This is a genomic window from Dolichospermum sp. LEGE 00240, from assembly GCF_015207875.1.
GTDB classification, from domain to species: domain Bacteria; phylum Cyanobacteriota; class Cyanobacteriia; order Cyanobacteriales; family Nostocaceae; genus Dolichospermum; species Dolichospermum gracile.
In genome coordinates this window covers 1-57,671 of record NZ_JADEVZ010000025.1, presented here as the reverse complement: position 1 = coordinate 57,671, position 57,671 = coordinate 1, and the positions used below count along the sequence as shown (strand labels likewise).

The following is a 57,671-nucleotide window of genomic DNA, read 5'->3' as shown; positions in this document are numbered from 1 at the left end:
TGTTGTCTGTTTTCCTAAAGTTAATCTAATTCCACACAAAGCTGCTTTGGGAGAATATCCCATAGCTAACAAAATGGGACTAGGTTTTAATTTGCCACTATTGCAAGCCGCACCAGCACTAATACCAATTCCGGCTAAATTTAACTGTCTTACTAAGGTTTTACCGCTGATTTTTTCTCCGTCGGCTGCTTCTAAATAAAAGCTGAGATGATGGGGTAAACGATGAATCTTGTCACCTGTGGGTATTAAACCCGGAACATCTGCTAGAATGGCAAAGAGGCGATCGCGCAATAAGATCAATCTCTCTCTTTCCGTCTCTAATTCCTGTGCTGCTAACTCCGCAGCTACTCCAAATCCAGCAATAGCGGGTGTTGCTTGCGTCCCTGAACGCAGTCCGTTCTCCTGTCCACCCCCACCCAGCAGCGGCATTAATGCCACTCCAGAACGCACATATAACGCCCCTGCACCCAAACCACCATAGATTTTATGACTAGATAGACTCAATAAATCTACAGGTAATGTCTGCACATCTATGGGTAAACGTCCAGCAACTTGCACTGCATCTGTGTGAAATAAAGCGCCGTGTGTTTTCGTGATTTTTCCCAATTCTCCAATTGGTTGGACTGTTCCTATTTCGCTTTGTCCATAAATCACAGATACCAACACGGTGTTATCTCGCAAAGCTGCGGTTAAATCTGCGGGGTTAACTCTTCCGTGATGATTTACACCCAAACGGGTAACTTCCCAACCCCAATTTTCTAACATTTTCGCCGGTTCAGAAATGGCGGAATGTTCTACACTGGAAATGATCATATGTTGGGGAGTATTGTAACATCGCGCCACCCCCATAATTGCTAAATTATCTGCTTCCGTTCCCCCAGAAGTGAAAATAATTGATTCAGGAACAGCATTAATTAAACCTGCTACTTGCATTCGCGCAGTTTCCACAACCAAGGCGGCGCGGTTGCCCCATTCATGTAAACTGGAAGGATTACCCCACTGTTGTGTTAAGATTTTTTGGATAATTGCGATCGCTTCTGGACGAGTGGGAGCAGTTGCACTGTAATCTAGATATATTTGCATAGTCTTGTTTTTATTTCGCGCAATCTCTCTTAGAGATCCCGCAGGGTAGACGCAAAGGAGCAAAGGCGCAGAGGAAGAAAGAAATTCAGAATGTGATATAAATACATTAAAATCTCTGTAATTTACTTTTATCAAGTTACTGTGTTTATTTTCCCACAAGTTCGCTATTTTTCTTATGTTTTTTTATTGCTATTCACTCTGACTGGTTGTGAACAAGTCCAATCATCAAACCAGCGTTTAGCACCATTACCCCAAGATCCTTTAATTCAAGTTTACTTCAATAATTCCCAATCTTCCGAATATCAAGAAACCTATCGTCAGCAAACCCGGTTAGGAGATGATTTAGAAAAGCAGATTGTTGATACTATTTCCCAAGCTAAATCTACTGTGGATATAGCTGTCCAAGAATTGCGTTTACCAAGAGTTGCCCAAATATTAGCACAAAAACAAAAATCTGGCGTAAAGATTAGGTTAATTTTAGAAAGTAATTATTCTCGTCCTTGGAGTAGTTTCACTTCCGCAGAAATAGCGAAGTTAGGAAAAAGAGAACAAGAACGATATCAAGAATTTCGGAAATTTGTGGATATCAATCAAGATAATCAAATCACACCAGCGGAAATTAGTCAACGGGATGGGTTAGCAATTATTCAAAATGCCCAAATTCCTTGGCTAGATGATACCGCTGATGGTTCAAAGGGTAGTAGTTTAATGCACCATAAGTTCGTTGTTGTTGATCATCGTTTTGTGGTTATTACTTCTGCAAATTTTACCTTCAGTGATACCTCTGGAGACTTTACAAATCCTAGCAGTTTGGGTAATGCCAATAATTTATTAAAAATTGATAGTTCTGAATTAGCAACTTTATTAACAGAAGAATTTAATATTATCTGGGGTGACGGAGTAGGAGGAAAACCAGATAGTAAATTTGGAGTTACAAAACCTGTTCGTAACCCACAAACAATTACATTGGGGAATAGCAAAATTACAATTCATTTTTCTCCAACATCTCCTACTGAACCTTGGAGTAATTCCAGTAATGGGTTAATTGCCAAAACCTTATCTGCAAGTTCAAAAACAGTTGATTTAGCATTATTTGTATTTTCCGATCAACAACTTGCCAATATTCTCGAAGAACGTCATCATCAAAATGTCCAAATTCGGGCTTTAATTGCACCACAATTTGCCTATCGTCCCTACAGTGAAGCTTTAGATATGATGGGATTTGCTTTAAGTGATAACTGTAAATATGAAGTTGATAACCGTCCTTGGAAAAATCCCATTTCTACCGTCGGAGTCCCAATTTTAGCTAAGGGTGATTTATTGCACAATAAATTTGCAGTCATTGATAGCCAAACCGTAATTACAGGTTCACATAATTGGTCAGAAGCAGCAAATAATGGCAATGATGAAACATTAATAGTGATTGAAAATCCTACAGTAGCAGCACATTATCAAAGAGAATTTAATCGCCTTTATGGTCAAATAAAACCTGGTCTACCAGCAAATGTTAAATCTAAAATAGATGCAGAAGTTAAAAAATGTCCTCAAATTAAACAACCATCATCTTTCGTAAATCCAATTACCACTAAAATTAATCTCAATACAGCAAGTCAAGCAGAATTAGAAACTCTTCCTGGTGTGGGTGAAAAGTTAGCCGAAAGAATAATTATAGCCCGTCAACAGCAAAAATTTACTTCTTTACAAGATGTTGATAAAGTACCAGGAATTAGTGCTAAAATGTTGGTAAGATGGGAAGGAATGATCACATTAACCGCAGATTAACGCATATACGGATAATCATGTTACCATTAATGAAATTTTACGATAAATTGAATGGGGCGATCGCCCAAAATCAGAGTTTACTATTTATAGGACTAGATCCTAATCCAGAAATGCTCCCTGAACGATATTCCCAGAAATCACATTCCAATAGTTTGATTGATAGTCTGTGGGATTGGTTGGAATTTACTATCTCCCAAACCACTGATTTAGTATGTGCCTATAAACCAACTCTGGGATTTTACGCAGCTTTAGGTATTCCGGGATGGGAATTACTACAACGAACTTTAAAAGCTATTCCTGCCCACATTCCGATTATATTAGATGCTAAACATAGCGATCTTAATACTAGCACAATTTTCGCTAAAACTGTTTTTGAAGAATGGCAGATTGATGCGATTACATTGAGTCCTTATGCAGGACAAGATCACGTAGCCCCCTTTTTAGTTTATCCCGATAAAGCCGTTTTTATTTTGTGTACAACTTCTAATCCAGGTGCGGCAATTTTACAGCAATACCCTACAGCCGAATCCCCTTTTTATTTACAAGTAGTTAAAGAAGCAAAAAACTGGGGAACACCTGAACAACTAGGTTTAGAAGTAGGAACTATTCAGCCAGATATTTTAGCAAAAATTCGCAAAGAAGCACCAGAAAGAGTAATTTTAGCCCGCAGCATCTGGTCTGAAGGTGGTAATCTTAAAAACTTGCTATCAGCGGGATTAAATTATAATGGTGATGGGTTACTTCTTCCCGTTTCTCAAGATATGTTAGGAAGTGAAAATCTATCTACACAACTGCAATCTTTAAGGGTGGAAATTAATCATCTCAGAACTGAAATTTCCCAGGAAAACTCCACTTGTTCCGTCTGGTTTCCTGATGTTTGTTTGTTAAATAAACACCCGCTTTTAGATTTAATTCTACAACTTTATGACATTGGTTGTATCATGTTTGGTGAATTTGTCCAAGCTTCTGGAGCTACCTTTCCCTATTATATAGACCTCCGCAAAATCATTTCCAATCCCCAAATATTTCATCAGATAGTAATTGCTTATGCAGAGATTCTTAAAGACCTAACTTATGATAGAATAGCGGGTATTCCTTATGGTTCTTTACCTACTGCTACTGGATTATCATTACATCTAAATTCCCCGATGATTTTTCCCCGCAAAGAAGTAAAAGCGCACGGAACCCGCAAGGTAATAGAAGGTAATTTTAATCCTGGAGAAGTTGTTGTCGTTGTTGACGATATTCTGATCAGTGGTAAAAGCGTAATGGAAGGAGCAGAAAAGTTAAAATATGCAGGATTAAATGTCAATGATATCGTAGTATTTATGGATCATGAACAAGGTGTAAAAGACAGATTGCGAGAAAATGGTTATCAAGCACACGCAGTTTTAACAATTTCTGAAATCACAGAAACTTTATATGCAGCAGGACGTATTAGTGAGGAACAATTTAAAACTTTATCTGAAATAAATTAGACATTTATTCTCAAGATAGTTAGACAAGACTGATTCAATAATTAGGATTTTGTGGTAAACTGTAGTTAAAATAGTTAGATATGGGAATCTTCAATAATTTCCCAACAACAAAATACCCGACTTCTCTAAGCAGTCGGTTATCTGAAACTCTAGATGTTTAAAAATAAAGCTTAGTAATTTTTATCACCAATCAAAACAGGAACAAATTTCTTAATGAATGCCATACGTTTTCATCATTCCCTAGTTAATAAAAAAATTCCTATCCTTGTTGATAGCACTCATCTTAATTATTATTTTCAGGAGCAAGGATATCAAACTATTTTATTTGATGATTACGATTTTGCTAGTCAACAACTAGTATTTGCTGTAATTTCGGATTATAGTTATCATGATCGACTTATACAGCTATCTCATACCTCCAAAAGTACGATTATCCATCTACTAGCAGTTAGGTATGATACAAATCCTCAAATCATCGCTTATTCATTCGAGCAACTTCTCTCTTGTGATTTAACACAAGTATTAGAGTTAAGAGCTAAAACTTATGAGCAAATTGCTGAAGTGGAAGATGAATTATATTTATCTGATCATAGAGGCACTAAATTAACGTGCTTATTGTCAGAAAATTTAGAAGTTATAAATACTGAAGATGATTTAGAACCAGGATGGTTTTACTCAATTTCGGAAATGCTAGAAAGCGGAATAGTCAATATTAAAAGTGATAAATCAAGTTTTTCACTAGATGGAACTTTCTTTTTTGATGGCATAATTCACGCTTGTGCAAACCCACGAGTGAGAGAACGTCACCAGGATGCTTTGACATATTTACTTGAGAAGGTCAATTCAAGTCAAGAAAAATATATTCATATCGAAGATAATACTATAACTCATCTCATTTTAGATGGTAGGGATGAAACTTCCATATTACTGGAAATGGATTATGGTTTAGAACGTAACTTGAGTTTTACTGAGATAGGCTTTGGCTGTAACAAAAATATTGAAAAAAATCTGAATTGGCAGATAAACTCCATTATGAATCAAGGAGTATATGGAACGCACATAGGCATAGGTATGGCACAGAAGTCTCCTTATATTGATTTTATTTCTCAAAGCATAAAGATTATTTAATGCCGATAAATTGCCATCTTATGTAAGCTGTCCCATAACTCCGTACAAATGTGACTTATAACTATCTTATGTTACTTTCCCTAAATGAAATGATGTAACCCTTGCTATATAAGAGTTTTAGTTTAAAGCAATGATTACATCTATCGGATTGGAAAATAAAGCCAGAAACCCAGATCCAGTAAAAGTTGTGTCAATTTTTATGCTTTTGATCTCTCAAACATTGGATCGAATAGGACAACACCATGAAGATAAGGAAACATAGCCTGAGTTGGAAGACGGTCTTGGTTTTTCACAAAAACATACCAAGTTTGTCTAGGACGAAACCAGGGGATAGAGATTCCTACCAGTCCGGCATCTTGTGCTAACTTTTTAATTGTGGCTGGTCTAATTGTTACACACAAAGGGTATTCCCAACCATCTCCTTCCATGTCGGTATCTCCCTCCATAAAAGTAGCAACGATAAGACCATCAGGTTTCAAATGTTTAGCAAAGTTCTGAAAACAAAGATCTACTAAATTAGTCCTAGTATGAGTTAATACGGATTGTGCGAGGATAAAATCAAAATCGGTTTCAAATTCAGCTAAAGAGAACTGATCGTTATAACTAAAACACGGTTTTTTGATGCGAAGCAGATCCTCTCCAACTTGGAACTTTATAGCATCCTCGATTAACCACTTGTTGGGTTCTACCCCGTAATAACAACCTTCATCAAGATAAGGTAGAAACAGCCGACCTGCACGGAGCGAACCACAGCCAAAATCAAGCAATTTATGCTGAGATCGGAGACCTAGTGTACAAAGCAAGCGAAATTGAGACGCTCCCATGAAATCGTACTCTTTTGCTGGTCCTACATAATCATTGTAGTTTTCTCCAGCAGTTATTTTTAGATTCGCCATTGATATTTTTAAATTAATAAAGGTATTTTGCTAGGATAGCAGGCTACGAGTTGATCATATCCAAGTAATTTCAGGAATCAAACCGGATATTTATATGATGATTAATACGCTTTTTGTCATCAGCTTATTCTATTAATAATTTACCAGTAATAGTCATACCCAAACGCTGAAGATAATTGGCAAATAAACCATAAAAGTCAATGCTTATAGGCTGAATATTAGTCACGAGAAGGCAGAGCTTGTTAGAATAACGAGATAATACAAGTTATATGCATTGGCCTAGTTATATTGTGCAAGCGGACTGTGATATAAAGGGTTTTTTTGACTTAAAAACTGCAAATTAAACGTTAATTACCTAATCCATCTTTATTTATTAAAAAATGTAAACATTTTGGACATTGATCTTGTTAAATCAAACTGATGCTGATATGGTAATATCAACGAGTAAAAAAACAACTCGCAAATTAGTAGCTAAAATTGCAAATTTTCAGGAGCAACTAAAATGAACGCTAAGAAAACACAAAAACGTAAACTTGAACAAGTTAACAAAGAAACCCGCAGCAATCTGGGCAATGTTTACTGGTAAGAATTTGCTGAAAATTACTTAGTAATGTAAGTATTTACAGGTTCTAAGACTAGTCTAAGCACTTGGACAACAATTCTAAGAATTGTTGTCCAAACTTATTAATTTTTCACACTTAATTAAGATATCTTGAAGACAATAAAGTTTTGTAATTCGTTAAATAAATATGCACATCTTAGAGTTTTATCAAGCTTTTCTTCAAAGACAGATGCCAATTATTGTTGATAGTAATGAAATTCATACTTACTCTCAGGAGCAAGGATATAAAACTATTTTTTTTGATGATTATGACTTTAAGAGTAAACAAACAGCCTTTTTAATCTTTTCAGATTATAGCTACTATTACAAACTTAAACAACTCTGGCATGATTCTCAAAGTACCATAGTACATTTACCAGCAGTAAAATTTGATGGGAGCTTACCTGTAATTGAATATTCTTTTAATCAGCTATTATCAGGTGATATTGAACAAGCATTAGCAATTCGAGATATTTTATATGATAAAATAGCTGAAAGTGAAAGTGAGTTATATTTATCAGACTCAAGAGGAAGCAAGCTCAAATGCTCTTTAGGTGAGAATATAGAAATAGCTAATGCTGATGTGGAACTGGAGTCAGGATGGTTTTACTCTGTGGCTGAGTTCTGGGAAAGTTCAGTAGTGAATACAAAAGCAAATAAATCCAGCTTTTCTGTAGATGGAACTTTCTATTTTGATGGTATATTAACCCAAACTACAACTCAAGAAACAAAAGATTATAATTGGCAGCCTTTGCAATATATTACAGATAGGGTGAAATTAAGTCAAGAAAAATATCTAGAAGTAGAAGATAATGTCATAACTCATCTGATCATAGATGGTAAAGATGAGACTGCTGTATTATTAGATATGACTTACAACTTAGAAAGAGGTTTAAATCTGACAGAAATAGCCTTTGGTGCTAATAAAAAGATTGAGGAAACAATTGATTGGTCAATAAATTCAGTTGTTAACGAAGGTATATATGGAACTCATGTAGGGATAGGAATGGCACAAAAAGCTCCCCATATTGACTTTATTTCTCAGGCTTTGAAGTGGGTTTAATTACTGAGGATTTACTATTATGGCTGATATTGCTTTCTTTGATCTTCCTAGTTACACCCGGATTGATACAACTCTAGGTTTAATTCAAGAACTCGCTCATAGAGGAGAAAAAATAGATTATTATTACTTCGATGAATTTCGAGATAAAATTGAATCAGCAGGTGCTAGATTTCAACCACTTCCTAGCATGAAACCTCCAGATTCAGATCCGACACTGCAATCGCGGTTGATAGAATATTGCTTAGATGCTGTACCAATTTTATTAGAAAATTTAAAAGTCAACCGCCCCAAATTAATTATTTTTCATGCTAAATGCTTATGGGCTGCTATCTGTGCGGATTTACTGAATATATCTAGCGTTTGCTTCCATACAAATTTTCTTCTACCACCTCATTTTTTGCCTCCATTACCATTGTTATTAGCAGCCTACCCGATTAATGATATTGTTAAACATTTACAAAGATTTTACCGACATCAACGACTTTGGCAGCAATTAACCCAAAAGTATGCAATAAAGGCGATTAGCAAAAAAGATGTATTTCAACTACAACCAAATTCTATGAATTTGCGAGGAGATTTAAATATTGTTTATACATCGGAAATGTTTCAGATCCAGCGTTCATATTTTGATGCCAATTATATTTTTACAGGACCTTGCTACAGTGAGAGAGCAGTTGATTCTCAATTTCCTTTACTAAAGAGTGCAGAAAAACCAATTATTTATATTTCACTAGGATCGGTGACATTATATAATTCTAAAACCTTTTTTTATCAACAATGTTTACAAGCTTTTGCAAATAGTGAGTATACGGTGGTAATGTCTGTAGGGAAATTTATAGATATTGCTGAATTGGGAAACATTCCCCCTAATTTTATTGTCAGTAACTATGTACCTCAAATGCAAGTGCTTCAACAAGCTAGTGTTTTTATTACTCATGGGGGAACTAATAGCACTTGGGAGGCATTAATTCACAAAGTACCACTGATTGTATTTCCCCAAGGAGGTGATCAATACTTAGTAGCTAATCGTGTAGAAGAATTAAATATAGGAGTATGGGTAAAACAGAAAAATATTGCTCCATTGAAATTGCGATCGCTTGTTGAACAGATTATCAAAGATGAAAAAATTCGTAGTAACGTTGATCTATTAAGTGATTCTTTGATAACATCAGGTGGCACGCAAAAAGCAGTAGATAAAATTTTAGAATTTAAACAGAGGAACAGCATTTCTCATGTTTTGCAATAGGACAAATTTTATTATCTGCATTAACTAAGTAAATTATAATTAACAGCAAAATGAAACTGACAACAGAAGCAATAAAAAGTTATGAAGAACAAGGATTTTTGTTCATTCCAGAGTGTTTTAGCCGTGAGGAAATCTCAGTAATTTGTGATCAACTTCCCATGATCATGGCTGATGAAGCAGTTGGTCGTGTTTTGGAAGATGATCAAAAAACCTTACGCACTCTCTATGGAGTTCATCTCAATAACAAAATTTTCCGAGATTTAGTCCGCCACCCTCGTCTATTGGCAGTTGCACAACAACTTTTTGCCAGTGAATTGTACGTTTTTCGCAGTAAAATCGTCATGAAGCCAGCGTTTACCGGAGGAATGTGGGGATGGCATCAAGACTCTGCATTTGCACAGTATTACGAACGAATTCCCTCACCAAAAGGAGGAAATGCTATCCTTTTCTTAGATGAAGTTAATGAATTCAATGGACCAGTATATTATATACCTGGTTCTCATCAACAGGGAATACTCGAAGCGGCAAATTCTGCTTCAACTACTAACTCATCATTAGCGATCGCTCCAGAAACGATTGCCAAATTTGCATCTGTGCAAGGAATAGTCGCACCAAAAGGTCTTGCGGGGTCGGTTTTGTTCGTACACTATGATACATTACATGGTTCCGTTGCCAATATTTCTCCCTGGGACCGCCGAAACTTTGTCATCACCTATAGCAGTATTGAAAACAGCGCCCTTCCCAACAAAGAAAGACCAGCTTTTTTATCAAATCCTGATCTCACGCCATTAATAGCTCTGAGTGAGGACGAACTTGATCGCATATTTACCCTTGGGTAAATGAACAACATTTTTTTGTCTCACGCAGAGGCGCTCCAGACGCAAAGAGGAATCAAGAGTGTGATCTAAATACATGAAAAATGCTGTAAATTAACAACAATTTATACAAATAATACAGTTATGGGTATCACTTGGAGTCGAGTCATAATGAACCGCGAAACGGCAAAGCTACTAGAGAATTTACCGTTTTCAAGATGGCGAGTATTAGAAGTTTCAGGCAAGAATTGGGAAACTTTTGGGTTTCAAGAGTATGAAAATATTCACTATCCAGAATATGATATTTGTTCTGCACCCTTGCCAAAAAAGTTTGATTTAATTATTGCAGAACAAGTTTTCGAGCATCTATTATATCCCTATCGAGCCGGTCGCAATATTATTTCCATGCTTTCCCCTGGAGGGTATTTTCTCATCTCTGTCCCTTTTTTAATAAAAATTCATAACTACCCAATAGATTGCACACGCTGGACAGAAACTGGACTCAAACACTTTCTCCATGAATGTGGATTTCCTCTAGATAACATTCAAACTGGTTCTTGGGGAAATCGCCAATGTATCATTGCTAATTTCTCTCAATGGGTCGAATATGATCCTCTTTCTCATTCCCTAGATAACGAACCAGAATTCCCCTACCACGTCTGGGCATTGGCGCATTTATAACATGAAGCTAGGGTCACTCAATTTTGGATTTACGATTTTGGATTTTGGATTTTGGATTGACTCCACCAAACAAGTGTGGAAGCTCGAAAATTTTGGATTTTGGATTTACGTTAGCGAAGCGTACGCAGCGCAGCGAGTATTTTTCTATCCTGAAGGACTGGGGTTGTACCAAATTTTTCATCTAAAATCTAAAATTTCCGGTCAATATAGCAGTTGCCAGATAGATAAGAATTTACTGAAAATATTTCCAAGAAATTAACAATTCAGAACATGAATTTTACAATCCCTGAAGAATATAACTTCCTATCTCGCTTTTACCGACTGGCATTTACAAATATTCTCTCTAGTATTGTTGTGCCATTGTCGGGTTTAATAGACCTAGCCTACTTGGGACATTTACCTGATATCCGTTACCTAGCAGGAGTTTCTTTAGCCACAATTCTTTTTAGCTACTTATATCGAGTTTTAAATTTTTTGCGTTCTTCTAGCAACGGCATGACAGCACAAGCTGTAGGAACAGATGATCCAGAAGCCATACTATTAGTATTACTCCGAAATGGTCTGATTGCTTTCGGAATAGGTACACTCATCCTCATTCTTCAGTACCCTTTACAAACAGTAGGGTTTACCTTTTTAGTCGGTGCAACAGAGGTAAAAGATGCCGGTCTTGACTATTTTCAGGCTCGTATTTGGGGCGCACCTGCGGTTTTACTCAACTTTGTCCTAGTTGGTTGGTTTTTTGGCCGAGAACTTAATATTTTTGTGGTGCTAATATCTGTAATAGAAAGCCTAACTAATGTAGTGCTGGACTACTTATTTATTATTCGCTGGGGTTGGGCTAGTACAGGGGCTGGTTTAACTACAGCCATTAGCCAGTATGTAGCATTATTCATAGGTTTAATTATAGTTTGCTTCCACATTGATTGGTCAATTGTATCAGGTGTCATCCCAAAAGTCTTGAATTGGTCAGCTATTAAAGCTACCTTCAAACTAAATAGGGATATGTTAATAAGAAGTTTGGCCGTAGTCTCTACCTTTGCCATTTTTACTGAACTCAGTTCGGCAATGGGAACAGAGATATTAGCCGAAAATACTGTTCTTATTCAAGCAGCAGCTTTGAATATGTTTGTTGTTCAAGGAGTAGGATTTGCCACCCAAAGCCTCACGGGAAACTTTAAGGGACAAGGTACATTACAGCAGCTACAACCATTACTAACTGTTAGTTTACTCACCAGTTTATTACTTTCAATTCCCATTGCTATCTTATATATTCTTTTTCCAGAAACTATATTTGGACTATTAACCAACCACACTGAAGTAACTGAAAACATTTCTTACTATGTCAGATGGTTGTTACCATTCCAAGGGTTTTTTGCAGTTACCGTAATCTTGGAAGGATTCTTCGGAGGTTTAACCGAAGGGCGAACGTTACGTAATTCTGCCCTCATTTCCTTTGGTGGAGGTTTCATACCTATGGCTATAGCTAGTTGGTATTTTCACAGTAACCATCTTTTATGGTTAGCGATGACATTATTTTCAATAACGGCTATTGTGGTATTTTCATTTAAACTATTAGATACATTTACAAATGAAATAAAAATTCCTATCGTTTCCTCTACAACTACTGAAAGTTAGGATAACTTTGCTATTACTTGAAAACCCTCGCAGGAGGGTAATTATTAACTTAACTTACGTAATATATAGCGGAATGAGATACAGTCATAAGAGGATGTTTGAAAAGTTTTTAATGTATAAATAAACCCCTCTCCAAACCTCTCCCCGACGCGGGGAGAGGCTTTGAAACACCCCTTCCCTGGTAGGGAAGGGGGCTGGGGGGTTAGGTTCTTGGAAATTATTGGTTTCATCTAATACTTTTCAAACAACCTCTTATGATATATCAATAAATAACTCTGTTAACGAAGGAGAATTTGTATTAGCGACTATGTAGTTTGTCATGGAAAACATTTAACACAGAATTATTCAATCTATTAATTCATCTGCGTTTATTTGCGTTTATCTGCGTTCAAATCTTGATTCTTAAAGCCTAATTTGCATAAAGGCAAGTATCAGGATTGTTGATTAATGGCAAGAAACCGTAATAAAACATTACACTAAAATAAACATCTGACTGGGATTTAGCGCCTAGAAAAATTATGACTCAAGCAACTACAAAAATTTGTATACTAGGTGGTGGCTTTGGTGGACTCTACACCGCCCTGCGTTTAAGCCAATTACCCTGGGAATCTACACCCAAACCTGAGATTATTTTAGTAGATCAGAGCGATCGCTTTGTCTTTTCTCCCCTGCTTTACGAACTCCTCACCAGAGAACTCCAAACCTGGGAAATCGCCCCACCATACTCAGAACTACTACAAGGAACCGGAATCCAGTTCCACCAAGCCGCTGTTTCCACAATAGACATTAACAAGCAAACAGTTCAATTACAAGATAAATCAGAACTAAATTATGACCGCTTAGTCTTAGCATTAGGTGGTGAAACACCCCTAGATTTAGTTTCCGGTGCTGTCACTCATGCTTACCCCTTCCGTACTATCACAGATGCCTACAAATTGGAAGAACGGTTGCGAACTCTCGAAGCAGCAAAGCCAGAAAAAATCCGTGTTGCCATAGTTGGTGCGGGTTACAGCGGCGTAGAATTAGCTTGTAAACTAGCAGACAGAATCGGCGAAAAAGGACGTTTTCGCCTCATTGAACTCAGCGACCAAATTCTCCGCACTTCCCCAGAATTTAACCGTGAAGCCGCCAAAAAAGCCTTAGATAGTAAAGGGGTATTTATTGACCTAGAAACTAAAGTAGCAGCAATTAATCAAGATAGCATCTCCCTAGAGTATAAAAATCAAGTAGATACCATACCCGTAGATTTAGTCATTTGGACAGTGGGAACAAAAGTTTCTCCAGTTGTCACAGCCTTACCCCTCAAGCAAAATCAACGCGGACAAATTACCACCACACCGCAATTACAGGCGCTAGAACATCCTGAAATCTTTGCTTTAGGAGATTTAGCCGACTGTCTCGACGCAGAAGGAAAACAAGTCCCCGCCACCGCCCAAGTCGCCTTTCAACAAGCTGATTATACCGCTTGGAATATCTGGGCTACGATTACTAATCGTCCTTTACTTCCCTTCCGCTATCAACCATTAGGAGAAATGATGGCTTTAGGAATAGATAACGCCACCCTGACAGGTTTAGGTGTGCAATTAGATGGTTCTTTTGCATATTTAGCCCGTCGGCTGGCCTATCTGTATCGTTTACCCACGTTAAATCATCAATTGAAAGTCGGTTTTAATTGGTTAGTTAGCCCCATAATAGAAGCCATTTCTAAGTAATTATAGATCCCCGACTTCTTGGAAAAGCCGGGGATCTATAACGGTAAACTAGACAAATTCAGATATTATTACTATGTATTTAATAACTACTGCGAACTAAAGTATTAATTATTATGAGAAAGCCCCAAGTTATCTTTGTAGATGCTGTTGGTACATTGTTTGGGATTAAAGGTAGTGTTGGGGAAATTTACCGACAAATCGCCCAAGAATTTGGTGTAGAAGTCTCTGCCCAAATTTTAGATCAAAACTTTGTCAAAAGCTTCAAAGCCTCACCACCACCAATATTCCTGGATGCAGATATCAAAGATATTCCCCAGCGTGAATATGATTGGTGGCGGATAATTGCCTTAAATACCTTTGAAGGTGCCGGTGTTCTCCAAGAATTTACCGATTTTACCGCTTTTTTTACCGAACTTTATATCCACTTTGGGACTCCTGAACCTTGGTATGTTTATCCTGATGTCACTCTAGCTTTAATGAACTGGCGACGCTTAGGAGTTGAATTAGGAGTATTATCTAATTTTGACTCTCGTTTATATTTAGTATTGCAAGGTTTAGGACTCAGAGAATATTTTTCTTCTATTACCATTTCCACTCAAGTTCGTGCCGCTAAACCAGATCCAGAAATATTTAAAATTGCTTTAAACAAGCATAAATGTTCACCTGAAGCAGCATGGCACATTGGTGACAGCATAACAGACGATTATTATGGGGCTAAATCGGCAGGAATCAGAGGCGTTTGGATTAACCGTAATCCTGCTGTTTAATTACGTAATTATACTGTATAGGTTGATGGTGTAAATTTCCTGGGAAAAATTGCATATAATGAAGACGCTTGAGTGACTTGCTTGAGCAAGGAGCAAAATTGAGCGTGAGCGAAATTAACAATGTTGGTCGGTGAGGAATAAACACTTTCTTGATTTTTTGCCAGTATTTGAGATAATTTTGAACAATAGATGTAACTCAATTAAATGCACAAATGGAATGATATGAGGATATATTTAGATATCTATAATTTTCTCAATCTACCGTTTGTTCTTGAATCTATGAAGTCTTATTTAGCCGCCGCTATTCAAATGACCAGTGTGCCTGATTTACAAAGAAATTTGGCACAAGCAGAAGAATTAATTGATTTGGCTGTGCGTCAAGGTGCAGAGTTGGTGGGTTTACCAGAAAATTTCTCTTTTATGGGGGAAGAAAAGGATAAACTAGCTCAAAGAGATGCGATCGCTCAAGCAACGGAAACATTTCTCCACAAAATGGCACAACGCTTTCAAGTTACCATTCTCGGCGGCGGCTTCCCTATCCCTGTAAATAGTAACGGTAAAGTTTATAATACAGCATTACTGATCAATGCCAACGGTCAAGAACTCGCCCGTTACCAAAAAGTCCATTTATTTGATGTCAATGTCCCTGATGGTAATACCTATCAAGAATCCAGCACCGTCATGGCTGGACTTGAATTACCTCCCGTTTATGCTTCCCCGGACTTAGGGAAAATCGGCCTTTCTATTTGCTATGATGTTCGCTTTCCCGAACTGTACCGACATTTATCCAATCAAGGCGCAGATATTTTATTTGTTCCCGCAGCCTTTACAGCTTTTACTGGTAAAGACCATTGGCAAGTATTACTCCAATCTAGGGCGATAGAAAATACCTGTTACGTTATTGCTCCCGCCCAAACTGGTACTAATTATGACCGCCGCCAAACTCATGGACACGCCATGATTATTGACCCTTGGGGTGTAATTTTAGCAGATGCCGGGGAAAAACCGGGAGTGGCGATCGCCGAAATCAAACCCACCCGACTAGAACAAGTTCGTCGCCAAATGCCATCCCTACAGCATCGCGTATTTTAACCACACCCCGGCAGATCCCCGCTTGAAGAAGTCGGGGATCTATTTGGGATCTATTTCCTAAGTCAGCAAAAATTTTTTTTCCTAAACACTTGACATTATCTCAATATAACTGCTATATTCTCTATAGTGAATTTGTTGGGGCGTAGCCAAGTGGTAAGGCAGTGGGTTTTGGTCCCGCCATCCCTAGGTTCGAATCCTAGCGCCCCAGTTATACGGAAAGCAAGCTTTAACAGCTTGCTTTTTTGTTTTATTTATTAATCCCCCAAAATTCTCCCTCTGGTAAACACGACATAAATAGGGGTTGCTGAAAAAGTTGTCTGTGAGGGGAGGTGATAGGTGCTACGCCAAAACCTTTGACTAGGAAAATTCAGGAATCAAACCGGAGTCCACCTGAGTTCGGTGTTAGGAGTTTCTCCTTCGGAGACGCTACGGGAACAGAGTTATGATTTTTTCAAAGAGATCATCAGGGTTTGAGACTCATATTTAGGACAGTTTTCCAAAAATTATCTTATGTCGAACTCAGGTGAGTCCTATAAATATTTCCACAATATTTGCAGAAAATTTATGTTCCTCACACTGATTAGACATATACCTGTTGGAAGGTATTAACCAAGAACTACTTGCTGAATATTTTCTGTTAAGTATATCTGTAATCATAGGAAGAACAAGTATTGATTATTCACCAGAAAACATTGAGTATCAAAGAATATCTCTAAAAGTTTTCTAATCATCATCTTCTTCCAGATATATTGTTGCAATTTGAGAGGAATATGATTGTGGCTACAAATGTGATAACATTGAAAAAATTACTTACTAAGTCTACACGTAGCGTAATTGATCTCAAAAAAATAATTCCAATTCTACTTTACCACCGTTGGTTGATACTAGGGATTTCCTGTGCAGTCATGTCAGTAACAAGTCTGATAGCTGTCACTACTAAACCAACTTATCAAAGCTATATGCAAATATTGGTAAGTTATAATTTAGATAAATCTTTAGCAAATAGTAAAATCGAAGAGATAACAAAAGACTTACGTAAACCGCAGTTATTATCCATTGACTACAGTAGTCAAGTTAAATTAATGCTGAGTAGTAAATTAATACAGAAAGCTGTAAATTTACTTCATGCCGATTATCCAAAAATGACCGTAGAAGATATTTATAGTAACAGCAAAATTGATAAAATTTCATCTTTAGCACTAACTCCGTTACCATTAGATACAGGAGCTAATCAAAGTTTTAACCAAGTATTTTTACTCTCTTTTACAGACAAAGATCCCCTCAGGACTAAAAGAGTATTACAAGCTTTAGAGAAAGTATACCAGGACTATAATACAGATCAAAAAAATCAGCGGATTAATCAAGGACTAGTTTTTGTTAATAACCATATCCCGCAACTGCAAAAAGATGTATTAAAAGCCGAGAAAAAATTAGAACAATTTCGTCAACAAAATAATTTAATTGATCCAGTTTCACAAAGTCAAATCTTATTACAGTCTTTAGCAGATATTCAGAAACAGCGGCAAACAACTCGCGCTCAACTGCAAGATGTCCAGACTAGACATAACAGCCTAGAACAAGCAATTGAGTCTGCCAATCAAAATACAATAAATCTTAATAATTCCTTGGAGTCTAACCAATATCAAACCTTAATTAGTGAAGTTAATCAAACAGAAAAAGCATTAATGGAAGCTCGTATTATTTATACGGAAAAACATCCTATTGTCCAACGTCTGAAGCAGAAACGGCAAATTATTAGTACACTATTCCAACAACAAATAAAAAATAAAGCTATTACTATCAATAGTAAATCAAAATTATCAGCACAAATAATACCGAAAGTAGAAAATGATTTAACTCAATTAAAAATGAACGCATTAGGACTAATTGCTCGTGATCGTGATTTGGCAAAATCCGAACAAGAAATTCGTTCTTTGCTGAATACATATCCAAGTTTAATTACAGAATACAAGAGGTTAGTCACCAAGGTAGAAACCTATCGTAAAACACTGCAACAATTGACGCAGGTGCAAAATTCATTAGGTATTAAAATTGCTCAAGAAGGTTTTAATTGGCAAATTTTAGAAGAACCCGCTTTAGGAATACATATAGGTAATTTACGCTGGTTACTAATTTTTGGAGGAATATTAATAGGTCCAATATTGGGTTTAACAGCAGCCTTAATTTGGGAAAAATTTAATAATGCAATTTTCTATACTCAGGATTTACAAAATTTGACCAATATTCAGTTATTGGGGTCAGTACCAAGATTAGGAAAACGTCAAAATAGTTGGAAAAACCAACTTCAATCTATGGTTAGAGATAAATCTAAAAATGTAGATATTTCTCATCCAGAAATTATCAAAAATTTGCCGAATCATAAAACATTGGATATTATTTACCAGAATATTCAGATGTTAAATAATTCTCTACCTTTAAAATCATTGATGTTAACTTCTGCACTCCCAGGAGAAGGGAAAACAACTTTGGCTTTAGGGTTAGGAGCTAGTGCGGCTAGAATGCACCAAAGAGTATTAATAATTGACGCTAATTTGCGTTCTCCCAGTTTACATAAAACTCTAGGACTGACCAATGATTGGGGTTTATCCTTATTACTGGTTGATGATATCAATACATCATTTAATACTTACATTCAGCCTATCCACCCAGCTATTGATGTTTTAACGGCTGGTCCCATCCCAGAGGATGCGGTGAATCTACTGAGTTCCGAGCGAATGCAAGAATTAATGGATTTATTTACCCAAAATTATGATTTAGTCTTAATAGATGCACCCTCTGTTTTAGATACAGTTGATGGCAGAATTGTGGCTTCTTTATGTAATGGGATTGTTATGGTAGGACGGATTGGTAAAGTTACTCCCCATAAATTGATGGAAGCTACAGAAATTTTAAGCAAGTTAAATTTAATTGGCATTGTTGGTAATGAAGTTTATGATTATCCCCAAATATTAACACCTTGAAAAGAGGAGTCAGGAGTTTAGAAGAAGAAAGAACAAAGAAAATTACTCAGTTTCCAGTTCTCAGTCTGTCTGTTCAGAGAATTGCTGAACTAGAATAGTAGACGCTTGTGATCAAACAATTAGCATGAAATTCCAACTTTTATTAGGCAATTTGTTTTCTGAGATGAAAAGTAGACATTGGTGGATAGGTATCCTGATCTGGTTTGTATTACTTGCTCCTGCACAAGCATCTGTAATTCTGCGTGTGGCAATTGAAAGAGAAGTTAAACAGGTAAAAGTCGGTGCTTCCACAACCGCTATTGTCAAAGATAGTAGTGGTAAGACTCTTGGAGAACTACCGGGAATGAGTGCCTTTGCGGCTCAAGCAGTTCCTGGGGGAGTAGCTTTAGATAGATGGCAATCCGGGTTATTTTGGATAGAACCCACCAAAAAAGGATATGTTTATATTGGCGATCGCTGGTTTCGTGGTAGAACCCTAGTAGTCCCCACAGCCAACGGCTTAACCGCTGTTAACTGGGTAGATTTAGAAGAATATCTCTACAGCGTCATCGGTGGAGAAATGAATACTAGCTGGCCAGACGAAGCCCTCAAAGCCCAAGCGATCGCCGCCCGTACCTATGCCCTCTATGAACGCGAAAGACAACGGAGCAATCCCGTTTACGACTTAGGAGATAGTCCAGACCGTTGGCAAATTTACAAAGGTGTCAGTAGTGAAGCCCCCAAAACCTACAGCGCAGTAGACACCACCGCCGGCAAAGTCCTCACCTACAACAACCAAATTATTCTTTCCGTCTTTCACGCTTGTTCCGGTGGACACACCGAAAACGTTGAAGATGTTTGGACTAGCAAAGAACCCTACCTACGGGCTGTTCCCGACTTTGACCAAAATATCAAAGAATGTAACTGGGTAAAAACCTTTACTCCCGGAGAAATTAGTGCCAGAATTTCCGGTGTCGGTAATGTCAAAGACATGATTATTGAAACTCTATCACCTTTTAAAAGTGTCAAATCCTTAAAAATTATTGGTGATAAAGGGACTAAAATTCTCCAAGGTGAAGAAGTGAGAACCGCCCTCAGAATTAAAAGTACCCGTTTCATTATTAATAAAGATGCAAATGGCGGTTTTGTTCTCCAAGGACTAGGTTTTGGACACGGTGTAGGAATGAGCCAATGGGGAGCTTATGAACTAGCAAAACGTGGTGCAAACCACCTACAAATTTTAGGATACTACTACAAAGGAGTAGCCCTGACACCTATTCAAGCAAAGTAGCAGAAGAAGGAGTCAGGAGTCAGGAGTCAGGAGTCAGGAGAAATAAAGAAGGAGTCAGGAGGAAAGAAGAAAGAAGCAAATTTCTCTTCTGTTCCCTGTTCCCTGTTCCCTGTTCCCTGTTCCCTGTTCCCTATTCCCTATTCCCTATTTGCTTATTCTTAAATTCCTGTTCCAGTAAATCTGTATCTGTGGAATAAACAGAATCTTCCTTACCAATCACTTTTTCTGTGGCAAATTCACGAGCAAAAGCGATCTTTTTCTGTAAAGAAGCATTCGCACCTGCTAATAATCTAGCCCGTTCTTGGCGTTGAAGATTGCGAGTAGAAATCTGATCATTGCGTCGCTTAATCCAAAAATACCGGATTAAAGGAATAGCCAGAAACCCCGTACCATAAGCCAATAACAATCCATAAATACTTTGAGTAAAAGCTACAATTACACCAAATACACCTGATTTAGTAGTAATTACACCATTTCTCAATAAATTTCCTAGAATTAAAACCCCAACAAAATTCACTCCTCCCCAACCAGCACTGAGCATAATTTTTCCAGAACTAGCCGCACTAAAATTCCAGGAAAATTCATGCAAATATTCAGAGACAGAACGCCGCTGTTTTTTACTAGCTCTTACCTGTAAATCTGGGAAATAATATACTATTTGACCATCAGCACTCACCTGGGGAATTCCATTAAATCTTACCAGCACAGGCAACATATAATCCTCATATTCTTGTTGATATTTTTCGCCAATATCATCCAAATAAGGAGCAACTTGTTCTGCCACTACAGCACCTTGATTATTACTAATTACAGCCCCAATTTCTTCCCAACGACGTTCTTCCAAATTGGCATTAGGATCACCATCACCAAACAGAAATGAAAACACAGCTTCAAAAAAATTCATTTCACTACTTTCGCCCCGTTCCCTCCGTCTTGCTTGGCGGTTATCACCATAATTGGGGCTAAAATACCAGAATAAATCTGGGAAAAAGAAGAAATTATTACCTCTAGAACTACTGCGATCATCATCATCACGATTGGAACTAGCAGTCATAATAATGATAATAGTTACAGTAATCAGCAAGATAGAAGCAACTAAAAGAATGCCAAAAGAAATCCGAATTAGATAAAATAACACAGACCAAACTTTTTTCCACCATTCCTGCAACCGTATTTGCAAATATTTATTGCGTAAAATATCCCGAAAATTGCGAGGAAATTGATAAACAACATCACCAGATTCTGCAACTTGTAAATGTCCCCCAGCATTAGCCGCCAGAGCTAATAAACTTTGATTGACTTCAGCTATATTTAATCCTATCTGAGTGGCTACATCACCAACCGTGACTCGGTAGCCTAGTTGTTCCACAGAACGCATAATAGCGGGATTGGGAGTCATAAATCTTCCCTTTTGTTATATTTTGGTTTACCTTTATTCAGTATAATTGAAGCGAAATTTCTTTTCTTTGCAGTTCTTAATTACAATCATACTTTTCACAAATTAGCTAGGACTTATATATACAACTATGGTTCAGTACAGTCTCGCTCAAAGCCCAGAAATCATCATCACCGTTCCTGGTAAAGATTCCGCTAAAGCCCGTGAAAAAGCAATGGATCAGCTAATGGAACTTATGGACGCGGGTGAATTACCAACAGAACTAGAAGAAGGATTTGGTCCGCAACAGTTAATTGAGGTCAAAGAACCAACTACAGATACTTCTAGTCGTGAAGATGAAATTACCCAAGCAGTGCAAATTCTCAGTAATTTAGCTTCCCTCAAATTAAAAGTCCAAGAATCACGCACCGAAGCCCTAGAAATTCGTCAAGCTATTGATGTCCTATTTTCCGATAAATCCGTCACCGAGGAAGAAATCACCCATCTTAAAGAAGGTTTTAAAGTCCTGAAAAATTTTGCTCAAGCTAATTTGCGTTACCAAGAAGCCAGAGGAAAAGCAGAACAAGCTAGACAAATTCTAGATCAGGCTCTCAAATCGCCTGAGTAATTGGTCATTGGTCATTGGTAATGGGAAAATTCTTTCTCCCTGCTTACTGTTCAGGAATTTGCCACAGGAATTGATGGGTGTGATATTATAGGAGACTGCTACACAAACCTAAGAAAAATAAGAATTTAACCAATCATGGCTCTGACGCAACAGCGCAAACAAGAAATCATTTCTGGATATCAAGTTCATGAAACCGACACAGGTTCGGCTGATGTTCAAGTTGCAATGCTAACTGACCGCATTAACAAGCTCAGTCAACATTTGCAAGCTAATAAAAAAGACCATTCCTCCCGTAGAGGACTATTGAAGATGATTGGCCAAAGAAAGCGTCTTCTAGCTTATATCCAAGCAGGTAGTCAAGAAAAATATAAAGCTTTAATTACTCGTCTTGGTATTCGAGGTTAGGAACTAATTCTTATGGCTGCTGAAGAATCGGAACGTAGTCCCTTGCCTTTTGAACCAAACAAAAAACGTCCAAAACCTGCTAAGACTAAAGTTAAGCCCGTCCTCAAGACCGAAGGGACTCAGGAAAAACCGCAACAGCAACGTCGTTATTCTAAACAAGAAATGGCGATTCCTGAAGTGGTCAGTCAACGCATGATTCGCCGAGTGGCTGGGTTTTGTGGTGTCCCCACATTTTTAGGTATTGCCAGTTTGGTAGTTAGCTATCTGCTAGTTACCTTGGCTGATATCCAACTTCCCCCTATCGCCGTTTTATTGGTGAATATGGGATTGTTTGGTTTAGGTGTGTTGGGAATTACCTATGGTGTTCTTTCCGCCTCTTGGGATGAAGAAAAACCGGGAACTTTTTTGGGTTTGGATGAATTTAGCACTAACTGGGGAAGGATGACCGAAGTTTGGCGTGAGACCCAGAAAAAGAACGTCTAACAAGCAGCGTCCAGGTAATAACTGTATGTGGGGTAAGTTGGAAAATGATTGTTAAAGTGGAATTTTGACCGCTTTAACTTCAAGTTTAAAAAACTATATTTTTCTGGTTTATACCCAATATTCAGCCAAAAATACCTGGCGCTATATTTTTACTTATATGACTATACTATCGCCTAGATCCCCGACTTCACAGAGGATAAGCTGTTACGCAGCTAAATTTGATAACCATAATTTACTTGAACTTTGTAGTGCGGGCATCTTGCCCGCTAGAATTATACAAACTAAATGCACAACAGCTTACTGCTGGCGAATAGGGGGTCACACCCCCTAGTACCGCAGGGCGGAAGTCAAAAGTCAAAAGTCAAAACGAAGACAGTATAGGCTTTTTAACGATTTAGAATGGTTGGTTTATTTACGCCGTGTTGTACTAGTAAGATGAAGATAAATAAATAAGAAGATACCTGAAAATGAGTATCTTCTGAGGTGGGTTTATGACAATCAAGTTTCTTTAGTAGGTCCTGCGGCGGTGGATACTAGTTGGCAAGCCAAAATGAAAACAGGTTTTGATATTAGCACTTTTATTATTGATTGGGACAAACAAGTGGCAATATGCCCTCAAGGAAATTTGAATCGGCTGTGATTTTGGGATATTTTTTTTAATTGGAAGTCTCTTAAGCCTTTTTTGCCCAAAATTCTGCTGATCATGTACACTTTCTTGTACTTTGGTCTAAAATTGTCATACTCAAAAAAGAAAAAAGTGCGCTTTTTTTAGCACACTTTTTTGAAATTACTTAATTATTACTTTCTGAGGGGTATGACCCCCTATTCGCCAGCAGTATCCTCTCAGAAGTCGGGGATCTATAGTCCTTTCCATAAATATGCAATAATTAATATATCTCTATTCTTCAAGAGATTTTCCGTCAAAATCAAAATAATCTATTAGTCATAACTGTAAAAAATGCAAGTAGAATCACAAGTCTCTGATATTGATAATAATATTTTTACTGATTTCGGTGGGGTCATGATTCCCGAAGCACCGGATGGATTTAAATCAGGTTTTATTGGCATTATCGGCCGGACTAATGTGGGTAAATCCACCCTGATGAATGAATTAGTTGGGCAAAAAATAGCTATTACTTCCCCCGTATCCCAAACTACTCGCAATCGCTTAAAGGGAATTTTAACTACGGAAACAGCCCAGTTGATTTTTGTGGATACCCCCGGTATTCATAAACCTCATCATCAATTAGGGGAAGTGTTGGTAAAAAATGCGAAAATTGCTATTGACTCGGTAGATGTGATATTATTTGTGGTTGATGGTACTGTTGCTTGTGGTCCAGGCGATCGCTATGTAGCAGAATTACTAATTAATACTCAAACACCTGTAATTTTGGGAATTAATAAAATTGATCAACAACCAGAGGATGCTGAAAAAATAGATGATAGTTATCTTCAATTAGCTGATACCTATCAATGGCAAAGTGTGAAATTTTCTGCTAAAACCGGCGCAGAATTATTACAACTCCAAGGTCTATTAATTAGTCATCTCGAACCAGGTCCATTTTATTATCCACCGGATTTAGTCACAGACCAGCCAGAACGGTTTATCATGGGTGAATTAATTCGAGAACAAATATTATTATTAACCCGTCAAGAAGTTCCCCACTCCGTAGCCATAGGGATTGATTTAGTCGAAGAAGCTCCAAAAATTACCCGTGTTCTCGCTACCGTTCATGTTGAGAGAGATTCTCAAAAAGGTATTCTCATTGGTAAAGGGGGGACAATGCTCAAGGCTATTGGTAGTCAAGCTAGACAGCAAATTCAAAAGCTAATTGCTGGGAAAGTTTATCTAGAATTATTTGTCAAAGTCCAGCCCAAATGGCGACATTCACGGGTGCGTTTAGCAGAACTAGGTTATCGCGTCGAAGAATAAACTAGGAAGTAGGGGCGCAGGGCCCGCCCCCAGTCCAGTACAACACGGCGTAAATAAAACAACCATTCTTCATCACTAAAAAGCTGATGCCACGTGAGTTTGACATAACGATAATTTGTGGAAAACTCACCCCACGTAGGAGTCTCAAGCCCTTATTCTCTCCTTGAAAAAATCATAACTCCGTTCGCGTAGCGTCTCCGAACTCCTAACTCGGGTGATGCCATATTATTTTTGACTTTTGACCTCCGCCTTGCGGTACTAGTGTTGTTCATATTTTTGATTTCTACCGTTCAAGCTAAAAATTATCTTTCATGCCGCGAATTCGGGCAAAGGTTTGAATGCCATTATCACTCTTGGCTGTTGCTTGTAGAGATGGTTCTTCCCAACGTAAAAAAGGATTGGTGAGTTTTTCTAGTCCTAAAATTGATGGAACTGTTGGCTCTAATTTATCCCGTTGAGCTTTAACATCTTGATAGCGTTTTTGTAAATCTGCATTTTCAGCATCCACCGTCACAGCAAACCGCAAATTGCTTAAAGTGTATTCATGGGCGCACCAGACGCGAGTATGATCAGGTAAATCCCGGAGTTTACTTAAAGAATCTACCATTTGCCCCGGTGTGCCTTCAAATAAACGCCCGCACCCTGCCGCAAACAATGTATCACCACAGAACAATTCTCCAGGCTCTCCTGGACTTACTGGAGGGAAATAGTAAGCAATATGAGCGCGAGTATGTCCAGGTACAAAGAATATATTAGCAGTGCGATCGCTAAATTGGATGCGATCGCCTTCCTCTAAAAACACCTGTTGTCCCGGAATCCTTCCCCTGTCTTCCACACCTCCATAAACTTTCACATCAGGAAATGCTTTCATTAATTGTATATTCCCACCCACATGATCACCATGATGATGGGTATTAAAAATTGCCACTAATTGAGCATTAATTTTTCCCAATTCATCTAAAACTGGTTGTGCTTCCGCCGGATCAACAACAGCCGCAATATTCCGCACTGAATCGTGCAGTAAAAATATATAATTGTCAGCAAGTACCGGCAACCGAATGATTTGCATTAGCTTTTCCCATTGGTGATTGGTGATTGGTCATTAGTAATAAGATATCTATTTTCATCCTGTTAATCATTAAATCCTGGACATCCTGATGCAGACAATATGTTTAATTAATGTAGGGGCGCAGGGTCTGCGCCCTTAATGATATTGCTAAGACCAAGAATCTAAATCTAAAGATTGCATTCCCTCGCTCTTAACATAATCCAGCAAACCTCCCAACTGTCGCCAGACAAAAAAGCAAGTTAGGAAACTCATTGGTAAACCTATACTTAAAGCCATTCCCGTAGGAAAACCAAATATCTCAAAACCGGAACAAAGAAATAAGCAAGAACCACCAGTAATACCAATAAATGGCACCAACAACTGTTTATAAAAAGAACGGGTATTAGTCTTTTCTTTAGGAGATTTATCTTGTGGCCATTGCTGGACAATTACCTTTAATGTCCCAGATAAAGCTAACCCAGAAGTTAAAGCCGTGAAAAAACCAACTAATAGTAAAAAGTAGGGTGGTTGCAGAGGGTAATAGTACATTAAAACTCCTGAGTGTTATTAAAATTCGTTTTTATTTGGTAACAGATTATTTGGCTAAAATAGCTGCTACACCTTCCTTAGAGAACTCGGTCAACAGGCTAATGGCGACATTAAGTAAACGATTTGGTGGTAAATCATCCTTGACCAAATCCCACAGACGTTGGACTTCTTCTGTGTGCAAACGGTCATCTTCAGTGATAGCTAAGACCAACTGACGACGGAGAAATTTACCCTCTTCGGAAAGGATGAATTCTAAACCCATTTTCGCCGTTGGTAAAACATCGAAATTGCTATCAGTGCGAGCGATCGTAATTAGATTTTCTAACCTTTGCCACTGAAATTTACCATCTTTGAACAACACATTCAAGAGCCGTCGTCGTAATGCGGGAGATTCCCCAGTTAATAACCGCCGAGCGATATAGGGATAACCCACTTCCACAATTTTGAAATTAGGGTTAAGACTGAGGGCAATTCCTTCTTGTGTCACCAAAGAACGAATAATCAAAGCAAACTTTGCCGGCACACGGAAAGGATATTCATACATCAATTCCGAGAACTCATCGGTAATGGTTTTGAAGTTGAAATCTTGGACATTTTTACCAATAGCATTTCCTAATACTGCTTCTAAGGCAGGAACAATAGGGGCAATATTAGTATTTGCTGCCAAAAAGCCCAGTTTAACAAAATCTTCCGCTAAATCGGCGTAATCCTTATTTACCAAATGGACTAAAGCATCAACTAAACTTTCCTTAGTAGTTTCCTCCAATTGATCCATCATACCAAAGTCAATGTAAGCCATGCGACCATCGGGCATAGCGAACAAATTCCCCGGATGAGGATCGGCATGGAAAAAGCCATGCTCTAATAGTTGTTGTAACCCAGTAGTTACACCTATTTGAATGATGGCTTCTGGGTCTAAACCTATGGCTTCGATATTCTGAGTATCTGTGAGCTTAAAGCCATTAATCCATTCTAGGGTTAAAACATGATTGCTGGTATAATTCCAGTAAATACAGGGAATTTTTACCTGGGGGTCATCACGGAAGTTATGGGCAAATTTTTCCGCATTGCGACCTTCATTGATGTAATCAATTTCCTCAAATAGCTTGGTGCCAAACTCGTCCACAATTAAAGTTAAATCGTGACCGAGATTCAGTGGTAGCCAGGGAGCAAGCCAACTGGCAACCCAACGCATGAGATACAGGTCTTTTATCAGTAGCGGGCGGAGATTAGGGCGTTGGACTTTGACTGCCACTTCCTCGCCGCTGAGTAAGCGACCCCGGTAGACTTGACCCAAACTAGCTGCTGCTACGGGTTGAGGCGAAAGCTCTCGAAAAATTTCGCCAATTGAGCGATTTAATTCTATTTCAATAATCTGATATGCCAGATCATTATCAAAAGGTGGTAACTGGTCTTGTAACTTGATTAGTTCTGCTAAGAAGTCTTTGCGGACTAAGTCAGGACGAGTCGAGAGGGCTTGACCGACTTTAATAAATGTCGGACCGAGATTGGTGAGTAGGGTTCGCAACTGGGTAGCGCGTTTCCCCTGATTTTCCTCCACCTGGTCTTGCCATTCGTCCCATTTGAGACTGAATATAAATCCGGCAAAAGACCAGATTATTCTCAGTAGTCGTCCCCAGGCTAACCAAGGACGGTAACGAAAGTAACGAGCGATCGCTCCGCTTGCCCAGGGCAGTGCCTCTGGGTTATACTGCTTTAATTCATCAGATTGATACTGACCCACGCCTTTATTTGCCTCTTCAACTGGGAATTGTACATCGTCGCTTTGATTCTGAATGCTAACTCAGTTGTTGGCACCAGAAAATGGTACTTTTTAGTTTAGAAAGAAACTTTAACCGGATCTAGGAGCAATAGGTGAACAAATAAGCCTATCTATCTAGATTTATTTATCTTTTTCTTAATTATACTTTATAAAAGTACAAACTTTTTGTGCATATTTGGGGTATTTTATATTTTCTTAATGACTCATAACTGAAATTTTTGTAGAAGTTTATGTAAATGCGTCTTTAGCTGTTTGTGAAGCTAGTGATATTAAGTGACTATATGCAAAAGCCCGTGCCGGAATGATTAAGGGTTTTACGGGTATTGATGATCCTTATAAATAACCACTTAATCCTGATGTTGTTTGTTATACCGCAATTGACTTGTCTTGAAGACTTAAATCTGATTATTTTTGAGGAAAAATTTTAAGCTAATGGTGCGTTACTAACCTACCATACGCATAGTTGAAAAATTAAATATTAGTCCCATAGCGGTTCTGATGATGTTTGGAATATCCTAAGGGTATAAATCTGCGGTAAAGATTGTGTTAAACTTAGAAAAAATAAATTTAAGGGGATGAAGTTGTCATGGTATTAACAAAACCAATAATTGCCCCACCAACTAATCATCAAATCACACTGCCCGACCACACACAACTGCCAGATTCAGATGGAACATTTGTGAAAAATTTTCAAGAATTACCTCAAAGTATAATTCTCACAACTTCTATAGAACCAATTTTACAAAAACTACATCCCGACGGACGTTATTGTATTGGCCAAGATAGCGGTATCTATTGGCGAATTACAGAACCACCAATCAAAGGGGCAGAAGCGCCAGATTGGTTTTATGTTCCCAATGTCGAACCTCTTCTAGCAGGAGAATATCGTCGTTCTTATGTAATGTGGAAAGAGATTGTCGCCCCGTTTATTGCCATAGAATTTGTCTCTGGTGATGGTTCAGAAGAAAGAGACACGACATCATTAAATGATATTGATGAACAAACCGGAGAACCCAAGAAAGCGGGTAAATTTTGGGTATATGAGCGGGCAATTCGTATCCCTTTTTATGCAATTTATGAGGTTAAAAAGGCGAGTGTTGAGGTATATCATTTGGTAGATGGGAAGTATGAGAAAATGCCAGCAAATGAAAGGGGACATTATCCAATTCCAGAAATGGGAGTAGAGCTAGGTATCCAACAAAATACGGAAATACCTTGGTTGCGCTGGTGGACTGCTGATGGTGAGATGTTATTGTCTGGAAATGAACGGGCTGATCAGGAACAACAACGGGCTGATCAAGAACAACAACGGGCTGATCAAGAACGTATCGCTAAACAACAAGCTGAGGCGCTACTACTTGAAGAACGTCAGCAAAATGAAAAACTGACAGCATATCTAAAAAACTTAGGTATTAATCCTGATCTAATACCATAGAGACGAAGTAGAGACGTTATATGGAACGTCTCTACAAGGGTTTTAAACTGTTATAGGATACACATATTTAATTTCTGGAGATATCTAATGGAGGGTGGGGAAACCTGATGATCTCACAGAATAGGGCGATCCTTGTCTGCGGTAAAGATTGTGTTAAACTTAGAAAAAATAAATTAAGGGGATGAAGTTGTCATGGTATTAACAAAACCAATAATTGCCCCACCAACTAATCATCAAATCACACTGCCCGACCACACACAACTGCCAGATTCAGATGGAACATTTGTGAAAAATTTTCAAGAATTACCTCAAAGTATAATTCTCACAACTTCTATAGAACCAATTTTACAAAAACTACATCCCGACGGACGTTATTGTATTGGCCAAGATAGCGGTATCTATTGGCGAATTACAGAACCACCAATCAAAGGGGCAGAAGCGCCAGATTGGTTTTATGTTCCCAATGTCGAACCTCTTCTAGCAGGAGAATATCGTCGTTCTTATGTAATGTGGAAAGAGATTGTCGCCCCGTTTATTGCCATAGAATTTGTCTCTGGTGATGGTTCAGAAGAAAGAGACACGACATCATTAAATGATATTGATGAACAAACCGGAGAACCCAAGAAAGCGGGTAAATTTTGGGTATATGAGCGGGCAATTCGTATTCCTTTTTATGCAATTTATGAGGTTAAAAAAGCCTCAGTTGAAGTGTATCATTTGGTGGATGGGAAATATGAGAAAATGCCAGCAAATGAAAGGGGACATTATCCAGTTCCAGAAATGGGAGTAGAGTTAGGTATCCAACAAAATACGGAAATACCTTGGTTGCGCTGGTGGACTGCTGATGGTGAGATGTTATTGTCTGGAAATGAACGGGCTGATCAGGAACAACAACGGGCTGATCAGGAACAACAACGGGCTGATCAGGAACAACAACGGGCTGATCAGGAACAACAACGGGCTGATCAAGAACGTATCGCTAAACAACAAGCTGAGGCGCTACTACTTGAAGAACGTCAGCAAAATGAAAAACTGACAGCATATCTAAAAAACTTAGGTATTAATCCTGATCTAATACCATAGAGACAAAGTAGAGACGTTACATGGAACTTCTCTGCAAGGGTTTTAAACTGTTATAGGATACACATATTTAATTTCTGGAGATATCTAATGGAGGGTGGGAAACCTGATGATCTCACAGAATAGGGCGATCGCAAAGCGCTGCTGCAAAAATAATCAAGTAGGCGATTATAAAGATGCCTCCGGCACACTCCGGGAACGCGGCTACACAAACAAAACCCACCTATTCCTTCGGAACGCTACGCGAACGTGGGTTCAAAAACTTTTAAAACATCTTCTTAGGTTCATAATTCATTCTGAGACGGAAAACCCAGAAGACGGTTCTAGGATACGCATATTTAATTTTTGGAGATATCTAATAGAACGTGAGTTCGACATAACGATAATTTGTGGAAAACTCACCCCACGTAGGAATCTCAAGCCCTTATTCTCTCCTTGAAAAAATCATAACTCCGTTCGCGTAGCGTCTCCGAAGGAGAAACTCCGAACTCCGAACTCACGTAATAGAGGGTGGGGAAACCACGCCCCTACTTGATCAGGTTAACAAAATTTGGGATTTAAGATTTTTTCCGACTGAATTTAACTTCCAGAATTGGTTAGCAATGGTATTATTCAGGTATTACAAAAAGTAAAGGGCAATTTTACTATGACCAAAGCACCTGTTGCTCCTGTGGTGCTAGTCATTCTAGATGGATGGGGCTACTGTGAGGAAGAGCGAGGAAACGCAATTTCCGCTGCCAAGACTCCGATTATGGACAGTTTATGGGCAGTCTATCCCCACACCCTCATTCGCACATCAGGAAAAGCCGTAGGGTTGCCAGAAGGTCAAATGGGCAACTCGGAAGTTGGTCATTTGAACATTGGCGCTGGTCGAGTCGTACCCCAAGAATTGGTACGGATCTCAGATGCTGTAGAAGACGGTTCTTTAGCCGCAAACCCAGCCCTTGTCAAAATTTGCCAGGAAGTCCGTGCTGCTAATGGCAAGTTGCATCTAGTGGGGCTTTGTTCTGATGGGGGGGTACATTCCCATATTACCCATCTATTTGGATTACTTGACTTAGCAAAGGAACAGCAACTTTCACAAGTTTGTATTCACGCCATTACTGATGGTCGTGACACTAAACCGACAGATGCTATCAACGTCATTCAGCAGTTGCAAGACCATATAAATCATGCTGGCATCGGTGAAATCACTACCATCAGTGGTCGCTATTATGCAATGGATCGTGATAACCGTTGGGATCGAGTCCAACGCGCTTACGATGTGATGACAACAGATAATGGTGGCAATGGACTCACGGCTGTAGAGGTATTGCAAGCAGCTTACGCGGGAGGAGTGACTGATGAGTTTGTGATCCCAGTCCGGTTACAACCGGGCGCGGTAGAATCTGGTGATGGGGTCATATTTTTCAATTTCCGCCCCGACCGTGCTAGAGAACTAACTCAAGCTTTTGTGAGTCACACTTTTAGCGGTTTTGAAAGACAACCTATTCAACCACTTTCTTTTGTAACTTTTACCCAGTATGATCCAGAATTGCCAGTTTCTGTGGCTTTCGCACCGCAAAATCTGAGTAATATTCTGGGTGAAGTTATCGCTAATCGCGGGTTAAAACAGTTTAGAACCGCTGAAACCGAAAAATACGCTCATGTTACTTATTTCTTTAATGGGGGACTAGAAGATCCCTGTGAGGGAGAAGACCGGGAATTAGTCAGTAGTCCAATGGTGGGGACCTATGATCAAGCCCCGGCGATGTCAGCACAAGCTGTGACAGATGTGGCGATCGCTGCCATCAGAAAGGGTATCTATTCCCTAGTCGTGATGAACTATGCTAACCCAGACATGGTAGGGCATACAGGACAAATTCCAGCGACGGTCACGGCCATTGAAGCAGTAGATAAATGTTTAGGTCGTCTAATTGATGCTATTGGTAAAGCAGGTGGGACAGCAATTATTACTGCTGATCACGGCAACGCTGAGTATATGCTAGATGAGGGCGGTCATCCTTGGACAGCCCATACTACTAACCCAGTTCCTTTAATTTTGGTAGAAGGCGAAAAAGCCAAAATACCCGGATATGGAACAAATGTGGTATTAAGAAATGATGGCAAATTAGCCGATATTGCCCCGACTATTCTGGATATTTTACAAATATCCCAACCACAAGAAATGACAGGGCGATCATTACTGAAAGCCGCAGAATATGATTTACAACTAACTCGTACTCCTGTGCAAATAGGTTTGTAAAATCGTATTAGTCCGGGCGACTAGAAGTCGCGGCTACACAATCAAAGTCCGCCTGCGCGGACTCAAAAAAAATCAAGATTTTGAAACCCACGACAGTGGTTTTTGCTTGTGTAGATGCGGTTTTTAACCGCCAATTTACCTCAAAAATTGATAACTTCTGATAAACAACTAATATGGCAATTACTAACATTATTCAAGGCATTTGGGCATTTTCCGCCCTCGGTTTGATTATCCTCGTTTTGTTACATAGTCCTAAAGGTGATGGCATAGGTGCTATTGGTGGACAAGCACAATTATTTAGTAGTACCAAAAGTGCCGAAAATACTTTAAATCGAGTTACTTGGGCATTAACAGTAGTTTTTATGGGTTTAACTGTGGTTTTAAGTGCTAATTGGTTGCCCAAATAATTAGGGCTTGCTGAAAAAGTCTTTTGGTTAGGGCTAGGAGTCAGGAGTCAGGAGTCAGAATTAGAAGAAGAGAAGAATAGTCTTGAATTTGGTCAAGTGATAGGGTTTTAGTAGTTTCAACGCTTATTCCTGACACTTGTTTCACCTTTTTTACCTTCAAACTCTTGATATATCTCAGTTCGGCGTTGCTGATTAAGGGTATGAATTTTAGTCTCACGCAAAGGCGCAATCACGCTTCGTGATCTCGAAGAGTAGACGCAAAGGTAAGATTTTTAAAGATTCAATTTGGGAATTTCATATCTCGATTCAGCAACGCCCTCAGTTCTAAGTTTATATGGCTTACGCCACGCTATCAGCAGACCCTAATTAAAACTGAAAATGGGAAAAATTACCCAAAATCAAAACTTTTGGCGAAGATTGAAAGCAGTTCTGACTTTAGCAATAAGTACAGGACTGCTGGTTGTTTTAACTAATTTTCAAGTTAATGCCATTTTCAGGGAACAGGGAACAGGGAATAGGGAACAGGAAAGAAACTTTCAATTATCAACTTCTCTTCCTGTTCTCCAAAAAACCCATCCTTTACCACCAACTCTGGCACAATGGCAAGATAAAACAAATAATGGAGATTATTTTGATCAAATTAAATCTACAAAAGTTGGTTATTTAATTTGGTCACGTTTTCCGGTGAAAGTGAAGATAGAAACACCAACTGATATTAATGAAAAACAAGCGCAAATATGGGTTAATAGTGTTTCTCAAGCAGTGCAAGAATGGGGTATTTATTTACCTTTGCAGATAGTGGAAAAATCTGCTATTGCTGATATTACAATCTTCCAAAAAGCACCACCCTTACAACGTGAACCTAATGGTAAGATATTACGGGCGCGTTCGGCTTTAACGACTTTTGATTTATATACTGAAAACAATATTTTATCTCAGAGGTTTACAATTCTGCTGAGTCCTAGTCAAACTGGTGAATATGTACTATCAGCAGCCCGTCATGAACTTGGTCATGCTTTGGGTATTTGGGGTCATAGTCTTCTAGAAACTGATACGATGTATTTTTCTCAAGTTCGCAAACCGCCGTTGATTTCTGTCAGAGATGTGAATACTTTGAAACTGGTTTATGAACAATCTACAAATTTGGGTTGGTCTGTCTTGGAGAAAGATTGAATTTTTCTAACGCAACGTGAGTTCGACGAAAATAATTTGACCTCTCTCCAAACCTTTTCTCGTAACGGGGAGAGTTTAATTAGGGTTTGCTGATAGCGTAGCGTGGCGTAAGCCATATAAAGCTAAAACTTAGATATATCGAGAGTTTGAAGGTGAAAAAGGTGAATCAGGTGCAAGGAATAAGGGTTGAAATTAGCAAAGACCTATCACTTTACCCGATTCAAGACTATTCTTTTCTTCTTCTAATTCTTCCTCCTGACTCCTGACTCCTGACTCCTAGCCCTCACGAAAAGACTTTTTCAGCAAACCCTAATTGATCATCTCATCTATATGCTTAATATTTGTCCGATGATAAGTTAACAAATAGTCTAAACGATCACTTAGCAAACTTAAAATGATATCTTCGTAAGTCATGCCGTATTCATTTAACCCTTGCACTACTAAACTAGTTATATTATCAGCGGGTCGTTTTAGGTCTGGCTTAGGATTGGCTTCTAGTACATGAAGTACACCATTTTCATCATGTCTCAAATCAATTCTTACTAAAGTATTGAGATGAAAATCTTGATAAATCTTCTGGGCAATTGCAATTAAGTTTTGCTTCAATTCTTGTTCTTCATCGTTAAGTAAGCGAATTCTTTCTATGGTAATTGCTTTCTTATCCATTGATGTAAAAATATATTCTCCATGTTCTAAAAAACGCTCGATTGTAGAAAAAGCAAAAGGTTTATTCTGCCGATAAAACGTCTGATTCCCATGAGTAATATAGCCACATACAGAAACGCAAAATTCACGCCCTGAAAAATAAGTTTCAATTAAAGCAGTATCATGAGTGACTCTATGGATATTCGCCACTGCTTCGGATAAACCATCAATAGTTTCTACATAATGAATATTTAATGAGGCCCGACCAGACACAGGTTTAACAATAAATGGACCGCTATATTTTTGAAAAGTTTTAGCAAAGCGTTCATCAAGGTGAGGATTAAAAATTCCCTGGACAGGATGCCGAGTAATAAATGGAGCAGTCTTAATTCCGAGCGCTTGAAGTTCCAGTTTAAAGATATGTTTTTGATCCAGTTTAGAACTATTTAAAGGGTTATGTCCTATATAGGGAATTCCTAACATCTCCAAAAGTGCAGGTGTGTGACATATTTGGTTATATCCCTGAACACCACCAGTATTGAGCCATGCAATATGAATATTCTCTTGTTTGAGTTTTTGTGGAAGCGTCATATCATCTGCCATCACAAAAACATGATGAAATCCGATTTTCACTAGTGCATTAGCGATATCTTGGGCTACGGGTTCATAGGTTTTTGTTGAGCGGGGATTATGAGTTTTGTAGATAACTGAACCTTCTTTGCTGCTGTTACCTCCATGAATGACAGCAATCCGTAATTTTGGATATAATTGGTTTAAGGAATGCCTTAAAAAACTGGAATCCCAATCGAGATCTATGTTGGTGGACAGATGATTAATCATTGACTTCGTTTGTTTTGACTGTAGTTTGATTTGGTTTAGCTAAGTATATACCGATTAAAATAACACAAAATGCCAACCAATTTAATAAACTTAACTGTTCAGAAAAGATGATCCAAGCTATAAAGGCAGTGATTGCTGGTTCAAATAAAAGAGTTGTAGCCACAAAACCTGGAGATAGTTGGTTAAGAGATTGTGCTACTAGTCCTTGTCCTAAAACTTGGCAAACCAGAGCGAGGGAAATTACTGCTAACCAACCTGAATAAGAATAAGGAAAAACTTGCTGTTTAGTTAACAATACAATAGGTAAGGTGAATACTGTGCCGATGAAGCAGCGCCACAGGAGAATCGTGGAAGAAGATAATTTAGTCCGAAGTTGTTTGACAATTAAAATATAAATACTATAGAATACAGCCGCAAATAAAGCTGCTACATCACCAGTTATGTTGTTAGCGGAATAGGAGAAGTCTGTAATACTAATAGTAATTACTCCTAGTAAGGCGATCGCCATTCCAATTAAGAAGGTGATGTCAAATGATTGTTTTAAGAATAACCATCCGAATAGAGTGGTAAAAACTGGGGTAAGATTTCTTAGTAATGTAGAGTTAGCAACACTAGTTTGTGTTAGTGACCACGCCCATAAAATAATGGAGATAGATGAAACTATACCCATTAAAAGTATAAGTCCTAAATTCTGTCGCCAACTAGAATTATGAGGATTAATTTCTGTGACATTTGCATCTTTTAATCGGTTAAATTGTATTTGTTTAAAACTACTCCATATTCCAAAAAAGATTGTAGCTATCCACATACGATTAAAAATCGTAGCATTAGAACCAAGTTCTAATTCGCTCAATCGAATAAATATCCCAGCTAATGATAGAGCAAATAAGGCAATAAATAGTGACAGGATTGCCGCTGTTATTGGTAATTGTCTTTCCTCTTTAATAACTGTTTTTTCTAACTTTACGTCATTAGATAAATCTTCTGTATGTGTCATATTTTAATGATCAACTAGGATTTTTTTGATTATACTCATTATAAATTACGGCTACACAGGCAAAACCCACCTATTCTTTTGGAACATTACACGAACGTGGGTTCAAAAGCCTGGACACGCGCGGAAGTCAATCAATCAAAATCCCCCTTAAAAATGGGGATCGTATCTACTAGTTGACGAGATTTGAAACTTTTAATTGTTTTCTCTAGGGATTGTGAGTAATTAAACTTATATTAATTTTACTATTTGCTGACTTAGGTTGACAGTTCATACCATGCTTTTACGGTATGATCAGTTCTTCCTCGTCAGTTCTATGATAACGAATTTTCGGGTCGGTGTCAATAGCTTTGACTCTATTATTGCGAGGCTGTGGAAATTACAAGTAAATTTGATTTTCGACAGCCTCATGATTTGATTACACTCGACGGAGGTTCATGAGTTCTTGAGGAGATGCAAGCATATCAATGGCTACGAAGAAGATTTTGCCATCGGGATTGATTAAAAACCGCCAGGAAATGTTCATCCCAACTGTGACACCAAACCAAGGAGTTTGGACTATTCCTGTGACTTTTAGTTGTTTAGAACCGTCTGGTTGCACTTCGCAGATACCTTGTTGTGGCATCATGTTTAGTCCTTGTGCTTCTTCGCGCATATATTTAGCGATCGCTTCCCGGCCAATAATTGGCTTTTGGAATGGTGGTTGTAGCGCACCGTCGGTAGTGAATAGTGCGATCGCATCATCAAATTTATCTGCATTCATGGCTTCAATGTAGCCTAAGACCGCAGGTTCTGTAATCCCATCAATTTTAACTGAGGAAATCACTGGAGTTGTCCGTTGGAAAGCCGGTTCTGTAGCTGCTTTGGGATAACTGCTAGGCCCAAGATCAGAAGTATCAAATCCCATATCTACTACGGTATTCCGCAAGACGGTGATTTGCTGACCTTGATCAAGTTTCTGTGTGGCTTCTAACACAAATTGTACACCAGGAGACATTTGATAGCCAACGGGGATAGGAGTGATAATTCCCTGTTTCATCAATTCTCCTAACTCGTACCAGAAAGCTAATTTGGTATTGACGCTGAAGAAACCATAGGAACGGCTAATAGGAGTATCAGCACGGCTGGCTAAATCCCGCATAACTTTGGTTTGATCTTCACGAGACATTTGCTTGATTTGGGTCAGCAAACTTTCGGCTAGTTGCAAACGTGCTGCTCCAGGTGCTGCGGGAGTAATGGTTTTACCCATTTCGGTGTAAGCATACCAAAGATATGCTAATTTATCATCAACGTTCAGTTGATCAAATAACGCTATAGTTGCGGGAATAGGACTAGGAACTTGAGTATTAGAAAAAATAGTTTGAGCAGACTGGATAGTTAAAGCCACAGTCGGAACCTCCAAAATTATGTGTTTATTAGTCCTTGTAAAGACATCAGCGAAAAATGTTTATCATGAACTTATGTCTTATGCAAAGTAATGTAACGATAATCTTAATTTTTGTAAATAATAGGAATCACTAATTGACAAAATAGGTAATTAATGGTAAAGAATTTATTTCCACCCAGAGGCGCAGAGGCGCAGAGAGGAATTTAGGAGCTAAATTGTGTTGATTAATGAAGGTTATCGTTTAATTAAACAGATTAGTAAGGGAGGATTTTATCAGACTTTTTTAGCTGTAGATGAAAGTCAATTTCCGCCAATTCCTTGTGTGGTTTATCAAGTTTCGTCTCGATATCAACCGCTGGAAATTTTTCAGTTTCAAGTACAGAAATTAACGGAATTAGGTAAACATCCGCAAATTCCAACTTTAATCACACATTTTACAGAAAATGAATATTACTATTTAATTCAAGAATTTATTGATAGTGATAATTTAGCTAGTTTATTAGCAAAGCAAGGTAGTTTTCAGGAAACTCAGATTTGGCAAATTTTAAAAGGTTTATTGCCGGTGATCAGGTTTATTCATGATCATCAAATTATTCACCGCAATATTCAACCAGAAAATATTATTTTGCGGACTAAGAACCAAAATCAAGATTTGTTAGATGATTTGGTTTTAGGAGATTTTGCGAATATGAAGTTTGCTAATATCAATGAAGATACAGATCATTTAGTTGGTAGTCCAGAATATATTTCTCCAGAACAAGCACAAGGTAAAGCAGTTTTCGCAAGTGACCTTTATAGTTTAGGTGTAACTTGTATTTATTTACTTACTCAGATTTCTCCTTTTGAACTGTTTGATGTGACTATTAATGGCTGGATATGGCAAGATTATCTCACATATCCAATTAGTGAACATTTAGGACAAACCCTAGATAAATTGGTGGAATTTGATGTACAAGAACGTTGGCAATCAGCAGATCAACTTATCTATAATTTAGGCATTAAAGATAATTATTTGCCTTTATTATCCATAGAAAAAAGTCATTTGTGGCAACTTGCTTATACTCTAGAAAATAAAATTCATAGTTCCATTAATACTGTAGCATTAAGTCATGATGGCAAAATATTAGCTAGTGGTGAAGATAATAAAAGTATTAAATTATGGAATTTAAGCAATCAGCAATTAATCAGGAACTTTCCCGGTACTCAATCTGTAACGGCAGTTATTTTTAATCATAATGATACAATTTTAGCCACAGCTAGTGATGATCAAACTATCAATTTATGGGATGTGAAGACATTAACGAAAATTCATAGTTTGACTGGACATTCCCACGCTGTTAAATCCCTAGCATTTCATCCTCATGGACAAATTTTAGCTAGTGGTAGTTGGGATAAAACTATTAAAATCTGGGATGTAAATACAGGTTTAGCACTAAATACTTTAACAGGGCATAAATTACAAGTAAATGCTGTAGCTTTTAGTCCCCAAGGACAGCTTTTAGCTAGTGCTAGTTATGATCGCACAGTTCGGGTTTGGAAATTAGAAAACGGAAATTTTCACTTATTAACAACTCTTTTGGGTCATACTTGGGCAGTTTTGACAGTGGCTTTTAGTCCCACTCATCCTCATTTGTTAGCGACTGGTAGCGGTGATAATACAATCAAATTATGGGATGTTAGCACTGATGAATTAATTAGTACACTTTCAGGTCATTCTTGGTCAGTGGTGGCTGTAGCTTTTAGTGCTGATGGAGAAACGCTGATTAGTGGCAGTTGGGATAAAACGGTGAAAATTTGGCAAATCAGCACAAAATTAGAAATTGCTAGTCTTGTCGGTCATGTAGACTCGGTATCTAGCGTTGTTATGGGGGATGATGGGGAATTGATTATTAGTGGTAGTAAGGACAAGACAATCAAATTGTGGCGCAGGCGACAATTATAGCATCATCACCTCCCTATCGGGTAAGTGAGAGGCTTCTACTGTTTGAGCTAAGTTGACACTCTCACTGGCTTTAGCCACTGAGATTCTACTGACAGAATTAGATTAAGTTTAGCCCAATCTAATCTCGCTGCGACCGTCAAACGTCGCCTAAAGTCCATTTTTCCCCTTTTATAGAGACAGGGAATTTCAGATAAATCAAGTACAAAATTTTGATTGCAATTAAGTATATTCTGTGACAGTTAGTGGTGATTGGTGGTAATTATATTTAATTACCCATTACCAATCACCCACTACCAATTACCAATTTAAAATCATCAGGCGCTACCTGTGAAGGCAACCTCTGGAAATTTCAACTGTGCTTCTGCCATTGGGCGTTTTCTGCCTTCTTCTTGCCAGTAGTTAATCACTTCTGTGGCTTTGTTAAGCAACTCTACCCGGTCAACATCTGTAATCCAGTGTTTGGATTCTAACTCTTTTTTTAACTCTTCCCAGGCATCATTTCTGGGCCAAAAAAAGTATTTGGTTAAGGGACTAGAACCTTTACCTACAACTTGATCTACTGCTAGGGCGACGTTTTCGTCTAACCAGAGAATTTTCAAAATGAACTTGGTCAATTACACCTCCGGGGAATATCCGGGTTTTACTTACTAAGTTTGCGACCCCTTATTTTAACTCAATCTTTGAATAATTGACCATTTGTGGTGGCAATTAGTTTTACAGCAATTCTCGTTCTTCTGAAATACAATGGAGGGCGACATTCTCATGAAATACAATGGAGGGCGCAGGCCCTGCGCCCCTACGGGTTTTTCTGTATTCTGCTATATGATTAATTTTGTTGCATATCACGTCAGAGTTAGATGATTAAACTAATTGGTATTTTTCTGGGTCTATTACTGGTTTTTGGCTGGAATACACCAGTTATGGCAGAATCTCAACCTATTACCGCCCAGGAGTTGCAAGTGGGGGATGAATTGGCGACTAAGGCTTTTGTAGCTACGAATCAGGGTGATTTTGTGACGGCGGAAGCTTATTGGACAAAAATTATTGAAAAATTTCCGACTAATGCGGGAGCATGGAGTAATCGTGGTAATTCTCGTGTCAGCCAGAATAAGTTACAAGCCGCATTGATGGATTATAACAAAGCTATAGAGCTTGCGCCTAATGTGACAGATCCTTATTTGAATCGGGGGACGGCGTTGGAAGGTTTGGGAAGATGGGAGGAGGCGATCGCTGATTATAATCGTGTCTTAGAATTAGATCCTCAAGATGCTATGGCTTACAATAATCGTGGTAATGCTAAAACAGGTTTAGGGAAATGGCAAGAAGCGATTTTAGATTTCCAAACAGCCACAGAAATTACCCCAAATTTTGCCTTTGCTAGAGCTAATTATGCCCTGGCTTTATATGAAACTAATCAAACAGATCAAGCTATCCGGGAGATGCGGAATATAGTCCGTAAATATCCTCGATTTGCTGATATGCGTGCTGCTTTAACAGCCGCTTATTGGGTGACGGGAAATCGGGGAGAGGCAGAAAGTAATTGGGTAGCAGCCTATGGACTAGATACCCGTTATAAGGATATGAATTGGGTAAGGAATATCCGTCGCTGGCCGCCAAGTATGATAGCAGCTTTGGATAGATTCTTGAAACTACAATAAATCAAGTAGTCGGACAAAATTAAATTCACTCGTTGAGACAGGGAACAGGGAACAGGGAACAGAAAAATCAGTTGTATATCAGTTAAGGAGGGCTTGCTGAATCAAGCAAACCAGGAGTTATTATTGCTGTTTGCAAATTTCTAGCATTTAGTATTGCGATCGCTCCCCAAATTTCGCTACAATGTCAAGGCTGTGGGTACGTTCAAAGTCGCTGAGGATCAAGCTACACTTTTGTGAGCCACCCTGGGACACCCAAATAACTAAGATTTTACCAAGAAAAGCAAAAAACAATGGCGAAACGTGTGCAATTAGTTTTAACAAAAGATGTTACCAAGCTGGGAAAACTCGGCGATTTGGTAGAAGTAGCCCCCGGTTATGCTCGTAACTACCTCATCCCCCAGAGTTTAGCCGCTCGCGCTACACCTGGTCTGCTCAAACAAGTGGAACGCCGACGCGAGAAAGAATATCAAAGACAATTAGAACTGAAACAACAGGCGACTGAGCAAAAAACAGCTTTAGAAAATATTGCTGGTTTAAAAATTGCCAAGCAAGTTGGGGAAAATGAAGCTATTTTCGGTACTGTTACTACCCAAGATGTTGCAGATGCAATTCAAGCCGCAGCTAATCTAGAAATAGATCGTCGTGGTATCACCATTCCCGATATCAGCCAATTGGGTACTTACAAAGCGGAAATCAAACTCCATGCTGAAGTAACAGCAGTAATTAACATTGAAGTCGTCTCTAACTAACGGTGATACGGTTTTGGATTTTAGATTTTAGATTTTAGATGGACTCCAGCAACTAAGCCAAGAGCTTATCAATTAATTTGAGATTTTAGATTTATCCTCGAATAAATTTAGCGACTGCGGACATTTTTGAATTTTCAATCTTTAATCCAAAATTTAAAATCTAAAATTCGGATATTGGTTTTGGATGATCAAATAAAAATCCAAAATCGCCAACATTTAAAATTTTATGGCTGAAGAACTAAGTTTTCAAGGTGATGGTAGCAATCGTTTACCACCTCAAAACATCGAGGCAGAAGAAGCCATCTTAGGGGGTATTCTCCTAGATCCAGAGGCAATTGGTCGAGTGAGCGATCGCCTAGTTCCCGAAGCATTTTATATTAGCGCCCATACAACTATCTATCAAGCCGCCCTCCGTCTCCATACCCAGCAAAAACCCACAGACCTACTTTCCATCACCAGTTGGTTAACAGACAACGATCAATTAACCCAAATTGGTGGCAGAAACAAACTAGCAACATTAGTAGACCGGACAGTTTCCGCAGTCAACATTGATGCCTTAGCAGGGTTAGTCATGGAAAAATACCTGCGTCGGCAATTAATCAAAGCTGGGAATGAAATTGTCCATCTTGGTTTTGAAGCAGAAACAGAATTAGCAATTGTTCTGGACAATGCCGAACAAAAAGTTTTTAATGTCACCCAACAAAAAACCCAATCAGGATTAGTTCATATTGGTGACACTTTAATTAATACTTTTCAAGATATTGAAACTCGTCATCAAGGGATTGCATTACCGGGAATACCTTGTGGTTTTTATGATTTAGATGCCATGACTAGCGGTTTTCAGCGTTCTGATTTAATTATCGTCGCTGGGAGGCCATCAATGGGAAAATGTCTCAGTTATGATTCAGAAATCGTTTTAGCAAATGGACAAATTGCCACAATTGAAGAATTATATCAGCAACGGCAAGGTTCATTATTAACATTAAATGATGATTGGAAATTTACCTTTACCCAACCATCTGCATTTGTAGATGATGGAATTAAACCAGTTTTCCGCATCACAACTCGCTTAGGTCGGGCAATTGAAACCACAATCACTCACCCATTTTTAACTATTAAAGGCTGGCAAAGATTAGAAAATTTACAAGTGGGAAATAAGATTGCCATCCCTCGGAAAATAGATGTATTTGGCACAGAAACCATCCGCGAGTGTGAAGTCAAATTATTAGCTGATTCGCTGAAAAATAGTGATGATAAAACAATTCCCCCAATTGTTTTTAAATTAGAAAAACCACAATTATCCTTATTTATCAATCGTCTCTTTGCCACTAAGGGCTGGGCTACCCTACTCAATAGTGGTCAATCACAATTAGGTTATGGCACAGTCAGCGAAAAACTAGCAAGACAAATTCAACATCTGTTATTAAGATTTGGGATTATTGCTGCTTTGAAAAAGCGGTCTGTGAAATATAATGATACCCGTAGACCAGCATGGCAATTAGATATTACTGATGCTTTATCTATCAAAAACTTCATTGCAGAAATTGGCATTTTTGGCAAAGAAGCAGCATTAGCAAAAGTTACAGCAGCAATATCTCAAAAAAGATATCAAACTAATCGTGACTTAATACCTGTAGAAATTTGGGAACAGATAGCAGCCGCTAAAGGTAGGGAAACTTGGAGTAGTTTAGCAAAACGGGCTGGGATTAAAAGCTATACCAATATTCATGTCGGCAAGCGGGCATTAAAACGGGAAAGATTATGGATTTTAGCCACTGCTTTAGATAATTTACCACTTCAGCAATTAGCAAATAGTGATGTATATTGGGATGAAATTATTTCTATTGAATCAGTTGGTAACAAACAAGTTTATGATTTGACAATTCCTGAAACACACAACTTTATTGCTAATGATATCTGTGTTCACAATACCGCCTTTTGTCTTAACCTAGCTCATAACATTGCAGCCGGTTATCAATTAGCAGTTGCAGTTTTTAGTTTAGAAATGTCCAAAGAACAGCTAGTCCAAAGACTATTAGCTAGTGAAGCCGGAATTGAAAGTAGTTATTTAAGAAGTGGACGGATTAGTCAAACCCAATGGGAACCTTTAAGCCGTGCCATTGATAAACTCTCCGACACGCCGATTTTTATTGATGATACGGCAAATATTACAGTCACACAAATGCGAAGTCAAGCGCGACGATTGCAAGCCGAACAAACTAAAGACTTAGGATTAATAGTAATTGATTACTTGCAATTAATGGAAGGTAGTAGTGATAATCGTGTCCAAGAATTATCGAGAATTACCCGTTCTTTAAAAGGTTTAGCGAGAGAATTATCTGTACCCATAATTGCCTTATCACAGTTAAGTCGCGGTGTGGAAGCCAGAACTAATAAACGCCCCATGTTATCTGATTTGAGAGAATCGGGATGTTTAGCTGGCGATAGTCTTGTTACATTAGCAGACACCGGGTTACAAGTACCAATTAAAGAATTAGTAGGTAAATCTGATTTTGCGGTTTGGGGACTGAACGAAAACACAATGAAACTAGAAAGGGCAATTGTTAGTAACGCTTTTTCTACAGGTATCAAACCAGTATTTACATTAACAACTCGATTAGGTCGAGAAATTCGTGCTACTGGTAATCATAAATTTTTAACTATTAATGGGTGGAAAAGATTAGATGAATTAAATTTGCAACAACAATTAATTGCTCTTGCTAACAGTGATATTTATTGGGATGAACTTATCTCAATAGAATTAGATGGAGAAGAAGAAGTATTTGATTTAACAGTTGATAAATTACATAACTTTATCGCTAATAATATTATTGTTCACAATTCAATTGAACAAGATGCGGATATAGTTATGATGTTATACCGTGATGAATATTATTCACCAGATACTCCAGATAGGGGAATTGCCGAAGTAATAATCGCTAAACATCGCAATGGCCCAACAGGAACAGTTAAACTATTATTTGATCCACAATTTACAAAGTTTAAAAATCTAGCTAAACCAAGTTGGTAATATGTCAAAAAAGAATTATTTCAGCTTGATATTACTATTTGTTTCTATTAATATTGGTAGTATTCAAAAAATAGCTCAAGCGCAAACACCAGTTGCAGAAGTTACGAATACAAAATCAATTTGTCCTGCTCAATTATCATCTGCTATTAATACTATTATCAATCATCCTCAATTTAGTCGAGTCCGTTGGGGGATTTTAATTAAACCATTATCATCAGAAAAGATTCTTTATAGTCAAGATAGCCAAAAATATTTTATTCCTGCTTCTAATATCAAGCTATTTACTACCGCAGCAGCATTACAACAATTAGGGGCAGATTTTCGGATTCGTACTTCTATTTATGATGATGGTAATGGTGTTTTGCGTGTAGTAGGAAGGGGAGATCCGAGTTTCAAAAATGCTCAATTGACAATATTATCAAAACAACTATATAAGCAGGAAATTCGACAAATTAATCAGTTAATTGCTGATGATAGTTATTGGCAAGGTGAAGTGGTTAATTCTAGTTGGGAATGGGAAGACATTCAAGCTGATTATGGCGCACCAATTAATAGTTTTATTCTCAATGAAAATGCTACTGTATTAACTTTTTTACCCCAAAATATTGGAGAAGCATTAAAATTAAAATGGACAGAACCAACAGAAGCATATCGGTGGAAAATCGAAAATAATTCCGTCACTACTGAAGCCGATAAACCCAGTTTTGTAGAGGTAAATCGTGACTTAAAAGGACAAATTCTGCGAATTAAAGGACAATTGGCTATAAATTCCCAGCCAGAGATTACAGGGTTAGCTGTATTTGATCCAGTTGCTAATTTTATCAGACAATTTCGCCAAAATTTATCTAGACAGGGAATCACTGTTAAAGAAACTGTAATTAAAAATCTTAGTCAAAATCAACAAGAAAAAGAAATAGCCACAGTAGAATCTCCACCTTTATCGGAATTATTACTAGAGACAAATGTGAATAGTAATAATTTATATGCTGAGGCTTTACTCAGAAGTTTAGCTATTAAGAAACCAGCAGAGAAAAATCAAAATACGGCTGATGTCGGATTACAAGTTGTCAGAGAAACTTTAACTCAATTAGGAGTTGCACCAGCAGGTTATATCATTGTAGATGGTTCTGGTTTATCTCGGAAAAATTTAACGACTCCAGCAGCGTTGGTACAACTTTTACAAGGAATTGATAAATCACCTCAAGCAGCAGTTTTTCGGGCTTCTTTACCTATTTCTGGTGTCAAAGGTAGTCTAAAAAATCGGTTTCTTAATACTGCGGCTGCGGGAATAGTGCAAGCAAAAACAGGTTCAATGACAGGAATTTCCACTCTATCTGGATATATGAACGCACCCAATTATGAACCCTTGGTTTTTAGTATTATGGTAAATCAATCTGAACAACCGGGGAAAGTCATGAGAACAGCAATAGATGAAATTGTAGTTTTATTATCTGAATTAAAGCGGTGTTAAAATAATTGAGTTGAGTAAATGACAGGACTTACGCAAAACATCTCTCAAACCCCCATTTCTCTGTGTTCTCTGCGCCTCTGTGGTTCGTTATTCCATGACTTACTTATATCTATACTTTCGCACAAAATGACCAAAAAGATAAACTGTACAATCTGAGTTTAGGCAATACTGCCGCGTTTTCTTGCTTCTTTGTTGGAAATCCCGACATTTTTGATCCCGGCTTTAATCATTTGTCGTTCTAAAAGGGCAAAGAACCGGGTTCTATCACCACCCCTGACTACAGCCTGATTATGCGCTTCGGCGATCGCCACAGGATAACCATATCCTTTTTGTACCTGTGCCAACATTAGCCCTAGTGCTTGATCAAACATGATGGAATTTTCTGCAACCCAAGCGGGAACTTCAATCCGGGCAATTTCTGTCCCGACATGAACGTAACAAAAATAAATAATTTGCTCGTTATACAATTCTAAAATTCGGGCATTACTCCGCCATAGGGGTCCGCGTTGTCCGGGTTGAAGTTGGGTGGCCATGATGGTGGTATCGCGCAAAGTCTCAAATTTTTTACAAGGTACGTATTCTAGTTGATTGGGACAATGGGTAATACAATCGGGGACAGGGTGAGGACAAGCTAAAAAGCGTAAAAAGTTGGTGGCTTCGGTGCTACGAGAGGCACTAAGATAGCCCATGAGGGGAATTTTGGCTTGTTGGAGTTTTTGCCAAGCTTCTAAAACGGGAGGTAAAATCATATCCCGCGCCTCCATCGGTAATTGATCTAAAAACCAGTATATTAACGAACCATCTATCATCGCTAAGACTGGGGCTGCTGTTTTCGCACTACAAGCCAGTTCTGCCAAGACTGTAGCCTCGGAAGCGGTACGCCGATAACCCATCCATTCATCCGTTCTAATGCCCCACTGACGCGATGTATATAAATCTTCAGGGCGATAAAATACCTCCGGTAAACTATCGAGAACTGGGTGAAGATCTTGACCATAGTGCAAAACCACTCTGCCAATATTTAGTAAGTAACAATACGCAATTTCGTGATGATTTGGGGCAATTTGTGAACCATCTGTAGAAATAACAGTATGAACTTTGGGGGGAACAGGAATAGTCATACAGGTTTCGAGAGGTTCAATGGGTGTAGCATTCGCAAAAATAATCCGATTTCGCCATTCTTCTTGACGTTTAACTAACTGTTCTTGACACTCAAACGCCTTTTTTAAATATTGTTGTGCTAACTCCAACCGCTGATGACTTGCAGCCACCTCTGAAGTTAAATGTTGACTGAAACCTTGCATTTGTCTCGATATTTTTGTTAAATCAAGCATATTCGTTGGGTGTATTTGTGTTGATGCAAATAAATGCTATATAATTACAGCACTTCCCGATGTTATGAGGTACAAGAACCCCACCCCCAACCCCCTCCAGTATCAAAAGCTTATCCTTTTCTTCCCCCCGCAGCGGGGGATTTAGGGGGGTGCGATGAGGGGGCTAAGATATGACTCATATAATTGGAAACTGCTGTAACAACTGTATGCTAATAATTGGGAAAATAGCGTCATGAAAAAATGGAAATTAACAATTACAACTCTCATATTAGGAACTATATTATATAGTCCAAAAGTGTGTGCTAAAAATTTGGCAAATATTTCCGATTTTAGAATCAAATCATCACTGTTAGCACAATCTGATCTGAAAGACGCAATAGTATATTTCCATCAGGGAATTAACCGTCATACATTTGGAGACATAAAAGGGGCTATTGAAGAATATAATAAGGCTTTACGGTTACATCCTAATTTTCCTGAAGTTTACTATAAACGAGGCATATCTCGCTATAAGTTGGGAGATCTAAAAGGGGCAATTGCAGATTATAACAAAGCAATCAGTCTTAATGCTAACTATCCTGGTATTTACAATCATCGAGGATTTACTCGTCATGATTTAGGAGATTTAAAAGGTGCGATCGCAGATTTTAATCAAGCATTACTTCTTAATCCTAATTTCCCTGAAGCTTACCAAAATCGAGGGATATCTCGCAATAAATTAGGTGATAAGCAGGGGGCAATTACTGATTTGAAAACAGCAGCTAATTTATTTCAACAACAAAAAAGAATTTCTAATTACCAAGAAGTAATTGATCTGATTGAGAAAATAGAAAATAGATCCCCGACTTCTTAGAGAAGTCGGGGATCTGAAAGGGGATCTAGATTATAACCAAGTGGAAAAATCGTGATTAAAATGAGAAAGTGATATTAAATGAATACGGGGATCATTTTTCCCTGCTTTTCGTTCTGGTTGAGTGTTATAACCCCAATCTGCGAGAAAAAGTTGGACATGATTTAAGTCGGATTGCTGTTGGACTAATTGTAATGTTTTTAATCTATCTTCCACAAACCATAAACTTGTAGATTGGATATTTGCTTTCTTGATTAATTCACGCAAGGTTTCATATTTTGGGCGCTTTATTTCTTTACCAAAAATATTTTCCGGTGGTAAATCAACTCCTTCTTGTTGTAATAATTCCTTGACAAATCGCCCTTCTTTGGTGGTGACAATATATAACTGTATTTCACTTTTAAGAGTTATTTTGAGTCTTTCTATCACACCCGGATAGAATCTATGCAGACTTAACCAACCATCTAAATCTGTCTGAATCCATTCATCTCGTAGATGATCCAATTTTGTCGAAACTGCTTTTGCTTCTAGATTGTCTGCTGCTAAGATTTGGGGAGTGATGTTTGTCCATGATTGGAGAATTTGATCATCAGAAAACCCCTCAATTAAGGCTTTAATTAAAACGGGCATTTCCCAACCTGTTTCAATTACAGGACGTAAGCGATAGAATCTCAAAGCTAAATCATCCGGTGGTGTGTCGTTAACCGGCGACCAAATTTGACAGTAGGTACGCCATGCTACCTCAAAATATTCAATTAGTCCATCGCAAACCACTCCATCAAAGTCTAAAGCCAAAATCGTCGGACTATTTGCTGTCATTGTTCTGAGGGTAAAAACTGCTTTTGTTAGCTTACCGCACCTTGATAGTAGGATATGTAGCGATTAACCTCTGAAATAGGGAATAAAAAATAAAGTTTTTTTAAAGTTTTTTCGGTACTTTTATGGAAATAGGGGAAAATATTGATGTATTAATAGTATCAATTGACTCAAACCGAGTCAGACGATCAGATATTAAGGTGTAAATAGGAGTATCAAAACCATGCAAATCAAGCTGATTTCCGAAAATAAACTGACAGAGGAGCAGGAAGAACAGATTTTTACCCTGCCGGTAGCTATCGGACGAGATATAACTCAATTTCCTGCGGTTATCAACGGTGAAACGGTGACTCCTGTAGTTTTATTAGACTCTCATAAGCAAATTTCTCGGTTTCATGCTCAAATTACCTTAGAAAACAATCAGCTTTATGTAGAAGACAAGAGCGCCAATGGCACTGAAGTTAACGGTGAAAAGCTACTTAAACAACGTCGGACTTTAAACAGTAGGGATAGACTGGCAATAGGTAATCATACCATTACCGTTATTCTCATTCAAGCCGGGGATGAGAATGCTACCGTTGTACTGGAAAATAATTCCACAATTTTTAACCCCCAATCTGAGATTATTCCCGTATCTAGGGTGCGGAAGTCACCAGATTCTGGATCATCAATCATTTTTAACCCTTATACGGATGCCTTAGAACAGCAAACTCCCGACGCTGTACCTAGTCAACCTGCGGGTTTTCCCTATAATCTCAACTTTTGGAATGCAGAAAAGGTTTCCCCGGAAGCTATTCGTCGCAGTGGTATTTTAGTCAGAGAAACAGAATATGTGGCCTGCGGGGGAGGTATGGGCAGTTTTGTTTGGGTGGATATGTTGAGAATTGCGGGAGTTAAACCGGAAAATATTAAAGTTTTGAGTGTTCAAGACAAACCTTATAAACGCTATGAAAGCTTACTAAAAAATTGTCAAATTCCCCGACATAAACGAATTCGTTCGGGTTCAGATTCCTGTCCTGATAATATTTGGGGGTGGCCAGGATATGCTTTAAGAGATGCTTGGAGAGCCTTCTTTTCTGGACAAGTTGGTGCAGCTTTAGGATTTTTGTGGCAAGTTTTTGCTGAACCTGTTTATGCAGATACCTACACCCCTCGTGGCAAAGATGTATTTGAGTCAATGGACCGGGAGAGCGATCGCATTAGTTGGGGTAAAATGTTAGAATATGGCAGTATTCGTAGTCTACGACAAACAGAAGACGGGCGTTATTGTATTGCCTATTCCACTTCCAACGAAGAGGACGGAAATCACCAATTTTTATTAGCTAAATATGTCCATCTCTGCACAGGTTATCCTGCAATCAAACTACTACCAGACCTGGAACAATATCGTCGGCAATATCCCCAAGAAACAGGAAATAAGAGAACTGTAGTTCAAGGTTATGAACCCCATGATCATATTTACCACCAATTAGAAAAAAAAGGCGGTACTATTGTTGTTCGGGGGTCGGGAATTGTAGCCTCACAAATATTAGAAAGGCTGTATGAAGCCCGAAAAATGCAAGGTAATATTCAGGTAATTCATTTAAACCGAGAACCGCGCAAAGGTAATCAATTTGAGCAAGCTAAACGCTACGTAGAAAATGATTGGGAATTTCAACCTTTCAACTGGCCAAAAGGAACTTGGGGCGGTGATATGCGGACAATGTTAGAAGCCGCTGACCCGTTAAGACGACGGGAATTATTACAGGGTTGGGGGGGAACAACCACAGCCAGTCGCAAAAAATGGCGCGACATTGTTCGTCAAGGAATAGCCCAGAAATGGTATGAAATTCGTTATGGTGTAGTCACCAAACTAGAACGTAATTCCCAAGGTCAAGTTATTACTCATGTAGTCACTAACAAAGGTCAAAAAACCCTAACTGCTGATTTTGTTATTGACTGTACAGGATTAATTTCCGATCCTTTAGAAAGTCCATTTTTGAAAGACCTAATACTGCATTACGATTTAGAACTAAACCCACAAGGACGTTTTCATGTAGAAAACAACTTTGAAATCAAAAAACTGCGAAATGGTCGTTCTCGCATATATGGGGCAGGAATTATCACCTTAGGCGGTCCCTACGCCCCTGTGGACACATTTTTAGGACTACAATATGCTGCCCATCGTTCTATGGAAGCATTGGCGGCTGCGAAAGCTCCAGGAGTCCGCTATATTCAGGGAATTTATTCCCTTTGGCAATGGCTAAAATGGGCATTGAATCAAAAGCCTTAATTTTTCAATTCCAGGACTTACAGAAAATATTCCTCAAACCCTCGTTTCTCTGTGTCCTCCGTGCCTCAGTGGTTCGTTATTCCTTATTCCGTGACTCATGCGTAAGTCCTAAATTCTTCTGAATTTTTTCTAAAAACCTTAATTTACACTACCTCTCATATCATTATGACTCCAACTTTATTCGGACGCTGGCAAACACGAATTTTTTTGTTAGCAACAGTGGGAATGTTAGTTTCTCTGCTTTTTTATCAAGGATATTTAGGCATTGCTTCCAACTTAGTTTACTTTTGGGTCGTCTTTTATGTGGGTTTATTTGGCATTGCCTGGGATGTTTTGTATGATTTTCTGCAAAAATATCTCTGGGACCATGACTGGCCCGGAATATTTCAACTTTGTGCAGGAGTTATAGAAGGGGTATTTCTAGGTTTAATAATTGCCAATATCGGTTTACCGCATATTCCTAAAAGTGAATTTGATTTCATCAGATTTACTCAACATTATGGTTTAGTTTGGTTAGCAGTTTATTTATCTGCTTGGGTAGTCATGCGGTTATTATTTCCCCGGTGGCGTTTTCGCGGTGGAGAATGGATTGGTAAATGGCCGAGAATTTCTTAGGGATTTATTCTTGCCACTTTTCCATTATTCCATTTAACATCTGTTCAAAAAATTCCCTCTTGAGGAAACTGGAATTTACCCCCCTTAGTCCACACCTTGCAAAGGGGAAGGTTAAGCTATTACGCAGCTAGATCCAATAATCCTAATGTTGTTATTTCTTGTAGTGCGGGCATCTTGCCCGCAAGAATTATACAAATTAAATGCACAACAGCTTAGGGTAGGGTAAGAACCTGATATTGTCCTAAAACAAATAAACATTTTTATGAATCACCAGAACTTTCTCGCTTTCATCACATCCTCAATATTCATGGTGGGATTAACTTTAGGTTGTCGTTCTCATGCAACCACTACAACCCACATTCCCAGCCTTCAACCCGCTGCCAATGGTAATTTTCCTCCAAATGCTATTCAAGGGCAGAATACCCCTTTAAAGCTGGCTGCTAAGGTGTTTAATGTCCAAGACTCTTTTGTTTTAAAAGGTTTTGATGCTGTAGCCTATTTTCAACAAGGAAAGGCAATTCCAGGTAATGCTAATTTCACCTATAAATGGCAGGATGTAAATTGGCGATTTTCCACAGCCGAAAACCGCAACTTATTTATTAAAAATCCTGAAAAATACGCTCCTCAATATGGAGGATTTTGTGCTTGGGCTGTCAGTAGAGGATATACTGCACCTATTGACCCTAATGCCTGGAAAATTGTCAACGGTAAGCTGTACTTAAATGTTAATTTGGACACTCAAAAACGCTGGGAAAAAGACATTCCTGGAAATATTCAAAAAGCTGATCAAAATTGGCCTGGTATAGCCAAAAAAATTCGTCGTTAATGAGCATTAGTCCTACTTTAGATCCCCAACTTGTTTAAGAAGTCGGGGATCTGGGTATATTGGGCATATTATATATATTGGGATCTTAAAATCTGATCATTAGGAAAGGGTAATTTATGAATTACTCACAAGCTGATGTGCAGCTAAACTGTATAATCAAAAAACCTGAAGTTACAGTAGCACAAGCATCTTGCTTGTATTAATTATTCAATTTAAGGCACAACAACTTAACTGGTAAATTGCTTTTTGAAGTTACAGTAGCACAAGCATCTTGCTTGTATTTTATTACTTTTCATGTCATCACAAACTCAAACTCATTGTAACTATTCCTATCATATTACAGTTCGCTGTAACAATAGAGAATTTCGCTTAACCCGTTTAGAATGTCGTCAAATATTTCTATATGTAATCAAAAAAGCCATAGAGAAATATAGTTTTAAACTCTATAGCCTCTGTATTATGAGTAATCATATTCATTATTTAATTGAACCACAAAAGGCAGAAGAAATACCCAAAATAATGCACTATATTAACTGGTATTCTGCTATGTGTTTTAATCGAATGTTAAACAGAACTGGACATTTTTGGGAGAAAAGATACCATAGTACAAGTTTTTCTAACAATGATATAACCAGAGCCTTAAATACTATCAGATATATTCATGCTAATCCCCAAGCTGCTGGTATGCAAAATGGTTTTTTCTATGATTTTAGTAACTATGGAGTTTATGAAAGGTTAGGTGATGATGGAATTACCACTTGGCACCCTGCTTTTTTAGCTTTAGGAGAAGATTTAGAGGAATGTAGTCGCAAATATAAAAAGTTTTGTCATCAATATAAATCCCAAGAGAAAAAAGTTAAGAAGTTTTATTGGGGGAATAAATTATTACCTAAATTAACAAATAAAAAAAAGAATGGTCATAAAAATCAGAAAAAAAGTCAACAGAAGCAAACAGATGAAGATGCTAAAAGATTATATGAAGTTTGGCGAGAAAATAATCCTGAAATAGTCAAGATTGCGGAAAAGTTTATCTTTGCTAATTGCTACAATCCTCATCATGTTGGGGAGTTTTTGCAAAATTATTCTTATTATTGACAACCTATAAACTAGGTTTTTTAGGTGTTGTCTTATGCCTATTTAATCAATCATTTCTGTATCAGGTAATACTTTATCTATTTTTTGTGGTCGGGTTAAGCAACAGCGCAACCCGACATTTATGTTGGGTTTTGTACCTCAACCCAACCTAAAAGCCCGCTTAAGAGGCGACGCTGATGTTGGATTTTGTACCTCAACCCCAAACTACGAATTTACTACAGGTATACTACAAACTGCCTAACAGGTAATGAAATCCCCAAAGCCTAATAAATCGGTTGTTTATTTTTTGATAAGAAATACTTATAATCTTGTATAACGCTTATGGGTTATAGTCTAGAGAAGAGAAAAGAGTACGTACCCAATCCACAAAAACCTATACCAACGACCACCCAACGGCAGGTGTCCCGGTAGTGCATTCGTACTAAAGGTGTAACTATCGTAACTGAGCCATTCATTATTTTTTCTCCAACCAACGCGGGAGCCTAACTTCGTAAAAGTATCCCAGTCGTATTCTCCATCTAACTTGCCTCCCAAGTCCAGCCAAATTTGCTTTTGTACAGAAAAGCCGAATTTGCCATTGCTATATTTTACCCATAATTGATCCATTTTTCGCAATTCCTGTCTGGGAAAATTTTTCACATCTTCAAGTCTTAACCATCCTTCCCGTTCTCGTTTAGTTAACTTTTTCATCAATTCCCAAGTTTCTAAATCTGCTTCTCGCCATTTTCCTGCTTTTAACAATGCTTCTAAATTTTGAAATATAACAGGTGTAGGTTCATTTGTAGGACTAGGATTATTACGAGGGGTATTAGCTTGAGTATTATTTTGAATATTACTAATTAAATTGGGGAATTTTTCCGTCGGGATACCCTGAACTCCTACAATTTCAGTTCTTTGAACACCTTGAATTATAATAGACCGGGTTTCCGCCTTACCGTGAATAGCAATTAGAAGACCTTCTTCATTTAATACTGGACCTCCACTCATCCCCGGTAAAGCTGGTCCATTATAGGATAATTCATACCCTTCTTGATTTTGACTCCTGCCTGTTATATCGGCTCGTATAAAACGATAATTACGCGGTTGATTTGTGGTTTCAGCCGGAAACCCTGCATAATATACCGTAGATCCTTCTTTAACTGTCCGAGAATCGGCAATTTTAGCAAGGGGATAATTTTTGGAACTGGTAAATCTGACTAAAGCTAAATCCAGTTTTCCCAGAGTTTGAGACTCTTGAATGCGGTATTTCTGCCCATCATAAGTGATAACGTCATAAACTCCCGCTTCTTTAATGACATGATTGGCTGTTAGCACGGTGTAGGTATTACCATCTTTGGCAATAATTACTCCTGAACCCTTACCATCTAATCCTCCAATCATGACGGTGATTGGTTTAGCGATATCATTAACTTGTACAGGAGTTAAGGCAGATACGGGTTGGTATTGTACTAAAGCTAGGGTTGTTGTCCCTAGAACTACGCCTAATCCCTGGGAAAATTTCATAGTCCTTTGTCTGTTATAATACTATTTTTTATAGTAGCCTTTCTTTGTACTTCACGCAAAGATGTAAGACAGCCAGACAGCCAGGGAATAAATTCCCTGTCTGAAAGCTCAAGTCGGTTAAAACCGACTGGGGATTTGATTGGGTTTGCTCAATAGTAATGCACCATGATCAAGGATTATGGGTAAAATGAAGTATAAAGCGAGTCATTTATTCTTGTGCCTATATGGCTATTTAATCAATGATTCTCAGTAGGGTGTGTTAGCGACAGCGTAACGCACCATTATCAACCCACATTCCGCACCCCCCAGTGTCACAATCGGTAATTATGGCTAACGCCACGCTTCGCTATCGCCAGTCCCAAATCTCCAAACGACCATTTTTCGTTGTGTGACAGTTTAGGGTGCGGAATGTGGGATATAAAGCCCAGCAGTCATGTGAAAGAACCTGAGTTCGATATAAATAATCATCCTGAAAACTAATTATATCGGGCTTTTCTCAATTAGCAATGATTATTGACAATAAATAAACAAGAGAAAAAATCCAAAATTGAATATTTTGGACTCACAATTTAATTGCATGAAAATAATTAAATTAATAAAGCTGGTAGAGAAGTTACTTCATGTTTATCTAATTTTAAAGAAGGTTTTTTATCTTGCCAAGTATAAGCAATTAAACCAGCAATAATATTAACCATAAAATTAGAAATACTGCGATGACCAGAATGAACAACTTGGGAAATATGGCTCTTTCGTCTCTTTTATGGTCACAACTAAAATTACCAAAATTTAATGCCGATAAATCTAAACCATAAAAGCCGAAAACTCTATCTCTGTAAAGGTTTGCAAACTTTTAAATACAAGAGAATCAG

General features: G+C 38.2%; 45 protein-coding genes, 1 tRNA gene and 1 pseudogene (1 of these 47 running past the window's edge). 34 read left to right on the top strand and 13 right to left on the bottom strand.

What is annotated here, in order from left to right:
* Window positions 1-1,083, bottom strand: partial view of a cysteine desulfurase family protein gene (locus tag IQ226_RS10745; protein WP_193895234.1) — the 5' portion only. 66 nt of this gene lie to the left of the window's left edge; 1,083 of the gene's 1,149 nt are visible here — the first part of the coding sequence; the start codon lies at window positions 1,081-1,083; its stop codon lies beyond the left edge, outside the window.
* Between the two features lie 141 nt (window positions 1,084-1,224).
* Here IQ226_RS10745 and IQ226_RS10740 point away from each other — a divergent pair, with 141 nt between their 5' ends.
* From IQ226_RS10740 to IQ226_RS10730, 3 genes are all read left to right on the top strand, one after another.
* Complete coding sequence (locus IQ226_RS10740; RefSeq protein ID WP_193895232.1) at window positions 1,225-2,865, top strand: DUF655 domain-containing protein; 1,641 nt, start codon at window positions 1,225-1,227, stop codon at window positions 2,863-2,865.
* A gap of 29 nt (window positions 2,866-2,894) precedes the next feature.
* A complete protein-coding gene (locus IQ226_RS10735; RefSeq protein WP_193895250.1) occupies window positions 2,895-4,343 on the top strand; it encodes a bifunctional orotidine-5'-phosphate decarboxylase/orotate phosphoribosyltransferase in 1,449 nt (482 codons plus the stop codon).
* 213 nt (window positions 4,344-4,556) lie between these two features.
* Window positions 4,557-5,471 carry a hypothetical protein gene (locus IQ226_RS10730; protein WP_193895230.1) on the top strand — a complete coding sequence of 305 codons (915 nt, stop codon included), beginning with the start codon at window positions 4,557-4,559 and terminating at the stop codon, window positions 5,469-5,471.
* Window positions 5,472-5,668: 197 nt separating this feature from the next.
* Here the strand turns inward: IQ226_RS10730 and IQ226_RS10725 are convergent, their stop codons facing one another.
* Window positions 5,669-6,367: a methyltransferase gene (locus tag IQ226_RS10725; RefSeq protein WP_193895229.1), complete on the bottom strand. Its 699-nt coding sequence runs from the start codon at window positions 6,365-6,367 to the stop codon at window positions 5,669-5,671.
* 749 nt (window positions 6,368-7,116) lie between these two features.
* Here IQ226_RS10725 and IQ226_RS10720 point away from each other — a divergent pair.
* From IQ226_RS10720 to IQ226_RS10670, 11 genes are all read left to right on the top strand, one after another.
* Window positions 7,117-8,031 carry a hypothetical protein gene (locus IQ226_RS10720; protein ID WP_190589214.1) on the top strand — a complete coding sequence of 305 codons (915 nt, stop codon included), beginning with the start codon at window positions 7,117-7,119 and terminating at the stop codon, window positions 8,029-8,031.
* A gap of 19 nt (window positions 8,032-8,050) precedes the next feature.
* Window positions 8,051-9,277, top strand: a complete 1,227-nt coding sequence (locus tag IQ226_RS10715) for a macrolide family glycosyltransferase (RefSeq protein WP_193895227.1) — start codon at window positions 8,051-8,053, stop codon at window positions 9,275-9,277.
* 50 nt (window positions 9,278-9,327) lie between these two features.
* On the top strand, window positions 9,328-10,116 hold the full coding sequence (locus tag IQ226_RS10710; RefSeq protein ID WP_193895225.1) for a phytanoyl-CoA dioxygenase family protein: 789 nt from the start codon (window positions 9,328-9,330) through the stop codon (window positions 10,114-10,116).
* 120 nt (window positions 10,117-10,236) lie between these two features.
* On the top strand, window positions 10,237-10,773 hold the full coding sequence (locus IQ226_RS10705) for a bifunctional 2-polyprenyl-6-hydroxyphenol methylase/3-demethylubiquinol 3-O-methyltransferase UbiG (RefSeq protein WP_193895223.1): 537 nt from the start codon (window positions 10,237-10,239) through the stop codon (window positions 10,771-10,773).
* 270 nt (window positions 10,774-11,043) lie between these two features.
* Window positions 11,044-12,408 carry a guanitoxin biosynthesis MATE family efflux transporter GntT gene (gene gntT / locus IQ226_RS10700; RefSeq protein WP_193895221.1) on the top strand — a complete coding sequence of 455 codons (1,365 nt, stop codon included), beginning with the start codon at window positions 11,044-11,046 and terminating at the stop codon, window positions 12,406-12,408.
* A 518-nt stretch (window positions 12,409-12,926) separates the two neighbouring features.
* On the top strand, window positions 12,927-14,120 hold the full coding sequence (locus IQ226_RS10695; RefSeq protein ID WP_193895219.1) for an NAD(P)/FAD-dependent oxidoreductase: 1,194 nt from the start codon (window positions 12,927-12,929) through the stop codon (window positions 14,118-14,120).
* Between the two features lie 113 nt (window positions 14,121-14,233).
* Window positions 14,234-14,887: an HAD family hydrolase gene (locus IQ226_RS10690; protein WP_193895217.1), complete on the top strand. Its 654-nt coding sequence runs from the start codon at window positions 14,234-14,236 to the stop codon at window positions 14,885-14,887.
* 279 nt (window positions 14,888-15,166) lie between these two features.
* A complete protein-coding gene (locus IQ226_RS10685) occupies window positions 15,167-15,979 on the top strand; it encodes a carbon-nitrogen hydrolase family protein (protein ID WP_193895248.1) in 813 nt (270 codons plus the stop codon).
* 136 nt (window positions 15,980-16,115) lie between these two features.
* Window positions 16,116-16,187 (top strand) — tRNA-Gln (locus IQ226_RS10680).
* A 562-nt stretch (window positions 16,188-16,749) separates the two neighbouring features.
* Complete coding sequence (locus IQ226_RS10675) at window positions 16,750-18,960, top strand: polysaccharide biosynthesis tyrosine autokinase (protein ID WP_193895215.1); 2,211 nt, start codon at window positions 16,750-16,752, stop codon at window positions 18,958-18,960.
* Window positions 18,961-19,084: 124 nt separating this feature from the next.
* Window positions 19,085-20,230 carry a SpoIID/LytB domain-containing protein gene (locus tag IQ226_RS10670; protein ID WP_193895213.1) on the top strand — a complete coding sequence of 382 codons (1,146 nt, stop codon included), beginning with the start codon at window positions 19,085-19,087 and terminating at the stop codon, window positions 20,228-20,230.
* Window positions 20,231-20,360: 130 nt separating this feature from the next.
* Here IQ226_RS10670 and IQ226_RS10665 read toward each other — a convergent pair whose 3' ends face one another.
* On the bottom strand, window positions 20,361-21,629 hold the full coding sequence (locus IQ226_RS10665) for a hypothetical protein (protein WP_193895211.1): 1,269 nt from the start codon (window positions 21,627-21,629) through the stop codon (window positions 20,361-20,363).
* A gap of 127 nt (window positions 21,630-21,756) precedes the next feature.
* On the opposite strand from IQ226_RS10665, the gene IQ226_RS10660 reads away from it, so the two are divergent.
* The 4 genes from IQ226_RS10660 to era all read left to right on the top strand — a co-directional run bounded on the left by IQ226_RS10660 (window position 21,757) and on the right by era (window position 25,054).
* The gene (locus IQ226_RS10660; protein ID WP_193895209.1) at window positions 21,757-22,233 is read left to right on the top strand and encodes a hypothetical protein; all 477 of its coding nucleotides are present in this window, start codon (window positions 21,757-21,759) and stop codon (window positions 22,231-22,233) included.
* Between the two features lie 135 nt (window positions 22,234-22,368).
* Window positions 22,369-22,638, top strand: coding sequence for a 30S ribosomal protein S15 (gene rpsO / locus IQ226_RS10655; RefSeq protein WP_193895207.1), 270 nt, complete (start codon window positions 22,369-22,371; stop codon window positions 22,636-22,638).
* 12 nt (window positions 22,639-22,650) lie between these two features.
* A complete protein-coding gene (locus IQ226_RS10650; RefSeq protein WP_193895205.1) occupies window positions 22,651-23,121 on the top strand; it encodes a PAM68 family protein in 471 nt (156 codons plus the stop codon).
* 958 nt (window positions 23,122-24,079) lie between these two features.
* Window positions 24,080-25,054: a GTPase Era gene (era, locus tag IQ226_RS10645; RefSeq protein WP_193895203.1), complete on the top strand. Its 975-nt coding sequence runs from the start codon at window positions 24,080-24,082 to the stop codon at window positions 25,052-25,054.
* A 295-nt stretch (window positions 25,055-25,349) separates the two neighbouring features.
* On the opposite strand, the gene gloB is transcribed toward era, so the two are convergent.
* The 3 genes from gloB to IQ226_RS10630 all read right to left on the bottom strand — a co-directional run bounded on the left by gloB (window position 25,350) and on the right by IQ226_RS10630 (window position 28,395).
* Window positions 25,350-26,123 carry a hydroxyacylglutathione hydrolase gene (gloB, locus tag IQ226_RS10640; RefSeq protein WP_193895201.1) on the bottom strand — a complete coding sequence of 258 codons (774 nt, stop codon included), beginning with the start codon at window positions 26,121-26,123 and terminating at the stop codon, window positions 25,350-25,352.
* Window positions 26,124-26,270: 147 nt separating this feature from the next.
* Window positions 26,271-26,651, bottom strand: coding sequence for a hypothetical protein (locus tag IQ226_RS10635; protein WP_193895199.1), 381 nt, complete (start codon window positions 26,649-26,651; stop codon window positions 26,271-26,273).
* A gap of 46 nt (window positions 26,652-26,697) precedes the next feature.
* Window positions 26,698-28,395, bottom strand: coding sequence for an AarF/ABC1/UbiB kinase family protein (locus IQ226_RS10630; RefSeq protein WP_193895198.1), 1,698 nt, complete (start codon window positions 28,393-28,395; stop codon window positions 26,698-26,700).
* 319 nt (window positions 28,396-28,714) lie between these two features.
* Here IQ226_RS10630 and IQ226_RS25925 point away from each other — a divergent pair.
* From IQ226_RS25925 to IQ226_RS10600, 6 genes and pseudogenes are all read left to right on the top strand, one after another.
* Window positions 28,715-28,777, top strand: a pseudogene (locus IQ226_RS25925) (adenylyl-sulfate kinase); the annotation flags it as partial.
* A gap of 243 nt (window positions 28,778-29,020) precedes the next feature.
* A complete protein-coding gene (locus tag IQ226_RS10620) occupies window positions 29,021-29,869 on the top strand; it encodes a Uma2 family endonuclease (RefSeq protein WP_193895196.1) in 849 nt (282 codons plus the stop codon).
* Window positions 29,870-30,061: 192 nt separating this feature from the next.
* A complete protein-coding gene (locus IQ226_RS10615) occupies window positions 30,062-30,952 on the top strand; it encodes a Uma2 family endonuclease (RefSeq protein WP_193895194.1) in 891 nt (296 codons plus the stop codon).
* Between the two features lie 643 nt (window positions 30,953-31,595).
* The gene (gpmI, locus tag IQ226_RS10610; RefSeq protein WP_193895192.1) at window positions 31,596-33,194 is read left to right on the top strand and encodes a 2,3-bisphosphoglycerate-independent phosphoglycerate mutase; all 1,599 of its coding nucleotides are present in this window, start codon (window positions 31,596-31,598) and stop codon (window positions 33,192-33,194) included.
* 173 nt (window positions 33,195-33,367) lie between these two features.
* On the top strand, window positions 33,368-33,601 hold the full coding sequence (gene secG, locus IQ226_RS10605) for a preprotein translocase subunit SecG (RefSeq protein ID WP_193895190.1): 234 nt from the start codon (window positions 33,368-33,370) through the stop codon (window positions 33,599-33,601).
* 378 nt (window positions 33,602-33,979) lie between these two features.
* Window positions 33,980-34,774, top strand: coding sequence for a peptidase (locus IQ226_RS10600; RefSeq protein ID WP_193895188.1), 795 nt, complete (start codon window positions 33,980-33,982; stop codon window positions 34,772-34,774).
* A 309-nt stretch (window positions 34,775-35,083) separates the two neighbouring features.
* On the opposite strand, the gene IQ226_RS10595 is transcribed toward IQ226_RS10600, so the two are convergent.
* From IQ226_RS10595 to IQ226_RS10585, 3 genes are all read right to left on the bottom strand, one after another.
* On the bottom strand, window positions 35,084-36,259 hold the full coding sequence (locus IQ226_RS10595; RefSeq protein ID WP_193895186.1) for a D-alanyl-alanine synthetase: 1,176 nt from the start codon (window positions 36,257-36,259) through the stop codon (window positions 35,084-35,086).
* Window positions 36,252-37,256: a DMT family transporter gene (locus tag IQ226_RS10590; RefSeq protein ID WP_193895184.1), complete on the bottom strand. Its 1,005-nt coding sequence runs from the start codon at window positions 37,254-37,256 to the stop codon at window positions 36,252-36,254. Before IQ226_RS10590 ends, IQ226_RS10595 begins: the two co-directional genes overlap by 8 nt.
* Window positions 37,257-37,671: 415 nt before the next feature.
* Complete coding sequence (locus IQ226_RS10585; RefSeq protein WP_193895182.1) at window positions 37,672-38,640, bottom strand: orange carotenoid protein N-terminal domain-containing protein; 969 nt, start codon at window positions 38,638-38,640, stop codon at window positions 37,672-37,674.
* A 217-nt stretch (window positions 38,641-38,857) separates the two neighbouring features.
* Here IQ226_RS10585 and IQ226_RS10580 point away from each other — a divergent pair, with 217 nt between their 5' ends.
* Window positions 38,858-40,582 carry a WD40 repeat domain-containing serine/threonine-protein kinase gene (locus tag IQ226_RS10580; RefSeq protein ID WP_193895180.1) on the top strand — a complete coding sequence of 575 codons (1,725 nt, stop codon included), beginning with the start codon at window positions 38,858-38,860 and terminating at the stop codon, window positions 40,580-40,582.
* A 314-nt stretch (window positions 40,583-40,896) separates the two neighbouring features.
* On the opposite strand, the gene IQ226_RS10575 is transcribed toward IQ226_RS10580, so the two are convergent.
* On the bottom strand, window positions 40,897-41,196 hold the full coding sequence (locus IQ226_RS10575; protein WP_015079494.1) for a 30S ribosomal protein PSRP-3: 300 nt from the start codon (window positions 41,194-41,196) through the stop codon (window positions 40,897-40,899).
* A 243-nt stretch (window positions 41,197-41,439) separates the two neighbouring features.
* On the opposite strand from IQ226_RS10575, the gene IQ226_RS10570 reads away from it, so the two are divergent.
* The 4 genes from IQ226_RS10570 to dacB all read left to right on the top strand — a co-directional run bounded on the left by IQ226_RS10570 (window position 41,440) and on the right by dacB (window position 47,491).
* Window positions 41,440-42,240 carry a tetratricopeptide repeat protein gene (locus IQ226_RS10570; RefSeq protein ID WP_193895178.1) on the top strand — a complete coding sequence of 267 codons (801 nt, stop codon included), beginning with the start codon at window positions 41,440-41,442 and terminating at the stop codon, window positions 42,238-42,240.
* Window positions 42,241-42,530: 290 nt separating this feature from the next.
* A complete protein-coding gene (rplI, locus tag IQ226_RS10565) occupies window positions 42,531-42,989 on the top strand; it encodes a 50S ribosomal protein L9 (protein WP_039201068.1) in 459 nt (152 codons plus the stop codon).
* A 226-nt stretch (window positions 42,990-43,215) separates the two neighbouring features.
* The gene (gene dnaB / locus IQ226_RS10560; protein ID WP_193895176.1) at window positions 43,216-46,020 is read left to right on the top strand and encodes a replicative DNA helicase; all 2,805 of its coding nucleotides are present in this window, start codon (window positions 43,216-43,218) and stop codon (window positions 46,018-46,020) included.
* 1 nt (window position 46,021) lies between these two features.
* Complete coding sequence (gene dacB / locus IQ226_RS10555; protein WP_193895174.1) at window positions 46,022-47,491, top strand: D-alanyl-D-alanine carboxypeptidase/D-alanyl-D-alanine-endopeptidase; 1,470 nt, start codon at window positions 46,022-46,024, stop codon at window positions 47,489-47,491.
* Between the two features lie 158 nt (window positions 47,492-47,649).
* Here the strand turns inward: dacB and IQ226_RS10550 are convergent, their stop codons facing one another.
* Entirely contained in the window at window positions 47,650-48,825 is a 1,176-nt protein-coding gene (locus IQ226_RS10550; protein WP_193895172.1) for a DNA double-strand break repair nuclease NurA, read from the bottom strand.
* Between the two features lie 232 nt (window positions 48,826-49,057).
* Here IQ226_RS10550 and IQ226_RS10545 point away from each other — a divergent pair, with 232 nt between their 5' ends.
* Window positions 49,058-49,678 carry a tetratricopeptide repeat protein gene (locus tag IQ226_RS10545; protein ID WP_193895170.1) on the top strand — a complete coding sequence of 207 codons (621 nt, stop codon included), beginning with the start codon at window positions 49,058-49,060 and terminating at the stop codon, window positions 49,676-49,678.
* Window positions 49,679-49,708: 30 nt separating this feature from the next.
* Here IQ226_RS10545 and IQ226_RS10540 read toward each other — a convergent pair whose 3' ends face one another.
* A complete protein-coding gene (locus IQ226_RS10540; RefSeq protein ID WP_193895168.1) occupies window positions 49,709-50,494 on the bottom strand; it encodes an HAD family hydrolase in 786 nt (261 codons plus the stop codon).
* A gap of 220 nt (window positions 50,495-50,714) precedes the next feature.
* Here IQ226_RS10540 and IQ226_RS10535 point away from each other — a divergent pair, with 220 nt between their 5' ends.
* The 4 genes from IQ226_RS10535 (at window position 50,715) to IQ226_RS10520 (ending at window position 55,299) form a co-directional block, all read left to right on the top strand.
* Window positions 50,715-52,763, top strand: coding sequence for an FHA domain-containing protein (locus IQ226_RS10535; RefSeq protein ID WP_193895166.1), 2,049 nt, complete (start codon window positions 50,715-50,717; stop codon window positions 52,761-52,763).
* 165 nt (window positions 52,764-52,928) lie between these two features.
* Window positions 52,929-53,378 carry a hypothetical protein gene (locus tag IQ226_RS10530; RefSeq protein ID WP_193895164.1) on the top strand — a complete coding sequence of 150 codons (450 nt, stop codon included), beginning with the start codon at window positions 52,929-52,931 and terminating at the stop codon, window positions 53,376-53,378.
* A gap of 262 nt (window positions 53,379-53,640) precedes the next feature.
* A complete protein-coding gene (locus IQ226_RS10525; protein WP_193895162.1) occupies window positions 53,641-54,204 on the top strand; it encodes a YHS domain-containing (seleno)protein in 564 nt (187 codons plus the stop codon).
* A 294-nt stretch (window positions 54,205-54,498) separates the two neighbouring features.
* Window positions 54,499-55,299 (top strand): transposase, encoded by an 801-nt coding sequence (locus IQ226_RS10520; protein ID WP_168466575.1) that lies wholly within the window; start codon window positions 54,499-54,501, stop codon window positions 55,297-55,299.
* Window positions 55,300-55,632: 333 nt separating this feature from the next.
* Here IQ226_RS10520 and IQ226_RS10515 read toward each other — a convergent pair whose 3' ends face one another.
* Window positions 55,633-56,802, bottom strand: coding sequence for a GUN4 domain-containing protein (locus tag IQ226_RS10515; RefSeq protein ID WP_193895160.1), 1,170 nt, complete (start codon window positions 56,800-56,802; stop codon window positions 55,633-55,635).
* Window positions 56,803-57,671 lie beyond the last annotated feature (869 nt).

Bases quoted from the DNA above. Each gene is read 5' to 3' on its own strand.
- IQ226_RS10735 (WP_193895250.1), top strand. From the start codon at position 2,895: ATGAAATTTTACGATAAATTGAATGGGGCGATCGCCCAAAATCAGAGT.
- IQ226_RS10730 (WP_193895230.1), top strand. From the start codon at position 4,557: ATGAATGCCATACGTTTTCATCATTCCCTAGTTAATAAAAAAATTCCT.
- IQ226_RS10725 (WP_193895229.1), bottom strand. From the start codon at position 6,367: ATGGCGAATCTAAAAATAACTGCTGGAGAAAACTACAATGATTATGTA.
- IQ226_RS10720 (WP_190589214.1), top strand. From the start codon at position 7,117: ATGCACATCTTAGAGTTTTATCAAGCTTTTCTTCAAAGACAGATGCCA.
- IQ226_RS10715 (WP_193895227.1), top strand. From the start codon at position 8,051: ATGGCTGATATTGCTTTCTTTGATCTTCCTAGTTACACCCGGATTGAT.
- IQ226_RS10710 (WP_193895225.1), top strand. From the start codon at position 9,328: ATGAAACTGACAACAGAAGCAATAAAAAGTTATGAAGAACAAGGATTT.
- IQ226_RS10705 (WP_193895223.1), top strand. From the start codon at position 10,237: ATGGGTATCACTTGGAGTCGAGTCATAATGAACCGCGAAACGGCAAAG.
- gntT (WP_193895221.1), top strand. From the start codon at position 11,044: ATGAATTTTACAATCCCTGAAGAATATAACTTCCTATCTCGCTTTTAC.
- IQ226_RS10695 (WP_193895219.1), top strand. From the start codon at position 12,927: ATGACTCAAGCAACTACAAAAATTTGTATACTAGGTGGTGGCTTTGGT.
- IQ226_RS10690 (WP_193895217.1), top strand. From the start codon at position 14,234: ATGAGAAAGCCCCAAGTTATCTTTGTAGATGCTGTTGGTACATTGTTT.
- IQ226_RS10685 (WP_193895248.1), top strand. From the start codon at position 15,167: ATGAAGTCTTATTTAGCCGCCGCTATTCAAATGACCAGTGTGCCTGAT.
- IQ226_RS10675 (WP_193895215.1), top strand. From the start codon at position 16,750: ATGATTGTGGCTACAAATGTGATAACATTGAAAAAATTACTTACTAAG.
- IQ226_RS10670 (WP_193895213.1), top strand. From the start codon at position 19,085: ATGAAATTCCAACTTTTATTAGGCAATTTGTTTTCTGAGATGAAAAGT.
- IQ226_RS10665 (WP_193895211.1), bottom strand. From the start codon at position 21,629: ATGACTCCCAATCCCGCTATTATGCGTTCTGTGGAACAACTAGGCTAC.
- IQ226_RS10660 (WP_193895209.1), top strand. From the start codon at position 21,757: ATGGTTCAGTACAGTCTCGCTCAAAGCCCAGAAATCATCATCACCGTT.
- rpsO (WP_193895207.1), top strand. From the start codon at position 22,369: ATGGCTCTGACGCAACAGCGCAAACAAGAAATCATTTCTGGATATCAA.
- IQ226_RS10650 (WP_193895205.1), top strand. From the start codon at position 22,651: ATGGCTGCTGAAGAATCGGAACGTAGTCCCTTGCCTTTTGAACCAAAC.
- era (WP_193895203.1), top strand. From the start codon at position 24,080: ATGCAAGTAGAATCACAAGTCTCTGATATTGATAATAATATTTTTACT.
- gloB (WP_193895201.1), bottom strand. From the start codon at position 26,123: ATGCAAATCATTCGGTTGCCGGTACTTGCTGACAATTATATATTTTTA.
- IQ226_RS10635 (WP_193895199.1), bottom strand. From the start codon at position 26,651: ATGTACTATTACCCTCTGCAACCACCCTACTTTTTACTATTAGTTGGT.
- IQ226_RS10620 (WP_193895196.1), top strand. From the start codon at position 29,021: ATGGTATTAACAAAACCAATAATTGCCCCACCAACTAATCATCAAATC.
- IQ226_RS10615 (WP_193895194.1), top strand. From the start codon at position 30,062: ATGGTATTAACAAAACCAATAATTGCCCCACCAACTAATCATCAAATC.
- gpmI (WP_193895192.1), top strand. From the start codon at position 31,596: ATGACCAAAGCACCTGTTGCTCCTGTGGTGCTAGTCATTCTAGATGGA.
- secG (WP_193895190.1), top strand. From the start codon at position 33,368: ATGGCAATTACTAACATTATTCAAGGCATTTGGGCATTTTCCGCCCTC.
- IQ226_RS10600 (WP_193895188.1), top strand. From the start codon at position 33,980: ATGGGAAAAATTACCCAAAATCAAAACTTTTGGCGAAGATTGAAAGCA.
- IQ226_RS10595 (WP_193895186.1), bottom strand. From the start codon at position 36,259: ATGATTAATCATCTGTCCACCAACATAGATCTCGATTGGGATTCCAGT.
- IQ226_RS10590 (WP_193895184.1), bottom strand. From the start codon at position 37,256: ATGACACATACAGAAGATTTATCTAATGACGTAAAGTTAGAAAAAACA.
- IQ226_RS10570 (WP_193895178.1), top strand. From the start codon at position 41,440: ATGATTAAACTAATTGGTATTTTTCTGGGTCTATTACTGGTTTTTGGC.
- rplI (WP_039201068.1), top strand. From the start codon at position 42,531: ATGGCGAAACGTGTGCAATTAGTTTTAACAAAAGATGTTACCAAGCTG.
- dnaB (WP_193895176.1), top strand. From the start codon at position 43,216: ATGGCTGAAGAACTAAGTTTTCAAGGTGATGGTAGCAATCGTTTACCA.
- dacB (WP_193895174.1), top strand. From the start codon at position 46,022: ATGTCAAAAAAGAATTATTTCAGCTTGATATTACTATTTGTTTCTATT.
- IQ226_RS10550 (WP_193895172.1), bottom strand. From the start codon at position 48,825: ATGCTTGATTTAACAAAAATATCGAGACAAATGCAAGGTTTCAGTCAA.
- IQ226_RS10545 (WP_193895170.1), top strand. From the start codon at position 49,058: ATGAAAAAATGGAAATTAACAATTACAACTCTCATATTAGGAACTATA.
- IQ226_RS10540 (WP_193895168.1), bottom strand. From the start codon at position 50,494: ATGACAGCAAATAGTCCGACGATTTTGGCTTTAGACTTTGATGGAGTG.
- IQ226_RS10535 (WP_193895166.1), top strand. From the start codon at position 50,715: ATGCAAATCAAGCTGATTTCCGAAAATAAACTGACAGAGGAGCAGGAA.
- IQ226_RS10530 (WP_193895164.1), top strand. From the start codon at position 52,929: ATGACTCCAACTTTATTCGGACGCTGGCAAACACGAATTTTTTTGTTA.
- IQ226_RS10525 (WP_193895162.1), top strand. From the start codon at position 53,641: ATGAATCACCAGAACTTTCTCGCTTTCATCACATCCTCAATATTCATG.
- IQ226_RS10520 (WP_168466575.1), top strand. From the start codon at position 54,499: ATGTCATCACAAACTCAAACTCATTGTAACTATTCCTATCATATTACA.
- IQ226_RS10515 (WP_193895160.1), bottom strand. From the start codon at position 56,802: ATGAAATTTTCCCAGGGATTAGGCGTAGTTCTAGGGACAACAACCCTA.